A 57671-nucleotide genomic window follows, 5' to 3' on the forward strand; every position below is an offset into this window, starting at 1 on the left:
GTTGATTTGTATCTGACCTGGGGCGAGCCGCCGGAACAGGTGAAAGAGAAAATTGCCCAGGTTCGCGAGAAGGCCGCCAAATACGGACGCAAGGTGCGGTTCGGTATTCGCCTACACGTGATTGTTCGGGAAACCACGGCGGAAGCATGGGAGGCTGCCAACCGGCTGATATCCCGTCTGGATGACGACACCATCGCCAAAGCCCAGGCGGCCTTTACCCGAACGGATTCGGTCGGACAGCAGCGAATGGCGGCCCTGCACGGCGGTCAGCGCGACAAACTGGAGGTAAGCCCAAACCTGTGGGCGGGTGTCGGTCTGGTACGCGGGGGGGCCGGAACCGCACTCGTCGGCGACGGGCCTACCGTCGCGGCACGTATTAATGAATATGCGGCTCTGGGTATCGACAGCTTTGTGCTGTCCGGTTATCCGCACCTCGAAGAAGCTTACAGAGTCGGTGAGCTGCTGTTCCCGCACTTAGATGTCGCCATCCCGGAAATCCCGCAGCCGCAGTCTTTACCGGTGCAGGGCGAAGCGGTAGCAAACGAATTCCTGCCGCGTAAAGTCGCACAAAGTTAAGGAGCGTTTTATGCCCACGCCTGCAAAAAGATGGCTGCTCCGCGTTGCCCCCTGGCTGTTGCCGATCGGCATCGTGATTGTCTGGCAAATCGCCTCCGTCACCGGCTGGCTCTCAAGTCGCATTCTGCCCTCGCCGGAAGGCGTGATTGAAGCGTTCTGGTCGCTGTCGGCCAGCGGCGAACTGTGGCAACACCTGGCCATCAGCTCATGGCGCGCGCTGGTCGGTTTCTCCATCGGCGGCTCGATTGGCCTGGTGTTAGGTCTGATTAGCGGGTTATCACGCTGGGGCGAACGCCTACTGGATACCTCGATTCAGATGCTGCGTAACGTGCCGCATCTGGCGCTGATCCCGTTGGTGATTCTGTGGTTCGGCATTGATGAGAGCGCCAAAATTTTTCTGGTCGCGCTCGGCACCCTGTTCCCGATTTACATCAATACCTGGCATGGGATACGCAACATTGATCAGGGTCTGGTGGAGATGGCCCGCAGCTATGGACTCTCCGGCTTTGCATTGTTCTGGCATGTGATCCTGCCCGGTGCCTTGCCCTCGATTATGGTTGGCGTGCGCTTTGCGCTGGGTCTGATGTGGCTGACACTGATTGTCGCGGAAACCATCTCTGCTAATTCCGGGATTGGTTATCTGGCGATGAACGCCCGTGAGTTCCTGCAAACCGATGTGGTAGTGGTCGCCATCATTCTCTACGCACTGCTGGGCAAACTGGCCGACGTCAGCGCCCAGTTCCTGGAACGCGTCTGGCTGCGCTGGAACCCAGCTTATTATGTGAAGGAGGCAAGCGTATGAATACGGCACGTCTGAACCCGGGTATTCCGCTGCTGCTGAACGGTATCGGCAAGCGTTACGGGAATAATACGGTACTCAACGCACTGGATTTGCATATACCGGCCGGGCAGTTTGTGGCAGTAGTGGGCCGGAGCGGCGGCGGGAAAAGTACGCTGTTACGTCTGCTGGCCGGGCTGGAAAAACCCAATGCCGGTGAACTACTGGCCGGAAACGGCCCGCTCGCGGCCAGTCAGCAGGAAACGCGGATGATGTTTCAGGATGCACGCCTTCTGCCGTGGAAAAGCGTGATTGATAATGTTGGCCTTGGGCTGAAAGGTAACTGGCGAGAGGCGGCGCAGGAAGCGCTGGCGGCGGTAGGGCTTGAAAGTCGTGCGCAAGAGTGGCCAGCGGCGTTATCCGGCGGGCAGAAACAGCGTGTGGCACTGGCCCGGGCGCTGATACATCGCCCCGGTTTATTGTTGCTGGATGAACCTCTTGGCGCGCTGGACGCCCTTACCCGCCTTGAAATGCAGGACTTGATCGAGTCCTTGTGGCAAACCCAGGGGTTTACGGTGCTGCTGGTTACGCACGATGTGAGTGAAGCGGTGGCCATGGCTGACCGGGTGTTGCTGATCGAAGAAGGCAAAATCGGTCTGGATTTAACCGTAGATATCCCGCGCCCACGGCGAAAAGGATCCTTGCGCCTGGCGGAACTGGAAGCAGAGGTGTTGAATCGGGTGATGAAACGCGGCGTATCGGAAACGCTGACGGAACCCCGCGTGCGACATGGCTAAAATAACGCCCGGGGATCCGGGCGTTATTATTTAGGCTAACGCTTTGGTGATTTTCTCGAACAGATCGCCGGACAGATTTTCCAGCCCTTTCAACTGTTCCAGCGCCGCACGCATTTTTTCCTGACGCGCCGCATCGTAACGTTTCAGGCGAATCAGCGGCTCAATCAGACGCGAAGCCACCTGCGGGTTACGGCTGTTCAGCTCGGTCAACATCTCGGCGAGGAACTGATAGCCGCTGCCGTCTTCCGCATGGAACGCCGCCGGGTTACTCATTGCAAAGGCCCCAATCAGCGAGCGGATACGGTTCGGATTGCTCAAGGTGAACGAACGGTGTTTCAGCAGACCGCGTACCGTTTCCAGTACGTTTTCCGCTGGGCTGGTGGACTGCAAAATAAACCACTTGTCCATCACCAGGCCGTCGTGATGCCATTTGTCGTCATACTCCTGCATCAGCGCGTCACGGCACGGTAGCTGCGCCGCCACCGCGGCGGCCAGCGCGGCCAGCACATCGGTCATGTTGTCGGCGTGGTGATACTGATGGCTCACCAGTTTATCGGCCAGCTCAGCGTCACCGTAAGCCAGATAGCGCAGGCAGGTATTTCGCAGCGTACGCTTGCCGATGTCGGCGTGCTCCACGCGATAGGCATCCAGTTGGTTGGCGTTGTAAATCGCGAGGAATTCGTCCGCGAGTTCTTTCGCCAGGGTGCGGGTCAGCGCTTCGCGTACCGTCGCAATCGCCACCGGATCGATAATCTCAAACAGCTCAGCGATTTCGTTCACTGAAGGCAGGGTCAGAATTTCTGCCGCCAGCGCCGGGTCAATGTTCTCATCCAGCAGAATGGCCCGGAACGCATCGGCCACATGCAGCGGCAGCGACAGCGGTTGCTGCTGCTGATGGCGGGCTACGTTCAGCTTGATGTAGGTCGCCAGCAGACTCTGGGCGGCATCCCAACGGGAGAAATCATTGCGGGCATGGCGCATCAGGAAGGTCAGTTGCTGATCGCTCCATTTGTATTCCAGTTTCACCGGAGCGGAGAATTCACGCAGCAGCGACGGCACCGGCTGGAAGTAGACGTTATCAAAGATGAATGTCTGCTCGGCCTGGGTCACGTTCAGGACGTTATGCACCGGATGACCGCCCTTCTGTAGCGGGATAACGTTACCTTCGTTGTCATACAGCTCGATGTCGAACGGAATGTGCAGCGGCTGTTTATCCTGCTGCTCAGCCGTCGGGGGCGTGTGCTGTTTGATGGTCAGCGTGTATTGCTCGGTTTCCGGGTTGTAATCGTCATGCACGGTCACAACCGGCGTCCCCGACTGGCTATACCAGCGGCGGAAGTGCGAGAGGTCAACGTTGGACGCATCTTCCATCGCCTGCACGAAGTCGTCACAGGTCGCGGCGCTACCGTCATGACGCTCAAAGTACAGCTGCATCCCTTTCTGGAAATTGGCTTCGCCCAGCAGCGTGTGCAGCATGCGAATCACTTCTGAACCCTTCTCGTACACCGTCAGGGTGTAGAAGTTGTTCATTTCGATAACCATGTCCGGGCGAATCGGGTGCGCCATCGGGCTGGCATCTTCGGCAAATTGCATCCCGCGCATGGTACGCACGTTGCTGATGCGGTTGACCGCACGCGAACCGAGGTCGGAACTGAACTCCTGATCGCGGAAAACGGTTAAGCCCTCTTTCAGGCTCAGCTGGAACCAGTCGCGGCAGGTGACGCGGTTCCCGGTCCAGTTGTGGAAATACTCGTGACCGATAACGCGCTCAATATCGAGATAATCTTTGTCGGTCGCAGTATCGGTACGGGCCAGCACGTATTTGGAGTTAAAGACGTTCAGGCCTTTGTTTTCCATCGCACCCATGTTGAAGAAATCAACGGCGACGATCATATAGATGTCGAGATCGTATTCGAGGCCGAAACGATCTTCGTCCCATTTCATTGAGTTCTTCAGCGAGGTCATCGCCCATGGCGCGCGGTCAAGGTTGCCGCGATCGACAAACAGTTCCAGTGCCACTTCACGGCCAGAACGGGTGATGTATTTGTCGCTCAGGACGTCGAAGTCCCCGGCCACCAGCGCGAACAGGTAGCACGGTTTCGGGAACGGATCCTGCCACTGGACCCAGTGACGGCCATTTTCCAGCTCGCCCTGCGCCACGCGGTTTCCGTTGGAGAGCAGGTAGGGATATTTGCTTTTATCGGCGATGATTTTGGTGGTAAACCGCGCCAACACATCCGGACGGTCCAGATACCAGGTGATGTGGCGGAAGCCTTCCGCTTCGCACTGGGTGCAAAGAGCTTCACCAGACTGATACAACCCTTCCAGCGCAGTATTCGCCGCCGGGCTGATTTCGTTTACGATGCGCAGCGTAAAACGCTCCGGCAGGCCGTTAATCACCAGCTGATTGTTTTCTTCTTTATAGTCACTCCACGGCTGGTCGTTGACGTGAATCGACACCAGCGTTAAATCTTCGCCATTGAGGCGCAGCGGTGTGGCAGACGCAGCGTGACGCGTAATCTGGCTTTCGGCGGTCACGACGGTTTTTGCGGCGTCCAGGTCAAAGGTCAGGTCGATATCGCTGATCAGGTATTCCGGCGCACGGTAGTCGTGGCGGTATTTGGCTTGGGGCTGTTGTGTCATAAAAAACCTTTAGCATCTTTTGTAAAGTATCGGGTTCAGTCTATTCCTGTTGTTACTTTCACGCTATGCAGAATGTTCATCTTTTCAGGGGCAAACACGCAAATTGCTACATATTGATAACACGCGGCACGTTTTGCCCTCGACCCGTCTGACGGCTTGTGTTGTGATCGGGGTTCAATAAATCAATAAACAAGGTATACTCCTGCGGTTTCAGGCGTTGTTTATTGTACTAAACGCTCCTTTATGAGGACGCTATTGCGCACCATGACACGATTCGCTTCCCCTGTTCTGCAGACGCTGCTTGATACAGATGCTTATAAGCTGCACATGCAGCAGGCCGTTTTCCATCATTATTATGATGTGCAAGTGGCTGCAGAATTCCGCTGCCGCGGTGATGATCTGCTTGGGATTTATGCAGATGCTATTCGCGAACAAGTCGAAGCGATGCAGTCGCTCCGGCTGCAGGACGACGAGTTTAAGTGGCTGTCAGGCCTGCCGTTCTTTAAGCAGGATTACCTCGACTGGCTGCGCGATTTCCGCTACAACCCGCAGCAGGTCACGGTTCATAACGACAACGGCAAATTAAACATTCGCCTTGAAGGCCCGTGGCGTGAAGTCATTATGTGGGAAGTTCCGCTGCTGGCAGTCATCAGCGAGCTGGTGCATCGTTACCGCTCGCCCGACGCCGACGTCGCACAAGCACTCGGCACCCTGGAACGCAAACTCACCGATTTCAATCAGTTGACTCAGGATATCGACATGTCTGGCTTCCGCCTGATGGACTTCGGTACCCGCCGCCGTTTCTCGCGCGAAGTGCAGCAAGCCATTGTTGAACGTCTGAAGCAGGAGCCGTGGTTTGTTGGCACCAGCAATTATGATTTGGCGCGTCGACTGTCGCTGACCCCAATGGGCACGCAGGCCCATGAATGGTTCCAGGCCCATCAGCAAATCAGCCCCGATCTGGCCACCAGCCAACGTGTGGCGCTTGCGGCCTGGCTGGAAGAATATCCGGATCAATTGGGTATCGCCCTCACCGACTGCATCACCATGGACGCCTTCCTGCGCGATTTTGGGCCGGAGTTCGCCGAGCGCTATCAGGGCTTACGTCATGACTCCGGGGATCCGGTGGAATGGGGTGAAAAGGCTATTGCCCACTATCAAAAGCTCGGTATCGATCCGATGAGCAAAGTGCTGGTGTTCTCCGATAACCTTGACCTCACGAAGGCCATTGACCTCTATCGTCACTTCTCTTCACGGGTGAATTTGAGCTTTGGTATCGGCACGCGTTTGACTTGCGATATCCCCCAGGTGAAACCGCTGAATATCGTGATTAAACTGGTGGAATGTAACGGCAAGCCGGTCGCCAAGCTGTCGGACAGCCCGGGTAAAACCATCTGTCACGATAAGGCTTTCGTGCGTGCCCTGCGTAAAGCCTTTGACCTGCCCCAGGTCAAAAAGGCCAGTTAATCAACAAAAGGGAGCCTCCGGGCTCCCTTCTTCTTGTTATTTTCTCAATTCCCCCCGTCTCGTAGCGATTTTTTCTTGTCTGAAGAAAGATGACAGGTAACATAGGGATCCCCCTTAATCAGGGCGGAAATTGATACCTTTATTCCGGACTACTAACAGAGAGATTACTATGAGCGTTGTGCCTGTAGCCGACGTACTCCAGGGCCGCGTAGCCGTTGACAGCGAAGTCACCGTGCGCGGATGGGTGCGTACCCGTCGAGATTCAAAAGCTGGTTTTTCCTTCCTCGCCGTCTATGACGGTTCCTGCTTTGATCCAGTACAGGCCGTCATCAATAATTCTCTGCCCAATTACAATCAGGAAGTGCTGCGTTTAACCACCGGCTGTTCAGTGATTGTCACCGGCAAAGTGGTGGCGTCTCAGGGCCAGGGCCAGAGCTTCGAAATCCAGGCTTCTCACGTTGAAGTGACGGGTTGGGTTGAAGATCCTGATACCTATCCAATGGCAGCAAAACGCCACAGCATCGAATATCTGCGTGAAGTGGCGCATCTGCGTCCGCGTACCAACCTGATTGGTGCGGTCGCACGCGTGCGTCATACTCTGGCGCAGGCGCTGCACCGTTTCTTCCACGAGCAAGGCTATTTCTGGGTATCTACGCCGCTTATCACCGCGTCTGATACCGAAGGCGCGGGTGAGATGTTCCGCGTATCCACGCTGGATATGGAAAACCTGCCGCGTAACGATCAGGGCAAAGTGGATTACGACAAAGACTTCTTTGGCCGTGAAGCCTTCCTGACCGTATCAGGCCAGTTGAACGGTGAAACCTATGCCTGCGCGCTGTCTAAGGTTTATACCTTCGGCCCGACGTTCCGCGCAGAAAACTCCAATACCAGCCGCCATCTGGCTGAATTCTGGATGCTGGAGCCGGAAGTTGCCTTCGCCGATCTGGAAGATAACGCCGCACTGGCAGAAGCGATGCTGAAGTATGTCTTCAAAGCGGTACTCGAAGAGCGTGCCGATGACATGAAATTCTTCGCCGAGCGTGTCGATAAAGATGCCATCAGCCGTCTGGAACGTTTTGTCGAAGCCGATTTCGCGCAGGTTGATTACACCGATGCGATTACGATTCTGGAAAACTGCGGTCAGACCTTTGAGAACCCAGTATTCTGGGGCGTGGACCTTTCTTCCGAGCACGAACGTTACCTGGCTGAGAAACACTTCCAGGCACCGGTCGTTGTTAAAAACTACCCGAAAGACATCAAAGCGTTCTATATGCGCCTTAACGACGACGGTAAAACCGTTGCCGCAATGGATGTTCTGGCTCCGGGTATCGGCGAAATCATCGGTGGCTCCCAGCGTGAAGAACGTCTGGATGTTCTCGATGCACGTCTGGCGGAGATGGGCCTCAATAAAGAAGATTACAGCTGGTATCGTGATCTGCGTCGCTATGGCACCGTGCCTCACTCAGGCTTCGGTCTTGGTTTCGAACGTCTGATTGCTTATGTCACCGGTGTTCAGAACGTGCGTGACGTGATCCCGTTCCCTCGTACGCCGCGTAACGCCAGCTTCTAAGCACCCAACCATGATGAAAGCCAGCTATCGAGCTGGCTTTTTTTTGGCTTTGTCAGGATTTGTGTACAAATTTCTACAAACATAAAGGTCAACCCCTCGCTTTAACCCAAATGTTACACCTCATTTCACGCAATACTTCTGCACATATTTCCTACAACACTTCTCTGGCGCTTAAGTAAAGCCCTGGTGCTTAGCACACAAAACAAACAGCCTCAACGCGCACGAATAGCTAAATTTGGGCCATAAGAAAAATAGTGATGAGAATCATTCTTAGATAAGAAAAGCCGTTATTAAAATTAAAGATAAGCTTTTCATATAGATAGATATAGAGGTGGCGTTTAATTCAGCAATACGGCAGGAAATTTGAGGTGGTTCACAAAGTTCCCTAATTTACACAAATTATTACACATTATTTCTTCTTGTTACCTATTTACGATATTTGTAGCACTTTCAGGCTAGCGAAACGTTGTCATGAATGGAAATATGCCTGTCAGACACAGAAAGACACCAAACTCTCATCAATAGTTCCGTAAATATTTATTGACGAAAACTATTGGCGGCAGTGGCAAGTGTCCATAAAAAAACCAATGAGGGTAATAAATAATGATGAAGCGCAATATCCTGGCAGTGGTTATCCCTGCCCTGTTGGCAGCTGGTGCGGCAAACGCAGCAGAAATCTATAACAAAAATGCCAACAAACTGGACTTCTACGGTAAAGCAGTCGGGGAACACATCTGGACCACCAACGGCGACACTGGCAACGAAGACACCACCTATGCTCGTATCGGTTTCAAAGGCGAAACTAAGATCAACGATCAGATCACCGGTTACGGCCAGTGGGAATACAACCTGGATGCGTCAAACGTTGAAGGTTCTCAGGGGACTAAAACCCGTCTGGCGTTTGCAGGTCTGAAATTTGGTGACGCTGGTTCTATCGACTACGGTCGTAACTACGGTGCCATCTACGACGTAGCGGCATACACCGATATGCTGGTTGAGTGGGGCGGCGACTCTTGGGCGGCGACCGACAACTTCATGAACGGTCGTTCTACTGGCCTGCTGACCTACCGTAACAACAACTTCTTCGGTCTGGTTGATGGCCTGAGCTTCGCCCTGCAGTATCAGGGTAAAAACGACCGTAACAGCCCAGTTACCGTTAACTACGATGACAACAACGGCACTGCACAGAATATCTCTCTGGGCGGTAACGGCGCGAAAGCGAACGGCGACGGCGTGAGCACCTCCGTTCAGTACGAATTCCTCGAAGGCTTCAGCGTTGCTGCGGGTTATGAAACTGCTGATCGTACCAACGACCAGGTTAACCCAGAAGTTCGCACCATCAACGGTGTGACTTACGGTAACGCAAGCGCCGGTGGTGACCGCGCTGAAGCATGGTCTACTGCATTCAAATACGACGCGAACAATGTCTACGCTGCTGTGATGTATGCTGAAACCACCAACATGACTCGCGAGCCAGACAACAACTTCGCGAACAAAACGCAGAACATCGAAGCTGTGGTTCAGTACCAGTTCGACTTCGGTCTGCGTCCGTCCATCGGTTACGTGCAGTCTAAAGGTAAAGACCTGCTGGCTCGTTCCAACAGCAACGGCTCCTTCGCGGGCGGCGATGCTGACCTGGTTAAATACGTAGAAGTGGGTACCTGGTACTACTTCAACAAAAACATGAACGTCTACGCAGCATACAAATTCAACCTGCTGGACGACAACGCCTACGCAAAAGCATCGGGTCAGGCTGTTGACGACCAGGCTGCTGTAGGTATCGTTTACCAGTTCTAATCAGTACGCCACTTTGTTATATGCTTGAAAAACAGGGCTTCGGCCCTGTTTTTTTTATCTCCGGCAGTGATTAATAATGACTTTTGAAAAGCGCCGCGCTTTTTCTCGCAAACGGTTGGCTTTTCGTCAATCTCCCGTTAACCTGATAGCGGATTTCCCTTCAGTCACCACAATGGAACCTCGTCATGTTTGAGAACATTACCGCTGCCCCTGCCGACCCCATTTTGGGTCTGGCCGATTTGTTTCGTGCCGATGACCGCCCCGGAAAAATCAACCTCGGGATTGGTGTTTACAAAGATGAAACCGGAAAAACTCCGGTACTGACCAGCGTTAAAAAAGCAGAGCTGTATCTGCTGGAAAACGAAACCACCAAAAACTATCTCGGCATTGATGGGATTGCGGAATTCGGCCGCTGCACTCAGGAGCTGCTGTTCGGTAAAGGCAGCACGATTGTATCTGACAAACGTGCGCGTACGGCACAGACCCCGGGCGGGACCGGCGCATTGCGCGTGGCAGCAGATTTTCTCGCTAAAAACACTGATGTGAAACGCGTGTGGGTCAGCAACCCAAGCTGGCCGAACCATAAAGGCGTGTTCAACTCTGCGGGTCTGGAAGTCTGTGAGTACACCTATTATGACGCAGAACAACACACTCTCGATTTTGACGGCCTGCTGGCGAGCCTGAATCAGGCCCAGGCTGGCGATGTGGTACTGTTCCACGGTTGCTGCCATAACCCAACCGGGATCGACCCGACGCTGGAACAATGGGAACAGCTGGCAAAACTGTCCGTTGATAAAGGCTGGCTCCCGCTGTTTGACTTCGCCTACCAGGGCTTTGCCCGTGGCCTGGAAGAAGATGCTGAAGGTCTGCGCGCGTTTGCTGCGGTTCATACAGAGCTGCTGGTGGCGAGTTCCTTCTCGAAAAACTTCGGTCTGTACAACGAGCGCGTTGGGGCTTGTACACTGGTCTGTGCCGATAGCGAAACGGCAGACCGTGCTTTCAGCCAGATGAAAGCCGTTATTCGTGCTAACTACTCTAACCCACCGGCTCACGGTGCCGCCGTGGTGGCGACTATCCTGAGCAATGACGCTTTACGCGCCATCTGGGAGCAAGAGCTGACCGATATGCGCCAGCGCATTCAGCGTATGCGTCTGTTGTTCGTGAATACTCTGGCCGAGAAAGGTGCAGATCGCGATTTCAGCTTTATCGTGAAGCAGAACGGCATGTTCTCCTTCAGCGGCCTGACCAAAGATCAGGTGCTGCGTCTGCGTGAAGAGTTTGGTGTTTACGCCGTGGCGTCGGGCCGTATCAACGTTGCGGGTATGACCCCCGACAATATGGCTCCGCTGTGTGAAGCCATCGTCGCCGTGCTGTAATTCAGCCAAAATGAAAAAGGCCGCTAAGCGGCCTTTTTTGTTGATTCATTCCGATATGCCTACCAGACGGGCATTTCATCCTGCAGGAAAGGATTATGTACGCGCTCATGACCGAGCGTCGACATTGGGCCGTGGCCCGGAATAAAGCTAACCGCATCACCCAGTGGCAATAATTTGCGCTTAATCGAATCGATAAGCTGCGCATGATCGCCGCGCGGGAAATCACTACGCCCTACTCCACCTTTAAAGATAACATCGCCCGAAATCAGCAGCTGTGAAGCGGCGTCAAAGAAGACGATGTGCCCCGGCGTATGGCCCGGACAATGCAGAACCTGCAAGCTGACGTTACCGACAGTGACGGTATCACCTTCGTTAAGCCAGCGGTCTGGGGTTAATGGCAGACAATCTTCGAGACCGAACATCCGGCTCTGCGCCGGCAGTCCCTGGAGCCAGAACTCATCTTCTTTTTCCGGTCCGATAACCGGCACACCGTAATGCTGTGCCAGTTCCGCAGCGGCACCCACGTGATCGAGATGACCGTGGGTCAGCAGGATCTGCATCAGCGTCACGCCTGCGGCGGCCACTTCCTGTTTGATACGCTCAGCATCGCCACCCGGGTCCACCAGTGCAGCAAGTTTCGTTTGCTCACACCAGATGAGCGAACAGTTCTGAGCGAAAGCCGTAACCGGAATAATACGATAGTTCATGATGCTCCTGTTTCGTTACCAGGTCCGGACCGGCCCGGTATCAATATGCACAAAGTTACTACGTGGGTAATATCCTACACCACCTGCGCGCATAGATAACGCAGCTTTGCGAATATTGCTTAACGAAACGCCTTCAATATGAAAATCCATCGCCTGGCCTTTGGTGTGATAGCTGTGTTTCGCTACCCCGCGGCTGTGAGCGCGCAGTTCATCGTTGGTATCTAATGAACGATAGCCGGAAATAAGCTGCACGGGCTTGTTGGTCCCCAACAGTCCCTGGAGGCGGTACAGATGGTCGAAGAGCTTTGGATCGATGGATTTCATTTTATTCGCGCGATAGTCACGGAAAAAATGATTGAGTCTTGCTAATTCATCCTGAATATAGCCTCTGCCATCGAAAAACTCCGCTTTGAGCGTCTCACCGGTGTGCAGGTTATTGAGCGTCAAAACTCGCGGACGAGGTGTCGAGAGGGTGGCAAATGCTGGCGTTGGCAGGATGGCCGCTGCGCCAAGCGCAACACCACCTAACGCCAGCAATTTGCGGCGATTAGCGTCAAATTTGTCCATGATAATCAGGTCTTCAAGTAAGTGATCGTTATTTATGCACTTCTGGCGCACGAAGGGCACCTTAACCGCCGTTTGAAGCGACGTCAAGGCTCCCTAACCCCAGTCAATTCAGGCCCTGTAGCCATTCGGGCCTGAATTGGCTAATTTATACGACACCTGAATTATCTGAACTTCTTCATTTACCTGATTAATTGTTCCGCTTTTGGCAGGATTTGTGCGCCAGATCGCGCGGTGAGATCATAATTGTAAATATCTGTACGATATTGTGCCCGGCCATCTGCGCCGACGAAGGCCGTCAGATAATAGAGGTTAACCGGGATATTCTGGCGGATATTCACGTACCGCGTGTTCCCCTCTTTAAGAGCATCAGAGATCCGCGTGTCATTCCAGCCCGCATCCTGTAACAGCATATTTGCAAGTTCAGACGCTTTATTGACGCGTACACAGCCCGAACTCAGCGCACGTGAGTCTTTCTGGAACAGGGTGTGGTTCGGCGTATCGTGCAGATAGATAGCATCCGAACTCGGCATATTGAATTTGTAACGTCCCAACGAGTTATGGGCCCCCGGTGCCTGCTGGAAACGGAACGGCAAATTCGAAGGGGTGATCGTCGACCAGTCTACGTGATAAGGGTTAATAGCCTCGTTGCTGTTCCAGCCGCGCAACACGGTATAACCGTGTCTGTCCAGATAGCCTGGATCGTTCCACACTTTCGGCAGAATATCTTTGCGGGCCAGGGTCGAGGGAACGTTCCACGGTGGATTGACCACCACGTTATTCAGGGCGCTGCTCATCATTGGCGTCTTCCGATCCGGTCGACCAACGATGACACGGGAAGCCAGTACCTGATTACCATCAAGGTAATACACCAGCGAATAGGCCGGAATATTGACCATAATCCCGGTAGACAGTTTGCCCGGCAGGAGTCGCAGACGCTGAATATTGAGCGCCAGTACCCCTGCCCGCTGTGCCGGGCTGACATTCAGCCAGTCACGCGTGGATTGCCCAATCACACCATCCGCCCCCAGCCCTTGCCAGGTCTGGAAACGCTTCACCGCCTCGACCAGCTGACGATCATATACCGCAGGCGCGTTACTGCTCGCTTTGGTTTTCTTCGCAGGCAATGCAGACGGACTGACCACTGGGTTATCACCCGGCAGCGCGATATTTGGCGCAGGATCCATCATCCCGGTGCGCTGAAGAATTTCGCGCAGGGCCGGAACGTCTTTACTCCACTGCCCCGGAGAAAGTTTGGTGGTACTGGTAAGCTGCGGCCACGGGCGGGAATCGGTCAGTTGGGCCAGCAACGCCTGATGCATCGCCGCATACTGAGGATGCTGCGGGGCCAGACTGGCCACAAACTGCGGCAGGGAGCCGTTATCCAGCGCCAGTTGCCATTGGCTAATAACCGACAGTGGCGGCGTGGAGAGCGTATAAGGCTTGTCGCTGTACAGCCAGCGATTGCCCTGCATCGGAATACTGCTGATGAACTGGAGATAGCCCATCATCGCATCGGAAAGCACTACATCACGCGCCATGCCGGTAACGGCCGGATCGGTCAATAACTCGACCCACTGCGTGAACTGCGGCTGGAAACCGGCAATGGCGACTTCGGCCAGCTGTTGCTGGAACGCCTGCACGGCCTCCCGATTTTCCCACATCGGCTTCATGGTTCTGGCGGCATACATCGCCGCCAGCTGATTCATATACACCGGCGTGTATTGGGCTGGCAGGAGTGACTGAATCTCGGCCCGGCTTTTGGCGGCCGCACCGTCAGGCAGCGGTTGGATCCCGGCCATCATCGCCACGGCAGGGGCTTGCCCATCCGCCTGGGCCAATGCCTGGGAAGAATCGCCAGGTGTGGCTGAACTGTCTGTTGGCACCAGTTCAGGCTCGTCGGCCTGCGCGTTGAACAGTGGAGCAAAAGCCAGCGTCAGACATAAACTTAGCGCTGACAGCCGACGACCATATGATTTATTCAGCGACATCCCTTGCCCCCTGTTGTTCATTGCTGCCCGTACTAACCGGGGCTTACTCTCAGTATATAAAGACAAAAATACTTTTGCCTGACCAAATGTAAAGAAGATTAAAGATAATACCCTCTTCCCGGCGGAAACAGGAAACAAAAAGGGCGACATCGCTGTCGCCCTTGTTTAAAAAAAGACTTACACCTACGAAGCGTCTGCTGTGCCCGGTAAGGTTTCCGGGAGCTGTGCCGCAAAGCCGCGCAGCCCAACCACGTGAACGTGTTCCGTATTCTGGAAGACTTTACGCACCAGTTTATACGTGGTGCCTTTTTCCGGGCTGATGTTTTCCGGGGCCGCGATGATGAGCTGCATTTCCAGACGGTCGCATAGCTCAAACAGCGTGGCGATGGAACGGGCATCCAGACGGGCCGCTTCATCGAGGAACAGCAGACGGCATGGTGAGATATCTTTCCCGCGCAGACGACGGGCTTCATCTTCCCAACTCTGTACCACCATTACCAGGATGGACATCCCGGTACCGATAGCTTCCCCGGTAGACAGTGCACCCGATTCCGCACGCAGCCAGCCGTCAGATCCACGGTTAACTTCCACTTCCATTTCGAGGTAGTTACGGTAGTCCAGCAGCTCCTCACCGATGGTCTGCGGCGTACGCTGACCCATATCGATTTGCGGATTCAGTCGCTGATACAGCTTCGCCAGCGCTTCAGAGAAGGTCAGACGGTTGCTGTTGAACAGGTCCTGATGCTGTTCGTGCTGTTCAGATAGCACCTCCAGCAGCGTGGAGTGAGTTTCACGCACGTTCACATTCAGACGCACGCTGTTCACCTGACCGAAGGACACGCTCTGTAGGCCCTGGTTGAGCATACGAATACGATTCTGTTCGCGCTGAATGGTCTTGCGAATAATGTTCGCCACGCTGCGCGAGCTGATTGCCAGCTTTTGTTCACGTGCGGTCAGCTCTTCCGTCAGACGACCCAGTTCGATTTCCATCTGCTCGATGGCTTCTACCGGATCGTCGGTGCGGATAATATCCTGACGAATACGCTCACGCAGATGCTGGTACACCGCCACGAAGAACTGAATTTTACGCTCAGGTCGCTTCGGATCTTCCGACATACGCAGCACATCACGCAGGTGTTCGTTATCCGCCACGGCCAGACGCAGCGCACCCAGCGCCTTATCCGACATCGAACGCAGATCGTCTGCGGACAGGTAAGCTAGCTCGCGGCGATGCAGGCGGCGTTCGACGTTGTTGTCTTTCACCAGACGCATGACCGCACACCAGCCCGCCTTGGCGCTAACCACTTGCTCGCGCATTTCGAGATAGTTGCGCTCGAGGCTACGCAGTTTACGGGTCAGGTTGTCCATTTCCGCTTCGCAGAAGGTCAGCGCTTTTTCGAGCTGGTTGCGGCGGTTACGGTTGTTGGAGAGCTGCGTATGCAACTCGTCACGGCGTGAACGGGCACGCTCTTCCGCCCCGCTGTCAGCCCGGACGCCGATGTCCTGTAGCTCGCGATGTAAATCGGTCAGCAGCTCTTTCTTGGTGTCGAAGGAGCTTTTCAACGACGCCATAACCTGGCTGTATTGGCTGAGCTGGGCGGCGTGATGACGCAGCGCTTCACGTGCGCGGGCACGCTCCGCTTCCGCCTGCTCCAGACGCTGGCGCAGCTTTTCGTTCAGGTCGCTATTACCGTTGAGCATTTCCGCCGAATCGGTATAGCCAAAGTGCGCGCGGCGCTGAACCACTTCGGTCAGGGCAAACGCCTGCTGACGCGCATCACGCTGCATCTGCTGAGAATACGCGTAGTCTTCTTTTAGCTGTTCATACTGTTCCGGGTCGCTTTGCAGAACCGAAACCATTGGCTCCAGTTTTGCCAGCTGGTTGCCATGCTGCTGAATAAAGCGCGCGGCTTCCTGGGCTTCATCCAGACGCTCCTGGATTTCATCCACCCGATCGGCCAGCGTTTCGTCAGCCAGCAGATTGAGACGCGGCAACAGGCGGTTCAGCTGGGCAACGCCCTCTTTAGCCTGCTCAAACTGTGCCCGGCTCTGCTGGTTGTCATTTTCGTGGTTGCTGAGCGCACGCTCCAGCTCGCCACGACGGGTATTCAGTTTGCGAATTTCCGCTTCCGGATCCGCTTCAAACGCGACGGCTAAATGGCTGCCGATGAAACGGCTGAACGCCTGATGCAGACGCTGGGTTTTCTGGACGTCAAACGACAGAGTCGCGAAACGTTCAGACAGGATTTCACGTTCCGCGTGCAGCGCTTCGATGCGGTTTTCACGCGCCGCGCGGCCAAATAACGGCAGCGTCGGGAAGCGCGAGTAACGCCACTGACGATCGGCGACTTTCACCACTACCGCTTTTTCCAGCTCGTCTACGGTGAAGACGCTGTCATCAAAGGAGGAAGGATCCCCTTCGATGAGATAGAGATCTTCCGGGCAATCTTCCAGACCTTCGAGCTGCTCGGCAATCTGTGACAAATCCGGCACCACGATCGCATGACGCGACGGACCGTACAGCGCGGAGAAGTACGGGGCATCGTCGAGGCTTACGTCATCATAGATTTCTGACAGCAGCACACCGCCAAACCGTTCCGCCAGCGCGTTCAGACGCTGATCTTCGGAGCCGCCAGGCTGGCTTAAACGTTCGATTTCATCATCAACCGCACGCTTACGCGCCCCGACTTCATCACGTTCAACAATCGCTTCGCGCTCGCGCTCCAGCAACTGCTGCATGTATTCGGTCACGTCCTGACTCGACTCGAACGCTTCGCCGCTCTGCTCACACAGTTGAGTCAGGCTGCTTTGCGCCGCCAGCCAGATAGGTGCCCGTTGCAGCAGAGTTTGCGTGCGGCCCTGCAATTGTTCCAGTTCCTGACGCAGCGTCATACGCTGTTCGCTGGCGGAAGAGACACTGTCCGACAGCGCAGAGATGCGTTCTTCCAACTCCTGATGCAGCCCTTCCAGTTCGTCAATTTCAATATGACGGCCCTGACGCTTGCAGAATTCTGCCAGCAGACGCTCGGCATCCTGCTGCTCACGCAGTCGCTGTTCAAGCTCGTTCAGACGACCGCGCAGGGCGGTTGACTGTTCGGCCAGGTGACGCTGGTTAACCCCTTCCCGCAGCAGGTCGCGGGCAACATCCCACGCCTCATCACGGCCCAGCGGACCATTAATGGCGACCACCAGCTGATAAGCCTGCTCGAACTGGCTGTGCGCGGTTTGCGCCACGCTCATTTTCTGTTCCAGCGACAGCAGTTTTTCCGTGGCTTCCTGCTCTTTCGCTTTGAAGGTATCGAGCCAGTCGTCAGCGCTTTCCGGGGTTAAGTCCGGCAGATGGCAGAGGTCTTTCGCACGCTGTAGCGCCTGTAATGCCTGGCTGTATTGGATCGCGCGAGTCTGCTGCACATCGAGCGCCTGCTGGTAATCGGCGAGCTGGTTTTTCAGCTCATCCACTTCCAGCTCAGCGGCTTCGGCGCGGGCTTCGTTCTCTTCTTGCTGTTCGGCGGCTTCGGCCACCACTTCGTTTTGTTCTTCGAGACGGATTTGCAGTTCGTCGAGATCCGCTTCGTAGCGCTCGATTTTTTCCTGCTGACGCAACGCCGTCTGCACCAGGTTAAGGTGATCGCTCGCCGCCTGGTAATCGGCTTCCAAATCGCCTTCCGCACCGTTGTGCTCCTGCAACTCACGCGCCATTTCGACGTGTTTGTACTGCTCGGCAGCCAGCTGTTGACGCGAGGTCAGCAGTTCACGGCGGAAATCCAGCGCTTTGTCGAGATGCACCCGACGTTCGTTGGAGTGACGCATGTAGTCCGCCGCCACGTAATCGGTCGCTTCGGAGATCAGGTGCTTGAACAGGTCGCGGTCAGACTGGGTGACGCGAATCGCTTCCAGCGTCATGCGGTTTTCACGCAGCGCGGCTTCCATGTCCTGGAAGGCCTTACGCACCCCACCGTTTTCTGGCAACAGGTAGTCGCGCAATGAACGGGTAATGGCACTCGAAATCCCGCCATAAAGCGAGGCTTCGATCAGGCGGTAGTATTTACTCCGGTCAGACGCCGAGCGCAGACGACGGGCGACCACGCCCAAATCGAACATCAGCGAGTGGTAATCGGTAATCGAGTTGAACTGTTTGAACTGAACGCCTTCCATCCCTTCGAGCTTATCTTTCAGCTCCTGGAGGGTGAGGACGCGAGCCTGGCGCTCGTTCAGCGTTTCGGTCACCAGCTCGGTCGGCTGGAAGGACATCGGCAGACCCTGGATAGCAAACGGTTTGATATCCACTTTGCGGTCACGGCCAGCAACTTGCTGCAGGCGGACGCCCACCAGCACGCGCTGATGACGAGAGTTCATTACGTCCAGCATGGAGTAACAGACACCGGCTTTCAGCTTACCGTGCAGACCTTTATCGCGGGAACCGCTGGTCGCACCGGCTTCGGTGGTGTTACGGAAGTGCAGTAACGTCAAATCAGGGATCAGCGCCGTCACAAACGCCGCCATGGTGGTGGACTTACCGGCCCCGTTACCGCCCGAAAGCGTAGTAACCAGTTCGTCGAGATCAAAGGTTCGGGCGAAAAAGCCGTTCCAGTTAATCAGGGTTAATGAACGAAATTTACCGCGTTCAATCATTATTCTTCCTCCCCGCTATCCGTATCCGGCTGAGCATCGTCATTCTCGTCATTGAGCAGCAGATGGTTTTCAATCGCTATCGCTTCGCCATCGCGGATCATGCGCAGCTGCGCTTCGCGGGCATCATCCCCGGAACGAACGTCCGCCCCGAAGCGGAACACCGATTCGGTGATACGGAACTTGCTGCTGTCATGCCCCATGAACCACACCATGCCCAAACGGCGCAGGCGGTTCAGGGAAGAACGCACTTTTTCCTGCAGCTTTTGTCTGTCGAGATCTGAACCGGTGGAGCGGTTATTCACCAGCTTCAGCAGCTTGGCCTCATCTGCCAGGCTCATCAGTTCGTCATAAAGCTCCTGCTGGGTGAAAATTCCCTCGTTCGCCAGACGTTCCGGACTGAGGTAGAGATAACAGAGGATTTTACCGACCATCATATCCACTTCGGACAGCACCGAACGCGGGATAAGCGTGGTGGAACGTGGGCGCAAATAGAAGAAACCTTCCGGCGCACGAATCAGTTCCACGTTATAGCGGGTGTAAAACTCTTCCAGATACTCCTGGAAATCCATCAAAAAGGCGTGGTTGTCCAGTTCATCCAGACCGACATGACGGCCTGAACGCAGGGCGCTATCCAGCGCCGGGAATAACGGATTGGCCAGGGCCTGTGCCAGCTTAACTGGCATCACGTGTTCAATATTTGTCGATGACATGTGCCTGTACCTTGGCTCCGTAATCATTAATCGGCTGCCACTTCGGCGGCAGTCCGGTGAAATCTGCTTGTGCTACGCCCAGACGGACGGCCTGATCGACCACGATACGTGCCATGTCGAAATGACGCGCGCGTGGATACTGGGTGAGGTATTCGCGCACCACCAGTCCCAAATCCAACGGCAGCCCTTTTTCTTTATAGATGGCCAGTTGCTGTTCGATGAGCGCCGCCAGCTGCTCGCGGATTTCGTTGAATTCTTCGTATTCGAGATCCGGCGGCAGTTCCCCGGTGACCTCTTCATCACGCAACATCATCTCTTCATCGCGCATGTCGTACAGACGGTCAGCGTTGGCGTAGGTTAAGGCCCACGGGGCATCGAAGTAATTCTGCACCGATACGCGCAGACGCTGGGCGAAGACGCGGTTCTTATCCATATCGATAGCGGTACGGATGAATTTATGCACGTGTCTGTCGTAGCCGATCCACAGGTCGATAGCCTGCTGGCCCCAGCTCACGATGCGATCGAGCTTGCTCTGCAGGTCGAACACCAGACGATCGACAAAATGCAGATCGTCATGCACCAGGGTTGAGTCCTGAATGCGCAGCAGGTTGGCCTGCAGCTTGTCGCCCGCGGCTTCCAGGGTATCCTGAAGCTCACGCAGGGTGCCGGAGGTTTCTGACAGCAGCATTTCACAGCTGGAAATCGCCGCTCGCCAGTCTTTGTTGAGCAACTGCGCGATGTCTTCTTTTACCGTCTGTTGTTGTTCATCCATCAGACGCTGCGTGAGGTCAATGCTGTCAAAGATTTCCGCGACGGAATATTTCAGCGGCGCATACACGTTGCGATGCCAGTGAAACTCATCCCCGCCCTCTTCTGCCGCATCCGCAGCACGTTTGAGCTCGCCGCCGACGATAGACAGCTGCATTGACAGGCGCAGCGTGGAAAACTCACGCTGGCGAATATAGTAATCGGTTATTCCGATGCCAAGCGGCGTCAGGCGGTAGATAGCGTTGCCTTCCGTGATTTCGCTGGTAAAGCGGTTCAGCAGACGTTGACGCACCATATCGTTGATCGCGTTGTTCGCGCGCACACTGATGGTTTCGCTGGTTTGCTCAAACGCATCACTGACGTGGCGGAAAGCGTCAATCAGCTCACCTTCGGTAAGCTCGCCTTCAAGCCGTTCGCCGTTCAGCGTTGCCACGGCCATCAGGAATGACAGCCTGTCGACCGGCAACGAGATCGAAAAATCATTTTTTCTGGCCCAGGCAACCAGTTCGGGGACTGTCTGGGAAAAATCACTCATCGTTAGTCCTTGTATCTACCTGCGGTTTTAGCGCGGTGACGTGAATATAGCGGCCCAGGCTTATCCAGGGCTCTTCGCGACAATAGCGTGTTTCCAGTGCCAGCAACTGCTCGTACCGCTCATGCTGCTTTGATTTTTCACGCAGATAATCATGAAACACGCGTACTCCGGTTTTCCCGGTTATTTGCCAGCCTGTTTCCAGCAGCCAGTCGTATACCTCTTGCGGTTTACGCGGATGGTTCGGCGAAAGCTTGCGTTTTCGGGTCTTCGGCATCCCCGCGTCGACGTAGTCAAAGTTCGTCACCACCATGTTGTGCATCAACAGGCCGTTAGCATTGTAGAACATTAACGACAATGCGCCGCCCGGTCGCAGCACCGACCACAGCGCGTGCAAAACCGCCTGCGGATTAACCACCCACTCAAGTACTGCATGGCACAATATCAGATCAACCGGCCTTTCCAAATGCTCCGCAATATCCTGCACCGGGCATTGTACAAAATGCATGTTGTGGCTCACACCTTTCTCAACGGCTGCCTGTTTTGCGAGGGCAATCATCTCAGCTGACAGGTCACATAGGGTAACATGATGCCCCCGCTCTGCCATCCGAATTGCGGTTTGTCCGGCACCGCCGCCGCTATCAAGAATGCGCAATGGCCCTTCACCGAATGAGGCCAACAAAACGTCTAAATCCTGCCACAGGATCGCCTGGCGCAGCTGTCCTTTTGTCGTGCCATAGATATTGCGCGAAAAACGTTCCGCGATACCATCAAAATTGCGATCCTGCACGCTGGACTCCACTTGCTCGCCACAAAGACGCTATTTTGTCATACCCACAGCGAGAGGGAAGCTATCTGGTGTAATATCCCTGCATATCCCCTGTCAGATGGTTAAAAAAGGAACCAACAAGGATGCTTTTTACGCTAAAGAAGGTTGTTGGCGGCATGATTTTACCGTTACCTCTCTTGTTGCTGCTCATGGCGCTGGGTCTGGTGCTGCTGTGGTTCAGCCGCTTCCAGCGCAGTGGTAAGATTTGTCTTAGCGTCGGCTGGTTGGCGCTACTGTTGTTAAGCCTACAGCCGGTGGCCGACAGTCTGCTCAAGCCGATTGAAAATACTTATCCAACCTGGCACGGCACTGAGCGGGTGGAATATGTTGTGGTGCTGGGCGGGGGATACACCTGGAACCCAGAGTGGGCTCCGAGTTCGAATCTGATTAACAATAGCCTGCCACGGCTGGCGGAAGGGATCCGCCTGTGGCAGGCCAATCCGGGTGCCAGGATGATTTTCACTGGTGCCGCTGCGGTCACCAATCCGGTGAGTACCGGCGAAGCTGGTGCCCGCGTGGCAGAAAGCCTCGGCGTGCCGCGCAGCGAAATTATAGTGCTCGATAAACCTAAAGATACGGAAGAAGAAGCCGCAGCGGTAAAAGACGCGATTGGCGATGCGCCTTTCCTGTTGGTCACCTCGGCGTCGCACTTGCCTCGCGCGATGATTTTCTTCCGACATGCAGGTCTGCATCCGCTACCCGCGCCAGCGAATCAGCTGGCCATTAGCTCGCCGCTAAATCCGTGGGAGCGCATGATCCCGTCTCCGGTGTGGCTGATGCACAGCGACCGCGTGGGTTACGAAACCCTGGGTCGCATTTGGCAATGGCTGAAGGGCAGCTCAGACCAGCCAGGGCAGCAGTGATTTTGCAGCCAGATCAAAGTTAGCCCGGTTGAAACGCCCGGTATTCACTAACTGGGCGACTTCATCCCACAGCAAATACAACCAGCGCCGCCAGAGAAACGCTTCGGCAACCGGCGCGCGCTGGAGATAGTGCCATAACAACCCTTCTGCCAACCCGCTATCGGTCAGGCGAAACAGTTCATATTCACGCGGGGCCCATAGCATGACACCCGGTCCAACCATCGCCAGCAGCTGATCGCTACGGGAATCTTTCAGCATACTGCGCAGCGTAAAGTTGCCGTGAACCAGCACGCAGTTATCGTTGAAACCGTCAAACAAGGTGGGCAGGCATTCGCGGGTACGAAACAGTATGCGTTTATCCTGCATCGTCAGCCCGGTATTGTTGTAGAGATTGAGCGTGCCCCACAGCACCTCAACCCGCTGGCGATACCACAGCGGCCAGAGATTTTCCTGAGTGCTGTCGACCGTACCGACGCATCCTCCGCTGTCCTGACGATGCCAGGCCAGCAGTCCCTCGACGATTTGATCTTTAAGCTGTTCCCAGCGGTCGGGCGTTCTGGCAGGCGCTTCAACCGGCACCCCGCGCAGACGTTCCAGTAACAGGATATCCGGACCCGGATGTTCTTCATGGGTCATCACGCCGTAAACCACCGGCATCCGTACCGTACCGCTGCGGGCCAGAGTCGAGATTTTCCACGCCAGTTGCCGCGCGAGCCCCGGTGTCGAAAAACTTCGGGCCAACAGCGGCATCGGGTGACCCTGAGCATCGTACAGCGACCACAGTGATGAATCCGTTTTCTCACTCACGCACTCCACCCGACTTAGCTTTTCGCCGAGCAGGTGGCTCAGTTCGGCTCGCAGTTGTTCCATATCTGGTTACCCCTGTGAAGACTACTGTTTTTATAATGAGCGCCGATGCCGGAGATGTCACCGGGTAAGATCAAAAACGAGGTAAAAATTAGGGATAAAACGAGACGGGAAGTTCTCCCCTCCGGGCAGAGGGGAGCGGGCGTTAGCGCAATTCTGCGCGCACGCGGGCGAGGTCTTCAGGGGTATCGACCCCGGTGCCTGGCACTTCTTTAGCAACAGCAACGTGAATTTTTTCGCCGTACCACAGGACACGGAGCTGTTCGAGCATTTCGATTTGCTCCAGCGGGCTCGGCGTCCAGTTCACATAGCGACGGATGAATCCGGCGCGATAGCCATAAATGCCAATGTGGCGCAGCAGCGTGTCGCCGATGGTTTCGCGGCTTTGGGCAAAGCTGTCTCTGTCCCAGGGAATGGTCGCCCGAGAGAAATAGAGCGCATAGCCTTCGGCGTCCATCACCACTTTTACCGCATTCGGGTTAAACGCTTCTTCCGCATCGTGGATGGGTACCGCGAGTGTGGCCATTCCAGACTGGCTGGCGGCCAGATTTTCGGCCACCTGGCGAATGATCACCGGTGGGATCATCGGCTCGTCACCCTGAACGTTGACGATCAGCGTGTCATCTCTGAAACCGCATTTCTCAACGACTTCGGCCAGACGCTCAGTTCCGGACTGATGATCAACCCGGGTCATGCACACCTCGCCCCCGGCGGCTTCAACCGCCCGCGCCACGTCTTCATGATCGGTCGCGACGATAATGCGGTCCGCACCGGATTCCCGGGCTCTGTCGAGCACATGAAGGATCATCGGCTTGCCGTTGATATCCTGCAAAGGTTTGCCCGGCAGGCGGGTGGATGCATAGCGCGCGGGGATAATGACAACAAAACTCATGGATGGCTCTCTTCTGCGCTCAATGGGCGGGCTTCGTTTTCCAGCAGCACGGGAATACCGTCACGCAGCGGAAAAGCCAGGCTGTCGAGTTTGCAGATAAGCTCTTGCTTATCCTGACTGTAATAGAGCTTCCCGTTACAGACCGGGCAAGCGATGATTTCAAGTAAGCGGTGATCCATAGTTCCTCCAGATGGACCGAAAAAGTATCTGCCGCAGCATAGCACAGAGCCTGTTTATGCGGCGTCAATTTCCCATCCCGTCGCCTGAGCGCTGAAAAGTTGCTCAGGACGGTGTTTGAGTTCAATACGCCCGGCACCCTGCCAGCGCGCAAAATCATTGATGGCCTGCATCAGGCCCTTTTCCAGCGACTGACTCACCCGCACGCCTTGTTGTAGATAAAGGGCAAAGATTTCCAGCACGCCGGTTTTGCGGTGCATTTTGCTGTCCATTCGGCCAACCAGTTTGCCCTGATGCAGCAAAGGCAGAACAAAGTAACCAAACTGGCGTTTCGGTGCCGGGGTGTAACATTCCAGGCGATAGCTAAAATCGAATAACTGCTCGGCGCGTTTGCGATCCCAAACTACCGGATCAAACGGCGACAGCACCGCGCTATGGGTGGCGGTCAGTTTTCCCGCCTGAGCCTGTTCCAGCAGCGGTGCTAAATCCGCATCCAGCCACATCGGCCCCAGTGCTTCTACCTCGACGGGAATAACGCGTCCTTCTTCCTGCCAGCGTGAGAGCAGTGCGGGTAGCGCAGGCTGACGCAGACGATAGTAATCGGCGAGCCATTGCCCGCGAAAAATACCCAGGCTGCGGGCGCTATTTTGTAGCATCACCGCTTCGGCTTGTTCCTGATCAATAAGATCGCACTCATCGTTCCAGTGCGGCATGGCGCGCGTGGTCAGGTCATAGATGCGCTGAAAATTATGCCGCCCGATGACCATCACTTTACCGGCGGTAAACAGCCCTTCGAGGTGCCGCTTATGCGGTTTCCATTCCCACCATCCGCTGGTCCCTTTACGCGGATGCTCAAAATCTGTCGAACGCACCGGGCCATTTTGCAGGATGTGGTCCATTAACGCTTCAATCTCTGCAGCGTGTTCCTCCATCCACTCTTTGCGGTATTTCCAACCCATTTTGTCCGGGGATAACATTCGGTGACGCACCAGCGAAAAGTCGGTTCTGGGTAAGAAACAAGCCTCGTGCGCCCAGTATTCCATCAGATCGCCCCGGCTCAATGCTTCGTCTAGCCACTGCGGTGGATAGGCTCCAAGCCGACTGAATAGCACCAGATAGGGGCTACGCGCCACCACGTTGATGGTGTCGATTTGCAGTAATGACATACGCTGGATTGTTGACAGAATGTCGGCAGGCTGGGGGCGACAACGGGGCTTTTTCAGCAGTCCCTGCGCAGCAAGGTGCAGATGGCGTGCGGCGGTAAGTGAAAGCGTTACTTCTGACATGTAAAGTCCTCGTCAGCGTTGCCTGCACCGCACGCGATAAACTAGCGCTGCGCCAGGCGGACCAGTTGCTGAATCAACTGTGGGGCACGCTCGTCATCAAAGACGGCATCCACAGGTAAATACCACCAGTTGTCTCGGGCAAAAGCGCGGCATTTTACAGCGTCTTTTTCCGTCATCACTAGCGTTTGCTGGTCATTTGCCAGCGCCTGCACATCGTTGGCATTCAATGCCTGATGATCGGAGAGTGCGACCGTTTTAACCGGCTGGACGCCGCAGCTTTCCAGGGTGGCAAAAAATCGTGGCGGATGTCCAATCCCGGCCATCGCCACCACCTCGGTTAAGGTGGCAACGCTGCGCTTTTCGCCCGTTTTAAGATTCACTGCCAGGCCTGGATTAAGCCGCATCGCAATTTCGTCCGCACGCGGTACGCCGCCGTTGACGATAATCGCGTCCACGCTTTTCAGGCGGGAGGCTCTCTCGCGCATCGGCCCGGCAGGCAGCCACCATCCGTTGCCAAAGCGGCGAACCCCGTCAATCACCACGATTTCAATATCGCGGGCAAGACGGTAATGCTGCAGGCCGTCATCCGTAATGATGATTTGCAGGTCGTGTGCAGCCAGCAGCGCCTGAACAGCATCGCTCCGGCTGGGAGAGACGGCGACGGGTACGCCGGTGCGCTGATAGATCAACACTGGCTCGTCGCCCGCTTCAACAGGGGTTGTTTGTGCCGACAGGAGCAACGGATAATGCGCCGCTTTGCCGCCGTATCCGCGTGAAACCACGCCCGCTTTGATACCCTGCAGTTGAAGTTGTTCTACCAGCCAGATAGCCACCGGAGTTTTACCGTTCCCGCCTGCGGTGAGGTTCCCCACTACCACTACCGGGACCGGCGCACGCCAGGCTTTTTTGATCCCAAGACGATAGCTGAGACGAATAAGACCGCTCACCAAGCCGTAAAGCCAGGCAAGCGGCAACAGCAGCAGCCAGAGCGGGGATTCACCGGACCAGATGCGGGCGATCATTGTCCAAATTGCATTTTATGCAGCTGAGCGTACACGCCGCGGTGTTCCAGCAGATCCTGATGACTACCGCGCTCAACGATGCGTCCATCTTCCACAACGACGATTTCGTCGGCTTTTTCGATAGTCGACAAACGGTGAGCAATCACCAGCGATGTTCGGTTTTTCTGCAGTTCATCCAGAGCCGCCTGAATTGCACGCTCGGATTCGGTATCAAGGGCCGAGGTGGCTTCATCCAGAATCAGGATTGGGCTGTCACGCAGCAGCGCACGGGCAATGGCAATACGCTGACGCTGGCCGCCGGAAAGCAGAACCCCGTTTTCGCCGATGATGGTATCCAGACCGTTGTCCATCTTGTTGATGAAGTCCATGGCGTAGGCCATTTTCGCGGCCTTTTCAATATCTTCACGGCTGTACTCTTCGTTGCGAGCGTAAGCGATGTTATTTGCCACGGTATCGTTGAAAAGATGTACATTCTGGGAAACCAGCGCCACCTGATCGCGCAGGGATGCGAGGGTGTATTCGCGGATATCGTGACCGTCAAGCTGGATACTGCCGTTATCAACATCATAGAAACGGGTCATCAGGCTTGCGATAGTTGATTTACCCGAACCGGAGCGTCCTACTAATGCGACGGTCTTGCCTTCAGGAATATGCAGGTTGATATCACGCAGGGCGGGGACTTCACGCCCCGGATAGGTGAAGGTGACGTCGTTAAAGATCACTTCGCCCTTTGCACGTTCGATAACGCGAGTGCCTTCGTCTTTTTCCTGCTCGCTGTCGAGAATAGCGAACAGAGTCTGACATGCTGCCATCCCGCGCTGGAACTGTGCGTTGACGTTAGTCAGCGATTTCAGTGGACGCATCAGGGCAATCATTGAAGAGAAGACGACGGTAATCGTACCGGCGGTCAGCGTTTCCATCACGCTCGGGAAGCTTGCCGCGTACAGCACGAAAGCAAGGGCCAGAGAGGCAATCAGCTGAATGATAGGATCGGAGATTGAAGAGGCAGAAACCATCTTCATACCCTGCAAGCGCATTTTATTGCTGACTTTATCGAAGCGTTTGGTTTCAACTTCCTGACCGCCAAACATCAGCACTTCTTTATGCCCTTTAAGCATTTGCTCTGCACTGGTGGTCACCTGCCCCATCGTGTTTTGCATGTTTTTACTGATGCTACGGAAACGCTTGGAGACCAGACGAATCGCGAAGGAAACAATAGGGGCCAGCACGATAAGGATTATCGACAGCTGCCAGCTGTACCAGAACATCATGATGAAGAGGCCGATGATCGACGCACCTTCGCGCACCACGGTGATTAGCGCACTGGAAGAGGATGAGGCCACCTGTTCTGAGTCATAAGTAATACGTGACAGCAGCGTGCCCGTGGACTGTTTGTCAAAGAATGACACCGGCATGCCCATCATATGACTGAAAAGACGTCGACGCATGGTCATGACGACTTTCCCGGAGACCCAGGAAATACAGTAGCTAGAGATATAGCTGGTGATCCCGCGCATGATCATCAATCCGATCACGACCAGCGGCATCCACAGCAGCACTGAGCGATCCGTTTTCCCAAAACCATCATCCAGTAACGGTTTAAGAAGCGACAGCATGAAGGTATCGCTGGCAGCGTTAAGAACCAATGCGACCGCAGCTACGATAAGGCCCGCCTTAAAAGGCGCAATGGTTGGCCAAAGTCGGCGGAAAGTCTGCCACGTGGAGAGATCTTTGTCGTTCTGCATTCAAAAAACCAGCTTATGTTGAGATAGCCGAACATTCTACCCGTTATCACGGGCATCGCCAAACCACTGATGATACCAACGGCGGTATATTTGATCGCGTAAGCTATGGATTTGCCAGCCATCAGGCGAAAAATTGACCGTAACCTGCCCCTGATGCGGCGTATCGAACCATTGATAGTGCCGTTGTAAATAGCGTGCTTTTACCTTTGCGGATGGAAAATGCCAGGCGTTGTATCTCGCAGCGGAGGCCAGCGCTGCCCCGCCCTCAACCGCTTGCAATAATGCTAACGACGAGGAGGTTGAACTGCCATGATGCGGCACCTGAACAAGTGTAGACGCAAGATAGCGCCAATAATGGCTGAGCATTGACATTTCAGCCGGAATTTCAATATCTCCCGTCAACAGGACGCTATGTATTCCGTCATCGACCCGGACCACACAGGATCGATTGTTGCCCGTTTCTGTCGACCCTGGCAACGGCCACACTGCGCGGAACGTCAGCCCCTGCCATTGCCAGCTTTCGCCCCGATAGCACGGCTGATGCCCTTTCCATCGCAGCGGACTTCTGACCCATAATCCGGGCCAGGTCTTGACCAGGGTATTCATTCCTCCCCGGTGATCAAGATGCTCATGGCTGAGAATAATGCCTTCTGGCCGAAGATGGTGCCAACGTAGCCATGGCACTATTATCTGCTGGGCACTGTCGCCGCCTGGCCACGCCAGGCCGGTATCGTACAACACCGCTTTCCCGTTGCGGGCAATGACCATGGCAAGGCCCTGCCCCACGTCCAGCATCGTCAGCGACCAGTCTTGCGTTGGCGGCTGCCGCCATAGCGGAAAGGCCAGCGCCGTGCTACACGCCAGGGCCGACGCAGACCATTTTCGCCAGCCGTTTAATCGCCAGAAGATAATTCCCAACCACGGCAACATCACAATCCCCTGCCAGCGGGAGTCAATGTCCTGCCAGCCCTGAGGCAGACTTCGCAAAAACCAGAACAGTCCGGCCAACATGCTGTCGGCCAGCCACCATAGGTTATTCTCAAGCCATACAGGCCCACTAAAATGCACGGCCATTCCAGCCAGCAACAGCGGTACCTCACCCAGCGTAACCAAAGGAACCGCCACAATATTCGCCAGCAATGAAGTCCAGGATGCCCCATGAAAGACGATTACCTGCAGCGGAAGCAGGAGCAGCATCAGCCCTGCCTGCAAATGGACAAATGCCCAGAGGGAATTCAACACTGCGTTGGATTTCACCCGCAAACGGGGTGCCCATTGATACCAAAATATTAGCGTCGCTACGGCAAAGGCTGAAAGCCACAGGCTTTGCGCCAAAATGGCCAGGGGATCCAGAATCAGGATCGGCGCGATACAGCACAGCCATACCTCCCACGGAGTCCATCTCCGGCCATTTAACCGTAGCCATACCCAAACGCCCGTCGCAATAATGGTTCTCAGTGCAGGCGGTTGTAAGCCACTGAGCCAGGCATAAGCCACCGCCACTGTAAAGCTGGCGCAAAGGGGCACTCGCCAGTCTATCCACCGACACGGCAACAGGAACTGCATTCCCCGCATGATAAGCCAGCCAATCATGGCGACCAGGGAGATATGCAGCCCGGAAATCGCCATCAGATGGGAGGTTCCAGTTTGCTGTAGCAGTAATTTAATCTCTGCTGGCACATCAGCCCGTTCGCCGACAGCCAGCGCCAGCATCACCTGTTGCCAGGGATAGGGTTCGAGACCTTCTCGCAGCGAAGAAACAAATCGGGCCCGCAGGTTGCAGCTTTGCTTTTCTACACGAGCCTGAGTGAAACGCCCCGTTAACGGACGGTGTAATGACAGCGCATGGCGCTGACTGTCAAATATCCCTTCATTGAGCTGCCCGTGTACTGCCCTGGCATGAATGGTCATGTGCCAGACCTGCCCCGGACAGGCGTTATCTGGCAGCGCCTGGCCATACAGTACAATCTCGGGGGCCGGAAACTGGCGTTGCCCGTTAATTTGCAGCAGCTTCCCGTAATAAGTTGTTTCCCCGTCCGTGGCGGTGATCGCTACCTCGGCCTGCACTGGCTTCCCGGTGAGGGAATTGGCAGGCAAAACCATCTTTTGGGCGGCAAGAATTCCCCAGCAGAAAAAGAGCATAATCAGCCCAATTATTCTGAATCGGCCCGCTTTCACGCAGAGAGCGATTGCCAGGACAGTCATCGCCCCTGTCTCTGCGAGCGTCGGCAACGCCGGCAGCCAAAGCAAGGGGCAAATACCGAGGATGGCGCAGAATGCTAATGTCGGTAATCGCATGACACCTCCATGTCGTTGGCCGCAGTGTCGCGATTTCAGACCATGAAGTCGTCAGGAAAAAAGAAAGTCTACGAGGAGGATTCCAGGGAAAATACATGATTGCTGCACATGGAGAATATACTGCGAGCACGGTTCAGGAATGGCGTAGTTGAGTGCAAGAATGCTGTTCAGGAAACAAAAACGAAAAAAGCACCTGACAGGTGCTTTTTTCACGTTCAAGTTCACGGGAAACCCGCAGTAACTCAACCGCCGTAAATGTTGGCGCGATCGCGCAATTCTTTACCCGGCTTAAAGTGGGGAACGTATTTACCTTCCAGCTCGACTTTATCGCCTGTTTTCGGGTTACGCCCGACGCGTGGGGCGCGGTAATGCAAAGAGAAACTGCCGAAACCGCGGATTTCGATGCGCTCGCCTTGGGCCAGCGTAGAGGCCATATGTTCCAGCATCTCCTTCACAGCATCTTCAACCGCTTTCGCAGGGACGTGAGATTGCTGGCTTGCAAGTCTTTCGATGAGCTCTGACTTGGTCATGATTCCTCCGGTTTCCTTTCAGGAAAGTATAAGCTAACAGCTTGAACAAGGGCGGCCGTAGCCGCCCTTTGTTGTTGATTACAGGACGAATCCTGCAATCTGTCAAGTTACTCGTAAAGAGTGACCTGATTACTCGCCTTTAGCTGCTTTAAATGCTTCAGCCATAGCGTTGGAGAAGTTGCTTTCTTCCTGTTTGTTGTTAACAGTCGCGATTGCATCTTTCTCGTCAGCTTCGTCTTTAGCACGTACAGACAGGCTGATTGCACGGTTCTTACGGTCAACACCGGTGAATTTAGCTTCAACGTCGTCGCCTACGCTCAGAACCAGAGTTGCATCTTCAACACGGTCACGGGATGCTTCAGAAGCACGCAGGTAACCTTCAACGCCGTCAGCCAGTTCTACGGTTGCGCCTTTAGCGTCAACTGCAGTCACTTTACCGTTAACGATAGCGCCTTTCTTGTTCAGAGCAACCCAGTTGTTGAACGGATCTTCAGCCAGCTGTTTCACGCCCAGGGAGATGCGCTCACGCTCTGCGTCAACCTGCAGAACAACGGCAGCGATTTCGTCGCCTTTCTTGTATTCACGAACGGCTTCTTCGCCTGCAACGTTCCAGGAGATGTCAGACAGGTGAACCAGACCGTCGATGCCGCCGTCCAGGCCGATGAAGATACCGAAGTCAGTGATAGACTTGATTTTACCTTCAACACGGTCACCCTTGTTGTGGGTTTCCGCGAACTGCTGCCATGGGTTGTTTTTGCACTGCTTCAGACCCAGGGAGATACGACGACGTTCTTCGTCGATGTCCAGAACCATAACTTCCACTACGTCACCAACGTTAACAACTTTGGATGGGTGGATGTTTTTGTTGGTCCAGTCCATTTCGGAAACGTGTACCAGGCCTTCAACGCCTTCTTCGATTTCAACGAAGCAGCCGTAGTCGGTCAGGTTGGTCACGCGACCAGTCAGTTTGGTACCTTCTGGGTAACGCTTAGCGATAGCTACCCATGGATCTTCGCCCAGCTGCTTCAGACCCAGAGAAACACGGGTACGCTCGCGGTCGAACTTCAGCACTTTAACAGTGATTTCGTCGCCAACGTTCACGATTTCGCTTGGGTGTTTAACGCGTTTCCACGCCATGTCAGTGATGTGCAGCAGGCCGTCTACGCCGCCCAGATCAACGAATGCACCGTAGTCAGTGAGGTTCTTAACGATACCTTTAACTTCCATGCCTTCCTGCAGGTTTTCCAGCAGCTGATCGCGTTCTGCGCTGTTTTCAGATTCGATAACAGCACGACGGGAAACAACAACGTTGTTACGCTTCTGGTCCAGCTTGATAACTTTGAACTCAAGCTCTTTGCCTTCCAGGTGCAGCGTATCGCGAACCGGACGAACGTCTACCAGTGAACCTGGCAGGAACGCACGAATACCGTTCAGCTCAACAGTGAAGCCACCTTTAACTTTGCCGTTGATAACACCAACAACAGTTTCAGCGTCTTCGTATGCTTTTTCCAGCGTGATCCAAGCTTCGTGACGCTTAGCTTTCTCACGGGAGAGCAGGGTTTCGCCGAAGCCGTCTTCTACTGCGTCCAGCGCAACGTCAACTTCGTCACCGACCTGGATTTCCAGCTCGCCCTGGGCGTTCTTGAACTGCTCTGCCGGGATGGCGGATTCAGATTTCAGACCGGCGTCAACCAGTACGATATCTTTATCGATAGCAACAACAACACCACGAACGATGGAACCCGGACGGGTTTCGATTGTTTTTAAGGATTCTTCAAATAGTTGAGCAAAAGATTCAGTCATGTTTAATCTTCGAAGTTAGATTTAACGTCCACCTGACACCTTGTCGGATGGGGTTGTTTCACATACCCGCTCACAATCCTTTGCAGCGGGGGTACTACTAATTCGGAGGCTCGCCTGTCTTTTAATCAGACAGCAGCCAGTTTTTGACGCGCATATTGTAGCGCTTTTTCAATCACTTGCTCAATGCTTAATCGTGTTGAATCCAACACTAAAGCATCTGCTGCGGGAACTAACGGTGCCACCGCACGGTTGCGGTCACGGTCATCGCGTTCCTTTATCTCGAGCAAAAGGCGTTCAAAGTTAACACTAAAGCCCTTCTCCTGCAACTGCAGCATCCGGCGTTGAGCACGTTCTTCCGGTGAAGCATCGAGGAAAATTTTTACCGGCGCGTCGGTGAAAACAACGGTTCCCATGTCGCGACCATCAGCAATCAGGCCTGGCGCTTCGCGGAATGCACGCTGACGACGCAAGAGTGCTTCGCGTACGCGCGGGAAGGCCGCCACTTTGGAAGCAGCATTCGCCACGTCCTGAGTACGGATTTCGCCGCTGACATCTTCACCTTCCAGAATCACTTCGAGGTTGCCGTTGGTCGACACGAAACGCACATCAAGGTGCGCAGCCAACGGAACCAGAGCCTCTTCAGAGGTGACATCCACGTGATGATGCAATGCAGCCAGGGCCAGCACGCGATAGATCGCACCTGAATCCAACAGATGCCACTGCAATGCTTCCGCCATTGCTTTGCACAAGGTGCCTTTACCTGCACCACTTGGCCCATCAATGGTGATTACCGGGGCAATTGCCGTCATCGTTTTCTCCTTCATTCAAGGCGTCAGTGATATAAACGCCGCGCATTATACTCGCCAACGCTTGTAACCGTTAATATTGCTTTCAAATAGCAGAATGTTTGAAGGTGAGTGTAGAAGAAATGCGCAGAGGTAACGTCAGGAAGTGTCATTCTGCGCTACGCCAGAAGACGTAGCGCGAAAGGCATCAGGCAGGCGTACTGATACGTGCCAGTTGTTCGAAATAGTCCGGGAAGGTTTTCGCCGTACATTTCGGATCAAGAATGGTCACTGGCGTATCCGACAGCGCCACCAGCGAGAAGCACATCGCCATACGGTGATCGTTGTAGGTGCCGATCTCTGCAAAGGTCAGCTGTGCTGGGGGCGTAACACGAATGTAGTCTTCGCCCTCTTCCACTTCCGCACCCACTTTGCGTAATTCAGTCGCCATCGCAAACAGGCGGTCGGTTTCTTTTACCCGCCAGTTGTAGATGTTACGCAGCGTCGTCGTGCCTTTGGCAAACAGTGCCGCCGTGGCGATTGTCATCGCTGCATCAGGTATGTGGTTCATGTCCATATCGATGGCGTTCAACTCGCCGTGCGTACAAGCGATAAAATCGTCGCCCCAGGTAACGGTTGCGCCCATTTTTTCCAGCACGTCAGCAAAGCGGATATCGCCCTGCACGCTGTTACGCCCGATACCGGTCACTTTAACCGTACCGCCTTTAATCGCTCCCGCCGCCAGGAAGTAAGACGCGGAAGACGCATCGCCTTCCACCAGATATGCGCCCGGAGACTGGTAATGCTGGCCACCTTTCACCACAAAACGCTGATAGTTCTGGTTATCAACCTTCACGCCGAAGGTGTTCATCAGATGCAGTGTGATATCGATGTACGGTTTTGACACCAGATCGCCTTTAATGGTGATGAGGGTGTCCTGCGGTGCCAGCGGAGCGGTCATCAGCAACGCCGTCAGAAACTGGCTGGATACGCTGCCGTCAACGGCCACTTCGCCGCCTGTAAAACCACCTTTCAGGCGCACCGGCGGATAGTTTTCCTGCTCCAGATAATCAATCTGCGCGCCACCCTGGCGCAGGGCGTCAACCAGATGGCCAATCGGACGCTCTTTCATGCGTGGCTCGCCGGTCAGCACGATATCATTGCTGCCCAGACACAACGCCGCTGCCAGCGGACGCATCGCCGTCCCGGCGTTCCCGAGGAACAACTCCAACGCAGCAGCGGATTTCAGCGGGCCGCCGTTACCGGTGACTTCACAGCGGGTACGGCAGGCTGAAAGCGTGTATTGAACGCCCAACGCGGTCAGGGCATTGAGCATATGGCGCACGTCGTCACTGTCCAACAGATTGGTCAGTACGGTGGTACCCCGCGCCAATGCCGCCAACAGCAATGCGCGGTTAGAAACACTTTTTGAACCGGGTAAATTGATGGTGCCGTCTACGCGCGCGATGGGTTGTAACGTCAGGGATTCCATGAAACTCAACTCTCAAAAGCAGAAAATAAAAAACCCCGCAGACAAGCTACGGGGATGAAAACGTAAAAGATTAACCGTGGCGGCGTTCGAACTCTTTCATAAAATCGGTTAACGCCTGCACACCTGCCAGAGGCATGGCGTTATAGATGGACGCCCGCATACCACCCACTACTCGGTGGCCTTTCAGCGCATGCAGCCCTGCGGCAAAGGATTCTTCAAGGAACAGTTTATCCAGCGCACTGTCCGCCAACTGGAAAGGTACATTCATGCGTGAACGGTTGGCCGTCGCCACGTCATTACGATAAAAGTCACTGTTGTCGATGGTGCCATACAGCAGTTCGGCTTTCTGCTGGTTAATGCGGTCCATTGCCGCCACGCCGCCCTGCTCTTTCAGCCATTTGAACACCAGTCCAGACAAATACCAGGCAAAGGTCGGCGGGGTGTTGAACATCGAATCGTTATCGTTCAGGACGGTGTAATCCAGAATCGATGGGCACATTTTATGCGCTTTACCCAGCAGATCTTCACGGACGATAACCAGCGTCAGGCCAGCGGGACCGATGTTCTTCTGCGCCCCGGCGTAAATCACGCCAAAGCGGCTGATATCAATCGGGCTGGACAGAATCGAAGATGAGAAATCCGCCGCAACGACAACGTCTTTGCCAAAGTTTGGCATTTCATTGATAGCGATGCCGTCGATGGTTTCATTCGGGCAGTAATGCAGATACGCCGCATTGTCAGAGAGCTGCCAGTCGCGCATCGGTTTTACCGCGCGCTTGCCATCAACGATAGTTTTGGCGTCGATAACATTCGGAGAGCAGTATTTCACCGCTTCTTTTACGGCGCTTTCCGCCCAGTAGCCCGCATCGACGTAGTCAGCGGTGGTTTTATCACCGAGCAGATTGAGGGGAACACCGGCAAACTGACCGCGCCCGCCGCCGTGGCAGAACAGCACTTTGTAGTTGGAAGGGATATTCAGCAAATCACGGAAATCTTTTTCTGCTGTTTCAGCGACCTGGATGAACTCTTTTCCACGATGGCTGATTTCCATCACCGAGGTACCCAACCCCTGCCAGTCACACAGTTCCTGTTGAGCCAGTTGAAGAACATCTGCCGGAAGCATTGCCGGACCTGAACTAAAATTAAAGACCTGAGCCATTTCCCCTCACCACGCTGTGCACGTTATCTACCCGAAGGCATAAGTTATTCCTGTGGCTATCGGTTTTACCATTCAGTGACACACGCCGCAATGGCTAATACTCGCTGGCAGAAAAATGTGGCGAAGCTCACACAACACAATCTGCCAGCTTGACGATACAATGCCGACATTTTTGCTGTCAGGTGATCCGTTTCGCCCGACTGGCCTTTGCCCACTCCGGATTTGCACAACGCGGACAGTTTCGACGGTCGCCCGCATGCAGATGAAAAATCGCGCTGCATCGGGTACAGGAATAATCGTTTTCTTCCGGCACGGTGGTGAAACGCTCGACGCATTTACCGGGCAAAATCGGCAGCCCGGCTTTCACCTCATCGTCACCGAAAAAGTAGACGCTGATTTGGCCGTTGGTTTCGAGGATGGCGCGTTTAATCTGTCCGAGGTGTTCGATGCCATTCAGGCGAAGTTCCATAAAGAATTCAAACTCGGTCATGTTCTCGGCTTGCAGCTTCTCCCAGGCGAGCTCTCCGTCGGTCACAATAATGACTGGCTTACCCTCCAGCAGATCCTCTAGCTTTTCGCTGTGCGCCATCAGCCACATCACGAGGCGGTAAAGCCCCGCCAGCGAGATAAAGACCACCAGCACCGGCAGCATAGGCACATCATCATAGAACGCCACATCTCCGGCGGCGGAACCCAATGTCAGAATAATGAGCACTTCAAAGAGCGACATCTGCCGCACGCCGCGACGTCCGGTAATTTTTAAGAACAGAAACACCAGAATGAAGGTGTAAAGGCTACGCAGCGCCACTTCCCCGAGAAACTCAACGGGGACCTTGTCAAACGCCATGCGGTGCAAATCAAATGCTTTCATTTTTATATGCCTTAACAGAGAGTTATTGGTTCTAAGCGTAGCCGAGGCTTTTATTTTCGCCGCCTGGGCCGGGACGATAGCGCCTGACACACAAAACCCGTATCATTGCGCGCTTTCCGTACGACAAAAGTGACCGCCATGACCCAAACATTTATTCCCGGCAAAGACGCCGCTCTGGAAGATTCCATCGCCCGCTTCCAGCAAAAATTAACCGACCTCGGTTTCAACATTGAAGAAGCGTCCTGGCTGAACCCGGTGCCTAACGTCTGGTCCGTGCATATTCGCGACAAAGAGTGCGCGCTGTGCTTCACCAACGGTAAAGGCGCGACTAAGAAAGCGGCCCTGGCGTCTGCGCTCGGCGAATACTTTGAGCGTCTGTCCACCAACTATTTCTTTGCTGACTTCTGGCTAGGCGAAACCATCGCCAACGGCCCGTTTGTTCATTACCCGAATGAAAAATGGTTCCCGCTGACCGAAGATGACGACGTGCCGGAAGGCATTCTTGATGAACGTCTGCGCGCGTTTTACGATCCGGACGATCAGTTGACCGCCAGCCTGCTGGTCGATCTGCAGTCAGGCAATGATGATCGCGGCGTGTGCGGTTTACCGTTTACCCGTCAATCCGATGGCGAGACCGTTTATATCCCGATGAACATCGTCGGCAACCTGTATGTCTCCAACGGTATGTCCGCCGGTAACACGCGTAATGAAGCGCGTGTTCAGGCGCTGTCCGAAGTGTTCGAACGTCACATCAAAAACCGCATTATCGCCGAAAGCATCAGCCTGCCGGAGATCCCGGCCGAGGTAATGGCGCGTTATCCGAGCGTGGTGGAATCTATCGCGAAGCTGGAAGCCGAAGGATTCCCAATCTTTGCCTATGACGGCTCATTGGGCGGCAAATATCCGGTTATCTGCGTAGTGCTGTTTAACCCGGCCAACGGGACCTGCTTCGCGTCCTTCGGCGCTCACCCTGACTTCGGCGTGGCACTGGAGCGTACCGTGACCGAACTGCTGCAGGGTCGTGGTCTGAAAGATCTCGATGTGTTCACCCCTCCGACCTTCGATGACGAAGAAGTCGGCGAGCACGCCAACCTCGAAACCCACTTCATCGACTCCAGCGGTTTGATCTCCTGGGATATGTTCAAACAGGATGCAGACTATCCGTTTGCCGACTGGAACTTCTCCGGCACCACCGACGAAGAATTTGCCACATTGATGGCGATTTTCCAGGCGGAAGATAAAGAAGTCTATATTGCCGACTACGAGCATCTGAGCGTATATGCTTGCCGTATTATCGTCCCGGGGATGTCTGATATTTATCCAGCAGAAGATCTGTGGCTGGCGAATAACAATATGGGCAGCCATCTACGCGAAACGATTCTTTCTCTGCCGAACAGCGAGTGGGAAAAAGAAGATTATCTGGCGTTGATCGAACAGATGGATGATGAAGGTCTGGACGACTTCACCCGTGTCCGTGAACTGCTCGGGATGGCGACCGGGAAAGACAACGGCTGGTACACTCTGCGCATTGGCGAACTGAAAGCGATGCTGGCACTGGCCGGTGGCGATCTCGAGCAGGCGCTGATCTGGACCGAGTGGACGATGGAGTTCAACGCCTCCATCTTTAGCCCGGAGCGCGCAAACTACTACCGTTGCCTGCAAACGCTGCTGTTGCTTTCTCAGGAAGAAGAACGCCAGCCGCTGCAGTACCTGAACGCATTCGTACGCATGTATGGCGCTGATGCAGTGGAAGCCGCCAGCGCGGCGCTGAGCGGCGAAGAGGCCTTCTACGGCCTGCAGCCGGTAGACAGCGACCTTGAGGCCTTCCCTGCCCATCAATCGCTGTTAAAAGCGTATGAGAAACTGCAGCGCGCAAAAGCGAGCTTCTGGTCTAAACAGCAGTAAAACCACAAATAATCTATGGCGAAATTATTCGCCTGCGTTATATTACGGGGCCTCTTAAAGGGCCCCGTTTTTATTTTTTCTGCCCTTTCGTTAATTTGTAATATTTAAGTTAACCATGAGTAAATACTATTATTAGTAGCTTACTATTTATGTTAATTTTAATGCATATTACTCCATTTTAATTAACCGTTAAAAAGGGGGTTACAGAAAAAATTCAACTGTAGTTTTAAATTTTAAAATTTATTTTTATTTTGATAATCAAAAAGTTACGCCGTGAATGCTGAAAAACCATGCGTTTTGCGGGCCTATAAGCCAGGCGAGATATGATCTATATCAATTTCTCTTCTATAATGCTTTGTTAGTATCTCGTCGCCGACTTAATAAAGAGAGAGTTAGTGTGAAAGCTGACAACCCTTTTGATCTTTTACTCCCAGCTGAGATGGCCAAAGTGGCCGAAGAAGCGGGTGTCTATAAAGCAACGAAACAACCGCTCAAAACCTTTTTCTTGGCGATTACTGCGGGTGTCTTCATCTCCATTGCCTTCGTCTTTTACATCACGTCCACGACAGGCACTGCGGGAATGCCGTTTGGTATTGCCAAGCTGATTGGCGGTATCTGCTTCTCACTGGGACTTATCCTGTGTGTCATTTGCGGCGCAGACCTTTTCACCTCTACGGTGCTTATCGTGGTCGCGAAAGCAAGTGGTAAAATCACGTGGGGACAGCTGGCTAAGAATTGGTTAAACGTCTATGTTGGTAACCTGATTGGTGCCTTGCTGTTTGTTCTGCTGATGTGGTTATCTGGCGAATATATGGCTGCCAATGGGGGATGGGGACTCAACGTCCTACAAACCGCTGACCACAAAATGCATCATACTTTTATCGAGGCTGTATGCCTTGGTATCCTGGCAAACCTGATGGTCTGTCTGGCGGTGTGGATGAGCTACTCCGGCCGCAGCCTGATGGATAAAGCGATGATTATGGTTCTGCCCGTGGCGATGTTTGTTGCCAGCGGCTTCGAACACAGCATTGCGAACATGTTTATGATCCCGATGGGTATCGTCATTCGCCACTTTGCCAGCCCGGAATTCTGGACCGCAATCGGTTCAACACCGGATAGTTTCTCTCACTTGACTGTCATGAACTTCATCACTGATAACCTGATTCCGGTGACAATCGGTAACATTATTGGTGGTGGTCTGTTAGTCGGGTTGACGTACTGGGTCATTTACCTGCGTGGCAACGACCAGCATTAAGGGTTGTTTCAGGCAGTAAATAAAAAATCCACATAAGAAGGTAGGTGTTACATGTCCGAACTTAACGAAAAGTTAGCTACAGCCTGGGAAGGTTTTGCCAAAGGTGATTGGCAGAAAGAAGTCAACGTCCGTGACTTCATCCAGAAGAACTACACCCCTTATGAAGGCGACGAGTCCTTCCTGGCCGGCGCGACTGATGCGACCACCGCCCTGTGGGACAACGTAATGGAAGGCGTTAAACTGGAAAACCGCACTCACGCGCCAGTTGATTTTGACACCTCCGTTGCGTCAACCATCACTTCTCACGACGCTGGCTACATCAACAAAGCCCTTGAGAAAATCGTTGGCCTGCAGACTGAAGCTCCGCTGAAACGTGCGATTATCCCGTTCGGCGGCATCAAAATGGTTGAAGGTTCCTGTAAAGCGTACAATCGCGAACTGGACCCGATGCTGAAAAAAATCTTCACCGAATACCGCAAAACCCATAACCAGGGTGTATTCGATGTGTACACCAAAGACATTCTGAACTGCCGTAAATCTGGCGTTCTGACTGGTCTGCCTGATGCATATGGCCGTGGTCGTATCATCGGTGACTACCGTCGCGTTGCGCTGTACGGTATCGACTTCCTGATGAAAGACAAATACGCTCAGTTCGTTTCCCTGCAGTCCGATCTGGAAAACGGCGTAAATCTGGAAGCCACTATCCGTCTGCGTGAAGAAATCTCTGAACAGTACCGTGCTCTGGGTCAGATCAAAGAAATGGCAGCAAAATACGGCTGCGATATCTCTGGTCCTGCAACCAACGCGCAGGAAGCTATTCAGTGGACCTACTTCGGCTACCTGGCTGCTGTTAAGTCTCAGAACGGTGCAGCAATGTCCTTCGGCCGTGTATCCACCTTCCTGGATGCCTTCATCGAACGTGACCTGAAAGCGGGCAAAATCACTGAGAAAGATGCTCAGGAAATGATTGACCACCTGGTCATGAAACTGCGTATGGTTCGCTTCCTGCGTACCCCAGAATATGATGAGCTGTTCTCCGGTGACCCAATTTGGGCAACTGAATCTATCGGTGGTATGGGCGTTGATGGCCGTACTCTGGTCACCAAATCCAGCTTCCGCTTCCTGAACACCCTGTACACCATGGGTCCTTCTCCGGAGCCGAACATCACCGTTCTGTGGTCTGAAAAACTGCCACTGAACTTCAAGAAGTTCGCGGCTAAAGTCTCCATCGATACCTCTTCTCTGCAGTACGAGAATGACGATCTGATGCGTCCTGACTTCAACAACGATGACTACGCTATCGCTTGCTGCGTAAGCCCAATGGTTGTTGGTAAGCAAATGCAGTTCTTCGGTGCGCGTGCTAACCTCGCGAAAACCATGCTTTACGCTATCAACGGCGGCGTGGACGAAAAACTGAAAATCCAGGTTGGTCCAAAATCTGCACCAATCAAAGGCGATCTGCTGAACTATGACGAAGTCATGGAACGTATGGATCACTTCATGGACTGGCTGGCTAAGCAGTATGTCACCGCCCTGAACGTTATCCACTACATGCACGATAAGTACAGCTACGAAGCGTCGCTGATGGCTCTGCACGACCGTGACGTGGTTCGCACCATGGCATGTGGTATCGCAGGTCTGTCCGTTGCCGCTGATTCCCTGTCTGCAATCAAATATGCGAAAGTTAAACCTATTCGTGACGAAGACGGTCTGGCTGTCGACTTCGAAATCGAAGGCGAATACCCGCAGTTTGGTAACAACGATTCTCGCGTTGATGACATGGCGGTTGACCTGGTAGAACGTTTCATGAAGAAAATTCAGAAACTGACTACTTATCGTGATGCAATCCCGACTCAGTCTGTTCTGACCATCACCTCTAACGTGGTTTATGGTAAGAAAACCGGTAACACCCCAGACGGTCGTCGCGCTGGCGCACCATTCGGTCCAGGTGCTAACCCTATGCACGGTCGTGATCAGAAAGGTGCTGTTGCCTCTCTGACTTCCGTCGCTAAACTGCCGTTTGCTTACGCTAAAGATGGTATCTCTTACACCTTCTCTATCGTGCCAAACGCGCTGGGTAAAGACGACGAAGTGCGTAAAACCAACCTGGCGGGTCTGATGGACGGTTACTTCCATCACGAAGCGTCCATCGAAGGTGGTCAACACCTGAACGTGAACGTTATGAACCGTGAAATGCTGCTCGATGCGATGGAACATCCGGAAAAATATCCGCAGCTGACCATCCGCGTTTCGGGTTACGCAGTACGTTTTAACTCCCTGACTAAAGAACAGCAGCAGGACGTTATCACGCGTACCTTCACTCAGACCATGTAATGGGTTTTTGACTGAAAACGTGATGTAAAAAGCGTACAATAAAGGCTCCACGCAAGTGGGGCCTTTTTAATAACATCTCTCCTGCCCCAGCCTGCTTTGCCAGCCATCTATACTATGGGTATCTGTCAAAACAGACTTAACACAGCCGGTTTTGAGCTGTGCATACACTGGCCCCGGATGGGCCGTATCTGGAGAAAACACCGCAATGTCAGTAATTGGTAACTTGTTTTTCTAGATAACAAAATGAAATAAAAGGATTTATTTCAGGTCACGTCCACATATTGACCATCATCTCCCAAGCCCTGCCCTGTGCGGGGCTTTTGTTGTTCAGCGTTGGCAGATCTGCGCCCTAAGAAAACCTAATACATACCATCGGATCAAAGAGGCCTCGCATTTGCGAGGCCTCGTTTTTACATCCAGGCGATTTGTTGCTGTCCTGTCGACGTGGGGTGAGGTAGGGCCGGTGTCACTTCACCCGGCTTTACGATGTAGCGCTCGACCGTTTCCGTCGTGACGAACGTGCAGCTGCAATTGATATTTGTGCACTGGTGATAGCGCTCTTTTGTCGTGTCAGTAAAGTAACGGCTGGTGCGGGCATGGGCGGCTGTATGGCATAACGGACAATGGAACATTTTTATCACCTCACCTTAATGATTTAATGTCGCCATTTTATCCATTAAAACCATACAAAACAAATAGATAAATGAAATCATTCACTCATCAGCCACTGCTTCGCACTCCACATCAGAAAGCCTTACCTCAAGCTCTACGCCCGTCGTGAAGCCGTTATTGTTGAGGTTATGGGTCACCTTACTGATTAACCATGCCTGCTCGTCTATAACGCGCTTAAAGCCTGATACCCTAACCGGCATTTCCGGGTAAATATCTGCTCGACCGGTCGCGAGGGTGATTGAAAATTCCGCCACACCGCGCTGCAATTTATCCCACTTCGCCTGAGCCGCCCGCATGGCCTGCGCCTTTGATGCGTAAATCGTGGTCATGGCGAAAACATTATCCGACTCACCGGCCATATACTCGCCCTCGCGGGCTTCCTGCTCTTTCTGTTTTTTGGCCTTTGCGGTGCTGCTGACCGGTTTCGCTTTTGGATGCTGGAGCGCCCGCAGGTGCTGCTCTTTCGGCTTACGCTTCAGCTTTACCTGTTGCGCCTGCTTCTGAGGCTTCGGGTCTTTGGTATGCAGCCATTTAGCTGTCACGCCGGTATACGCGCCCCGGTCAGCAATCGCGAACTGATGCCGGTCACCATCACTGCGCTGAATAGTGATTTGTGGGATGGCCTTACCGCTGGCCGTCACGCCGCTCCCGGCTTTGAGCATCAGCAATTTGCCCGCCTTGACCGACACCGCCCCGCCGTTCCGCTCGGCGAGGCGGGTCAGGAATACCGCGTCGGATTCCTGCGACTGGTCAATATGCGCGATGTGGATGTTCGCGAGCGATTCCGCCACGCTGGCCGTTAATTTATTGCGGGATGCAATCGCCCCCACCACCGCGCCGAGCGTGGTGTCATGCCAGGACTCTTCCCGGCGTGAATTGAGCGTTCCGCGAAAATCTGCACTCCGCGCCCGTAACGTGACCATGTCCGGTGCGCCGTGGTGCTCCACCTCATCGACAGTAAAATCACCTTTCCCCACCAGGGCAAAACCTTTCCACCCGAGATACAGCGACAGCACCGCCCCGCGCACCGGCAGCTCGACCAGCCCGTCACTGTCGTCGAGCTCAATGTCGAGCTGGTCAGCCTCAAACCCGCGATTGTCGGTCATGGTCAGGTTAATCAGCCTGTCACTGATGTTGCCGGTGATGTCCTTGCTGTTGAGCGTCAGCATAAACTGAGGCGTCAGGGTTGCGCCTGAGCCGGTGACGATATCCGGCATGACTAACCTCCCACCAGTGAAAGCACATTACCCGCCTTACCGACAAGAGATTCGGCCTGCTTACCAATATCGCCATAGAGCGCCGCAAGGGAATCATCGACACGCGTCAGTGACAGCGTGAAGCTGATTTTTCGCGGTGAGCCATCAGCGAAAAAGACGGTTCCGGTTTCGCTCACGTTGGTAATGACAAACATCCCGTAAATGGTGCCGGTGCCGGAAATCAGGGGCCACGCCCGGCCCTCATCCGCCATCGTATAGAGCTCCAGCATCGAGAGCCGCCCGCCGGTCATTTCAGGGTACAAATCGCCAGTGAGGGTGATTTTGTCGTCACCGGGGCCGAGGAACTGAAACACATCACGCTTCCCGACCCGGCTGTTTGACGGCCACTGGTAATCCGCGCTGCGCTGCAAACTCTGATAAGGCAGCGACTGGCGCATAAACACAAACATTCCAAGAGTGAGCATCATCATCAGACTCCTTAATCATGCATCATGCTGGCGCGGGCTTTGGCTCGCTTGTTGCGCTCGTATTTTTCAAGCGCATCCTGCAACTGGTTACCGAGCTGGCCGCCCGGCGCACCGCCGCCCTGTAACTGGATTTGATAGGTTGGGCTGCTCTGGTCGATGTACGTGCGACCGGCGGGCGCGGTGACCGGCTGATATGCCTGATAGCCCCCGTATGAGCTGGTCGCCGGAATGTATCCACCACCCTGCCCGACCGGCTGCGCCTTTGCCGTCGCGGCATCGATGGTGTCCGATTCCTTTTTAACGATGCCGAGCTTTTCGAGGATCACATCAAGGCCGCCGCGCAGCTTGTTGAAGATATTCAGCGGCAGCATCAGCGCATCCCCCAGCGCCCGGCCAAACGCCACCCCGGCATTTTTGCAGCCGTCTAAGGTTTCCTGCGTGGCTTTTACCGGCGCGATAAGGTCTTTAAACCATTTCCAGACTGCGCCGAGTTTCTGGCCGAGCCCGTCAAAAACGGGAGCCAGCGGGGCGAACATCTCTCCCACCGGCGAAAATGCGGCAATAAGCCCCTGCACCACACCCGAGAAAACGGCGCTAATGGGCTCCCAGTATTTACGGATGAGCAGCGCCCCGCCGACGACGGTCGCCACAACCGCAGTGACCACGGCGACAACCGCCCAAAGGGGCCACGAGATAGCCCCTATTACAGCAGCCGCGGCCGTGCCGATTGTCGAAAGGGCAAGGCTTAACATGCCCGCCGCCGCAACGATGGCATTGATACCTGCGATAACCGGCCACGCAACCAGACCAATTACACCCAGCACCGCAACCAGCCCCAGCCCCGCCGCCGTGATGAGTCCGAGCGTGGTCGCCAGTGATTTATTTTTCTGGATCCAGCCATCGAGCTTCAGCACATAGCCGGTCGCCGTCTGCACCAGTTTGCGCAGCGATGACTCCTGCTGGTCGAAAAGGTCGGTCCCGACGGCCTCATAGGCTGACTGAAACTCTTTAAAATCGCCGCCGAGGTTGTCCTGCATGACTTTAACCAGCGCGGCCGTTTTCCCGTCTGAGGTTTTCAGCGTGGCGGTTAGCTGGTCGAGCTTGCCGGTCGACGCGGCTGACATCAGCACCGCCGCCGCAGAGCTGGCCTCTTCGCCGAAAATGGTTTTCATGTACTCGGCACGCTGGCCCGAGCCAAGGTTATTTTTCTCGAAGCTGGCCTGCATTTCTTTCAGGATGCTGAAAATCGGCCGGGTGTTCCCCTTACTGTCAGCCGTTTTGACGCCGAGCTCTTTGATAGCGTCAAAGGCTTTGCCGGTTGGAGCCTGTAAACGACTGAGCACCGCCCGGCTTCCAGTCCCGGCCATCGAGCCGGTGATTTTGGCATCGTGCAGCGCCCCCACCATCGCGGCAGCTTCTTCGATACTTACCCCGGCATTTTTCGCCACCGGTGCGGCATAGGTCAGCGCATCACTCAGCCCGTCAAAATCAGCGGCGGTTTTGTTCATCACCGTCGACAGCACGTCGCCAATGTGCGCCACTTTGTCGTTTGAAAGCTGGAAGGCCGAGCGCATCCCCATCAACAGCGCGGCGTTCTCTTCCATTGTGCGACGGTTGGCGAGCGCCATATCCAGCGTGACCGGTGTCACCGCCTGAATGGCCGCAGCATCACCGCCGCCCTTCGCAATGATAATCTGCGCCCCGGCAGCATCATCCGCAGACGCGGCCGTATTATCCCCGAGCTGTCGGGCCTGCTGACGTAACGCCTGCATTTCAGGGGATTGTTTGTCTACCCCAAGCACCGCCTGAAGCTCAGAGTTTTTCTGTGCGAAGTCATAACCCGGACGCAAAAGAGTCACCCCGGCCAGCGTGCCCGCCGTTGCCACACCAACCCCGGCCATACCTGCATTTCGCGCCCCGGCAGCGAGCGCCTGCCCGGACTCATAGCGGGCTTTCACAGCGGATAATTTCGCCTGCTGCGCACTGACCCGCGCCAGTGCTTCACGCTGGCGGTTTAACTGCGCCGTCGTTTGGCTGATGGAATTTTTCAGACGCAGCTCATCGCTCGCCAGTGTCCGGGTATTAATCCCCGCCTGCCCGAGCGCCTGCCGCTGACGCTGCACGGACAGACGCAGCCCGTTATATTTGAGCTGTAAGTCAGCCGCATTCTTTTGGGCAAGCTCCATTGCACGAGCCTGCGCTTTCGTCGGATTTTCGGTGTTTCTAAAGGCCACCGACAACGCGGTCGCTTCCTGCTTCGCTTTGGCAAGTGACTGCCCGGTGACGGCCAGTTGGGCGCTGCTCTTACGAAAACCGTCGATTTTCGATGCCTGACTGTTCAGGTCGCGTAACGACTGCTGCGTCGAGCGAATATCACCCGACAGCGATTTGCTCGCTGTCTGGATGGATTTAAAAGGTCGGGATGCCTGGTCGACAGCTTTCAGCAGCACTTCGAGTTTGAGGTTATTACTCATTCGTGTTTCCGCTTCGCTGTAGCGCCTTGTCGCGCCATGTGATGAGCTCGGGAATACTCAGGGGATACAGCTCTGATGGCCCCCAGTGAAAAATCACTGCGACGTCGGCCATCAGGTCATCAACCGAGAAATTTTTCGGGAAAGTTACGCCGCCGAATTCGGTGACAAAAAACCGACCACCTCACCGGCGAAACTCAGCAGGTCCGGCAGCTCCAGCGCGGCAACCTCCTGCTCGGTCAGCGACGGCAGGGTCATGCGTGGCAGCACCTTAATCAGCGCATCGACGTCCGAGTTCGCCACCGCCGCCAGCCCGACACCGCGCAGGGTTCCGGCGGTCGGTTTCAGGAGGGTCACCTCTTTAATTTCGGTCTCGCCGCGTTTGATGGTTTTTACCAGGGTGACGACGTGTTGGTTTTCAGCTTTTTTCATGATGTCTCTGTCTCATTCAGTATTCAGGGAAGCCCGGCCAGCGGCGCTGACCGGGTGAACATTACATGCCGATGTTTCGGCGATGCTCTTCGAGCTTGTCGACGCCGTTGACCTTCTCAATCAGGTTCAGGGTGTCGATTTCGACCAGTTCCTTTCCGTTGAGGGTGAGCCTGTAATAGGTGCAGTCCATCGAGATTTTCGACTCGGTGTCCTCGCCCTGTTTGGCGTCGCCGGTGTCGATTTCTTTCTGACGTCCACGCAGCACCACTTCGACCGGTACCGTCTCGCCAGTGTCGTCGCGCTGGTAGGAGCCAGCAAAACGCAGCGGCACCGCCGAGGCTGTCGCCGCAGCGTAGAGCGACCAGATAACGTCATCCGGAAATCCGCCGAGGGAAAACTCCGCCGCCAGCGCATCATCATCGAGACCGAGGTCGACCGGGGCCGCACCGTTCATCCCGCCGCCGCGATATTTCTCGAGTTTGCGGGTCAGCTTTGGCAGCGTCACCGACTGGACGACACCGAGAAAGTTCGTGCCATCAACAAACAGATTCATGAGCTTTAACTTGCGGGGTAATGCCATGTCTCAGGCTCCTTATTTGCTGTTCACTGACGAGATGAGATTCGCCAGATATTTATCGGTAATGCGCTGGCGCAGGGTCAGGTTTTCGAGCGGCGGTACCGGCGTATAGTCGTAATCCAGATACAGCTTCCCGGCCTTGAGCGACTCCTTATCGTTGGCGCTGTCGTCAAACCAGCAGGTGGCATCGACGATATAGCCCCCGGTTTTCAGCTCGCGGAATTTGGCATTGATGCCGTCAACGATGTCGCGAATGAGTGTGGCGGTCACCGGTTTATCGACCGCCCACATATGCGCCTCAGCCATCGTGTCGGCGATAACCTGCGCGGTGCGGGTGTAGTTTTCAAACAGGAAAAGCGGGTCATCTGAGCAGGTGCGGTTCCCCCAGAAGCGGAAACCGTCTTTGCGGATCAGCGTGGTGACCCCGGCTTCGTTCAGCAGATCGGCATCGGTGCCGGGTTCCTGCAAATCCCAGAACACAGACGCACTGATACCGGTAACGCCATTCACGCCGACGTTTGACAGGGTTTTGTGCCAGCCAGTGTCGTTGTCGATTTTGGCACGCAGGCCGAGCGCTCGCGCGGTGGCATATGCCGTTTCCGTTGCGTTAGCCGTGGTATCCCACGACAGAAAATCCGGCCAGATGACCATCAGCTCGCGGGCGCTGAAGTTGTCGCGATATTTGATGGCATCAGAAATGGTTTTACAGCCCCAGGCGCTGACATAGCCGAAAGCCCGCAATTTTTGCGCCACCGGCACAAGTGCGGTCGCTACCTCCAGTGAATCGAGACCCGGCACGCCGAGAATACGCGGCTTGACGCCAGTCACCGCCTGCGCGGTCAACAGCGCTTTCAGTCCGGTGTATTTCCCATTCTCGTCGGTGGTGCCGATGATGTTAGAAATGGTCTGCGCCTGCGCCGCGTCCTCATCGTCGCCGGAGCCCTCTTCCACACGCACGACAATGGTCACCGGCTTTGACTGGTCAGCGATGGCCTGTAGTGAACTTGCGAGTGTGCCTTTGGTACCGGCTTTCCCGATGACGCTTTGCGGGTTGGTAATTAACACCGGCTCATTGAGCGGGAAGGTCTCGACATCAGCATCGCTGGCCGTGCAGACCATGCCGACAATGGCGGTGGAAACAGTGGAAATGATGCGCGTGCCGTCGTTGACTTCGACGACCTGCACACCGTGATGAAAATCACTCATCCGTTTAACTCCGTTGGGTTGGGGTGAGTGCTATTTTCGGATGTGCGGTATCGGTGGGCTATTGATGCAGGTTGGTCAGGAGTTGGTACAACTGGGAGCAAAGAAAAAGCGGGCATGAGCCCGCCAGCCTTATTCCGGTACGACCGGCCACGCGATATTCGGGGCATCGTTGACATTGATGCGGTTAAGCAGAACGCGGTATTTTTTCCATTCAAGCAATGATGCGTTTTCATCGTCGGTCGCCATTTCGAGCTCAACCGCATCCTGCAACGCATTTATGGCGAGTGTGGCAACGCCTGTTAACCGGCTCTTTTCGTCTTCGGCATTTTTTACCGCCGCGCTGTATTCGGCTTCCTCATCTTTTACCCACGCCTTGCCGCTCCAGCGCATGAACTCGCCTTCAGGCGCAATGACCGTTGTGTCAGGAGGTAAATCTCCGAGGGAGGTGATAAAGACTGCCTGACCGTTGTCAGTCCGGTACACGGTCTCACCGCGATAATCCCGGACCAGAGACCATTTATTCTGACTGAATACCGCCGCTCTCCCTTCGGAAATATCTGGAGGTGCAATGTGTGTACAGTTCGCGGGTAACCCGGTATGCGCCGGTAACCAGGCATCCCCGGTGCCGATAAATTCGCAGGTGTCCGCGCTTAAATTGAAAACTCTGATGGTGCGATCCACATCGCTCATTTTGAACGTCATTATGCAAGCCTCACGATATAGTTGAATGCGATGTTTTTAACGGTGTTTTCGGCGTTACCCGCCGCAGCCACGGAAACCGCATGCGTATGCGACCCCATGACAATGGTGTGCGCATGCGCCCCGACCGGCACGGTGTGAGTGTGTCCGCCCATGACGACAGAATGGGTATGCGCCCCAATGGCGACAGTATGCGCATGCGCGCCTGCACTGCTGGTCGTCTGCGTGGAATCCTGTTTTTTAGGGTCACCGCCGTCAGCCATACCCGTACCACTCGAGCTGGCCGAGTTCGCGAAGGTATGGGTATGAGCGCCGGTGTTATTGGTGGTCTTTGTGCCGTAATCAAACGAGGACGTCGTTTTGGTACCTAGGTCAGTCGACGCCGCCGTTTTATTGCCATAGTCGAATGAGGAACTTGTCTTCGTACCTAAATCCGTCGCTGACGCACTGGCACTATGGGTGTGTGATTTAATCCCGTCCTGCTCCTGCGACAGCACCGCGCGACCGCTGGCGGGTTTCCCCTTAATCGTCCAGTTACGCATGTCAGGAATGACGCCTGACGGGTAAGCAATCGCCAGCAGCGGGTAAACCGCCTTATCAAACTTTTGCCCCTGCATGAAGGCATACCCGGTCTGAATGCTGTCAGACGGCCACGCAATAGGCGCCCCGACCGGGAACGTGTCGGCAGGTGTCCACGGCGTCCAGCCGCCGGTGGAATACTGGCTACGGGAATAACTGCGCGATGAGTTGTAGACGCAATAAATCTGCGTGACTCCGGCATTTTTATAAATAATCAGCGTCCCGGCGCTGTTCTCCGGGTATTTCAGGGCGGCCGTGGCGTTGGCATTCGCGGGCTGGTGATACAGGCCCGGTGTTTTATAAGTGTCGAGGTTCTGATTTGCACCGATTTCCGTGCTCTGGCCGTTGAAAATATCCTGCGAAGTGACACTGATGTCGCCATTCAGCGCTTTGCCGTTCACCTTGCGGGTGGCAGGCACGCGACCATTAGCATTGTCATTCGCCGCTTTTACCGCCTTTGGCGTCGCGGCCAGTGCTTCAGACGTGCTGTCGGTTGCGCTACTGAGCTGCACGATACCTTTTTGCGCCGTGGTCGCGTCCTGAGCCGTGTATTTGCCTTTGGCGAGGTCATATGCCGCCTTCACCGCTTTCGGTGTCGCAGCGAGCGCCTCAGACGCGCTGTCGGTGGCGCTGCTGAGCTGGGTAAACCCTTTCTCTTTCAGCGTGGCGTCAGGATGGCGGCGCGATTGTTCGTGCTCCGCAATTTTGTCGTCAACATAGTCCTGCGTTGCCATCACCATTGATGAGTCGATAGCAAGCTCGACAGACTCGAGGTCAGACAGGATAATCACCATGCGCAGGGTCTGCGCCCTGCCGGAACCTTCTTCCAGTTTTGGCTTGTAGCTCTCGGCCATATTGCCGACGGCGACCAGCGTGCCGGTGTCATCGTACAACCCCATTTCACGCAACCAGAAACCACCCGTTTCCGGCGGGATCACCAGCTCGGCCACCACGTAGTTTTTCTTCTTGTTGTCCTGGCTGATTTTGTTCAGCGCATGACGCCAGACCTCATTGATGAGTTTTGTCTGGCCGGTGTTCGGCTCGGGCAGCGTGCCACCCCCATCACCGACAGCCATCGCCACGATGTTGACCTTTTTGCCACCCGGCGTCAGTGCAGCCGCAAATTTTGCCGCCCCGGCCGTGGTGACCACTGTTTTATATTTTACTGTCATTCTGCTCTCACTTAGCCCGGATACACGGTAATGATGTCGCCGTCATAACTGACGCCCCCGGCGAAGAGATAACCGGCCACGTCCTGAATAATGTTGAGCCCGAGAAGGTGACGACTGGCTGGTTTGGCATCGGCGATGAGGCGCTCCATCTCGAGATACATTTCCTCGGTGATGCCAGTTTCCAGCACACCAATGTCGAGTCGAAAGGTACCGGGCGGGTCACTGGTTTCCCACCACTCCGTCACGTTAATCACATACCCCAGCGGCTCGACCACGCGCCGCACTGCGCCAATGGTGCCTTTACGCCGGTGAATGAAAAAAGCTGCCCGAATCACGTCGCGTTTGGTCTCTTCCGGCCAGTCACTGTCCCAGCGGTCAACGGAATACGCCCAGGCGAGCCACGGCAGCAGATTCACCGGGCAGGTGTCAGGGTTCCATAAGCGGCGTAACGGGATCGGGGTGTTTTCGATTTCCGCACAGGCACGGGCGGCGGCCACCTCCAGCGGTGATGACCCGACCGGCAGGAGACGTGCCTCACTCATCCGAGCCCCCGAGCCTGATGTGATAATCCGAGCAGAAAGACGCCTGCGTTTTATCGAGCACGATGTCTGCGGCCGGGGCCACCAGCTCGACCCGCTGCACCCCTTCAACATGCAGGGCGGCGTAAATGGCAGACTGACGAATGTCACGCCCGAGCCGGTGCTGAGCGCTGATGTAGGCTTTCAGTTTTGCTTCTGCTGCGGCGCGGATGGGTTCGCTTTCCGGGCCAGGAAAAATGAAGAGCGTCGCGTCTATGGTGTAGTGAATAATCTCCGCCGACTGGACAGTCACCCGGTCGGCAACCGGTCTGACGTCTTCGTCGTTAAGTGCGTTACGCACCACGGTCAGCAGCGCATCCGATGCAGCTCCGTTATCCTCTCGGGAAAGCACGGAAATGGTCACGCACGCAGGCTCAGGACTGATGACGGAAATGTCAGCGACCCGACCGTCAGCACTGCGGCCGTGAAACTCATACGCCCCCACCGGCCCCGCGACGCTTAAGCCCTCAAAAGCCTGTTGCGCCCGCAGACGAAAATCCGTGTCGGACTCCATGACCGCCGGTGTCGGCGGGATGGTGCTGTCGTCGGCCGGGGTGATAATCAGGCGGGCGGTATTGGTGTTCGCGGCCATCACATCGAGGTCGTTGTTTTCGGCGTACGCCAGCGTGACAGCCAGCGCGGCCTCGTTCACTCGCTGACGCCATAACACTTCGCGGTATGAATTTTCTTCCAGATATTTCACCAGCGGATCGGACTCAAGTGCGAGTGTACGGGCGATAGCCTCCTGCTGCTCTTCCGGGTAGAGCGAAATCAGGGTCGCCTTACGTTCGGCGAGGATGGATTCATAATCCAGCGTTTCCACCACGTCGGGCGCGGGGAGCTGGCTCAGGTCGATAATGGCCATAGGTTCAACTCACTGGAATGATCAGGGATAAAGGGGCGGCTGAGTCTTTGATTTCACCGGTCAGGTCAACAATCATCTGCCCGTTAAACTGGCGCTCAATCGTCAGTGACGTGATGGTGACGCGAGGCTCCCACTTCAGCAGCGCCATATAACAGGCACACATCATCTGAAGGTTCAGGGCATCGTTTTGCGGCATATCAATCAGGGAGGACAGCAGCGAGCCGTAATCACGACGCATCACCCGCGATCCGACAGGCGTGCGCAGGATATCGCTCACGCTCTGGCGGATATGGTCAGCGTCGGTTATGGCCCGGCCTGTCTCCCGGTTCATGCCGAGGTAGCGGGTCGTCATTTCGTACCCTCCGTCCGGCTGTTCCCACGTTCGACACCGCCGTGGTCATGGTCATCCACCTGCACGCCGTTGGAGGTAAATTTCCCGCCTGCGTGCTCGATGTCACCGCTCATCTTCCCGCCTTTACGCACTTCAAGCGTGCCGGTGATGAGCTTGTTGGTACATACCACCTCGGGCGTATCGAGCGTGACGCGAGTCGACGCCTTAATCATGACGACCGGTACCGTGGCGGTAATGGATTTCGAGGCAGTAACCTCGGCGGTTGTGATGCCCGTCGCCGACAGCGCCCCGGTCTCAGGTTCGTACTCGATAACTGCGCCATCAGGAAAGGCAATGTGAAATGCATCCGCAGAGGCCGAGGGCGCGGGATGGTCATCAGAGAAAATGGCGGGCAGGACAAACGCCGTATCGAGCTCACCGCCCACGGCCAGAATGAGCACCTGCTCACCTACTGAGGGAGCCCACCATGTACGCGACCGTCCGGCGCGATGCGTCAGCCACTGAAGCCAGTCGGTAATGATGCCGCCGGTCTGCACGCGGCAGCGGCCCGCATCGAGGTCAGTCTCGATGATGACGCCGGTGCGAATGAGATTGCGCAGCAGGCGCAAAACATCCTGAAGAGTGGATTGAGTTTTCATGCGGGAAAGGATGCCGCCGGAGAGTTGAGGCGGCAATCGAACGGAGTCTTGTGGAGAATGGCACAACAATCGGAATATAAGATGTTTAAGATTACACTTTAATATCGCTTTGTCTTAGATGCATAACCCGCAAGGAAAAGGCCCATAAGCACCAAGCCTGAAAGCGATTCAAATGCTGAAAATAAACGCAGAAAACTACTTTTTTGCGTAATATCACCAAATCCTAAAGTGGTGAATGAAACGACACTGAAGTATAAAGATTCAACTATGGTATCTGTGGTTGTGTTTTCATTAAAATAATACATCCCCGTAGATAGTAAAATTACTGCTAAAGATATCACCAACGTTCTTGATGGCTTTTCGCCAAACCCCCAGCAAAGATAATTAAACACATCTGAAAAACCACTAAAAAACTTTTTCAATCTAAATAATTTTCTTTCCTTTTTACTCATTCTGAAAGTAGCATTCCTAAATCCCTTCCAAGGTTGCAAAGACTCAAGCATCATTGCTTTTCGTTTTTTATAATAATATTCTCCAGCCAGAGAGTAGTCATTGGATTCACTAAACAGATTTATAACCTCTGTATAAAACTCACTCTCTGATTGATATGAGTACTTATCAACTCGATCATAAACAAAGTGGCATTGGCTATCGAATCGAGCGAAATCGCATATAACTTTAAGATTACAATTGTTAACGGTCATATGCATCATATTCGCTGATACCAACTTCAAATCAACCTGACACCTTGTGAATGACAGTTCCTGGAAACTTCCACTTTCTAAAGTAATTCCATTGTGATTAGGTTGTATTTCTGAAAGCTTGCACTCTCTAAATTTAAGGAAGGCTACGCCACCAATAATTTTAAAATTAATAGCCGATGAACAGTAAATGTAAAGATGTTTATTGTTAAAAGGTTGCACAAGAACAAGAGAATCAAGAGAAACAAAATCAAGTAACTTTCCAGATAAATAGGCTTTTTGAACACGTTGACCTCCAACGTTTCTTAATGGCACCTCATCCATAAAATAATGGTGGCCATTCTTGAATGAATTAATACAAAACGTATTTTTTATAGTTCTATATTCACTATCACACACATGTTTTTGCAGCCAGATGAAGTATGGGGTGAAAGCAGTGTATTCTTTTATCCAACCAGATTTTTTTCTTTCTCTGAAATCCATTGCTCCATCATCCCATAGGAGATAATCATTCTGTTGATGACAGCAATAGAGCATCACATCTGAAATTATGAATCTAGCCAATCCGTGTTGAAACATCATCTCTTTAGTGATTTTTTGATCTGTCATCCAATCTTCAAATTGAGGGAGTTTTCTTATAAATAAATCATAAAGGAGTGGGTAATCTTCATTTCTTCTTATGTCATTAAAATGCTTTTCCGCCATGCCAAAATAATCCACAACTAAACTCCATATAGTAATTTAAAATGACGGCATATCATTATTTGTCCAAAATGGATATGCACTCCCAACAACATATTAGACAGATCTATATGGAAACAAAGATGTTTTACTTAAAAAACAATGCTCGAGTTAATTGTTCCAACCTCAAGATCATGATCCAATGTTAGTATGAGTAGTATCTTAAAACCCTTGTGGTCATGTCAATCCAACTTCACCCGAGATTTTTAATTATCAAATGTTTAATAAGTGATTCATCGCTCTGATTGAATCCAAGTAAGTCACGTTCCGAATATTGCACGCCCGGACTATGCGGGTTTGGTCGGTCTTTCAACCCGTAATGATGCACCTTCGCTATACGCTGCACCTTGCCAGTAAACTCCACCACGGCCGCATCATATCTCCCGGTTGCTTTCATAAAACGGTTAGTGCGCAGCTTCGCGAACATCTCCCGCTTTACCCGACCCTTTTTGGCCCTGACCGGCTGGCGTTTTCTGGCGGCATATGGGGTGCCATCCGGGGCTTTTTGCGTTTTGATACGGCGCTGCTGTCGGGTGCGCAGCGTCTTCGCGATATCAGTGGCCATCCGTCGACGACTCGCCGGTGACAGCGCCGCAATCAGCCCGGCCAGCCGGTCATCAAAGGGCTTAAATTCATTCATCCCATTCGCTCACAAGCTCGCCGTGAACATACAGCTTCATCGGGCGGGTTACCGGCTCTGGCGGTTGCGGTTCGGCCGCGTGCTCGATGTGCAGCTCGGCCCCGACTTCTTTGACGATGGTGCGCTCGGTCAGTAACAGGCTGATGCTGAGGTCGATGCTGTCATCGTTGTTGATGTCAGCCTCGTAGATGAAGCCCCGTTTGCGGCCCTCGTCCGTGGTCATGATGTCGGCCTGCTGGACCCGCAGCCATGCCTGAATCGGCACGAGGATCAAATCAATATCGCCCGGAAAATCGGTAACCACTACGTTGAGCGTGTACTGATTTTCAAACGACAGCGATGTCGCAAGCGTGGAGGCCAGTTTCCCGTTATCGATAAAAATGCGCATCATGTCGGGGTTCGCTTTCAGCACCGGCACGGCATCAGTTAAGGCGTTGCGCAGACTCTTCGGTTTGAACATCAGTTTTATCCTGACAGGCTTTAATCGTTTCGACCTGAAGCGCACAGCTTTCGAGCGCGGTCTCGAGCTGGCGAATGTCGGCGCTCAGGTCGCCATTGGTTAACGGGTCACTGCCCGGCATCGGACACAGGCTGACTCTCGGGCAGGCGTTCAGCACAACGACCTGCTGCGATGCAGGGGGCG

Annotated in this window: 51 protein-coding genes (3 of these 51 cut by a window edge); 11 read left to right on the forward strand and 40 right to left on the reverse strand. The window is 54.4% G+C overall.

All coding sequences use genetic code 11. The annotated features are described in order from the left end of the window. The 3 genes in view from ssuD to ssuB are tightly spaced (at most 10 nt apart) and all read left to right on the forward strand, a layout consistent with a single transcriptional unit that may run on beyond the window. Nucleotides 1-576, forward strand: the 3' portion of a protein-coding gene (gene ssuD, locus SIK69_RS21880) for an FMNH2-dependent alkanesulfonate monooxygenase (RefSeq protein WP_319629854.1). The gene continues 570 nt to the left of window position 1, outside the view; only the last 576 of its 1146 coding nucleotides appear in the window; its start codon lies beyond the left edge, outside the window; its stop codon occupies nt 574-576. A 10-nt stretch (nt 577-586) separates the two neighbouring features. Further along, nucleotides 587-1378, forward strand: coding sequence for an aliphatic sulfonate ABC transporter permease SsuC (gene ssuC / locus SIK69_RS21885; RefSeq protein WP_319787106.1), 792 nt, complete (start codon nt 587-589; stop codon nt 1376-1378). After that, a complete protein-coding gene (gene ssuB / locus SIK69_RS21890) occupies nt 1375-2151 on the forward strand; it encodes an aliphatic sulfonates ABC transporter ATP-binding protein (RefSeq protein WP_319787107.1) in 777 nt (258 codons plus the stop codon). Before ssuC ends, ssuB begins: the two co-directional genes overlap by 4 nt. Before the next feature lie 30 nt (nt 2152-2181). On the opposite strand, the gene pepN is transcribed toward ssuB, so the two are convergent. Continuing rightward, nucleotides 2182-4794 carry an aminopeptidase N gene (gene pepN, locus SIK69_RS21895; RefSeq protein ID WP_319629851.1) on the reverse strand — a complete coding sequence of 871 codons (2613 nt, stop codon included), beginning with the start codon at nt 4792-4794 and terminating at the stop codon, nt 2182-2184. A gap of 264 nt (nt 4795-5058) precedes the next feature. On the opposite strand from pepN, the gene pncB reads away from it, so the two are divergent. The 4 genes from pncB (at nt 5059) to SIK69_RS21915 (ending at nt 11004) form a co-directional block, all read left to right on the forward strand. Then, nucleotides 5059-6261: a nicotinate phosphoribosyltransferase gene (gene pncB / locus SIK69_RS21900; RefSeq protein WP_319629850.1), complete on the forward strand. Its 1203-nt coding sequence runs from the start codon at nt 5059-5061 to the stop codon at nt 6259-6261. Nucleotides 6262-6430: 169 nt separating this feature from the next. Further along, a complete protein-coding gene (gene asnS, locus SIK69_RS21905; protein WP_319629849.1) occupies nt 6431-7831 on the forward strand; it encodes an asparagine--tRNA ligase in 1401 nt (466 codons plus the stop codon). A 603-nt stretch (nt 7832-8434) separates the two neighbouring features. Then, entirely contained in the window at nt 8435-9628 is a 1194-nt protein-coding gene (locus SIK69_RS21910; RefSeq protein WP_319629848.1) for a porin, read from the forward strand. 185 nt (nt 9629-9813) lie between these two features. After that, nucleotides 9814-11004, forward strand: a complete 1191-nt coding sequence (locus tag SIK69_RS21915; RefSeq protein ID WP_319629847.1) for an amino acid aminotransferase — start codon at nt 9814-9816, stop codon at nt 11002-11004. A 59-nt stretch (nt 11005-11063) separates the two neighbouring features. On the opposite strand, the gene SIK69_RS21920 is transcribed toward SIK69_RS21915, so the two are convergent. The 7 genes from SIK69_RS21920 to cmoM form a co-directional block, all read right to left on the reverse strand. Then, the gene (locus SIK69_RS21920; protein ID WP_319629846.1) at nt 11064-11711 is read right to left on the reverse strand and encodes an MBL fold metallo-hydrolase; all 648 of its coding nucleotides are present in this window, start codon (nt 11709-11711) and stop codon (nt 11064-11066) included. Between the two features lie 15 nt (nt 11712-11726). Further along, nucleotides 11727-12278 carry a peptidoglycan L,D-endopeptidase MepK gene (gene mepK / locus SIK69_RS21925; protein WP_319630565.1) on the reverse strand — a complete coding sequence of 184 codons (552 nt, stop codon included), beginning with the start codon at nt 12276-12278 and terminating at the stop codon, nt 11727-11729. A 179-nt stretch (nt 12279-12457) separates the two neighbouring features. Continuing rightward, the gene (gene ldtD, locus SIK69_RS21930) at nt 12458-14266 is read right to left on the reverse strand and encodes a L,D-transpeptidase LdtD (protein ID WP_319787108.1); all 1809 of its coding nucleotides are present in this window, start codon (nt 14264-14266) and stop codon (nt 12458-12460) included. Nucleotides 14267-14449: 183 nt separating this feature from the next. Continuing rightward, on the reverse strand, nt 14450-18898 hold the full coding sequence (gene mukB / locus SIK69_RS21935) for a chromosome partition protein MukB (RefSeq protein WP_319629844.1): 4449 nt from the start codon (nt 18896-18898) through the stop codon (nt 14450-14452). After that, entirely contained in the window at nt 18898-19608 is a 711-nt protein-coding gene (gene mukE, locus SIK69_RS21940) for a chromosome partition protein MukE (RefSeq protein ID WP_319787109.1), read from the reverse strand. Before mukE ends, mukB begins: the two co-directional genes overlap by 1 nt. Next, entirely contained in the window at nt 19589-20911 is a 1323-nt protein-coding gene (gene mukF / locus SIK69_RS21945) for a chromosome partition protein MukF (protein ID WP_319629842.1), read from the reverse strand. Before mukF ends, mukE begins: the two co-directional genes overlap by 20 nt. Beyond that, nucleotides 20904-21698, reverse strand: coding sequence for a tRNA uridine 5-oxyacetic acid(34) methyltransferase CmoM (gene cmoM, locus SIK69_RS21950; protein WP_319787110.1), 795 nt, complete (start codon nt 21696-21698; stop codon nt 20904-20906). The genes mukF and cmoM overlap by 8 nt, the downstream gene beginning before the upstream one ends. A 122-nt stretch (nt 21699-21820) precedes the next feature. Between cmoM and elyC the strand changes: the two genes are divergently transcribed. Beyond that, entirely contained in the window at nt 21821-22600 is a 780-nt protein-coding gene (gene elyC / locus SIK69_RS21955) for an envelope biogenesis factor ElyC (RefSeq protein WP_319629840.1), read from the forward strand. Here elyC and SIK69_RS21960 read toward each other — a convergent pair. The 13 genes from SIK69_RS21960 to SIK69_RS22020 all read right to left on the reverse strand — a co-directional run bounded on the left by SIK69_RS21960 (nt 22577) and on the right by SIK69_RS22020 (nt 37527). Further along, entirely contained in the window at nt 22577-23470 is an 894-nt protein-coding gene (locus SIK69_RS21960) for a YcbJ family phosphotransferase (RefSeq protein ID WP_319787111.1), read from the reverse strand. The genes elyC and SIK69_RS21960 overlap by 24 nt on opposite strands. Nucleotides 23471-23612: 142 nt before the next feature. Continuing rightward, complete coding sequence (gene kdsB, locus SIK69_RS21965) at nt 23613-24359, reverse strand: 3-deoxy-manno-octulosonate cytidylyltransferase (RefSeq protein WP_319787112.1); 747 nt, start codon at nt 24357-24359, stop codon at nt 23613-23615. Continuing rightward, nucleotides 24356-24538, reverse strand: a complete 183-nt coding sequence (ycaR, locus tag SIK69_RS21970; protein WP_097163568.1) for a protein YcaR — start codon at nt 24536-24538, stop codon at nt 24356-24358. The genes kdsB and ycaR overlap by 4 nt, the downstream gene beginning before the upstream one ends. A 54-nt stretch (nt 24539-24592) precedes the next feature. Further along, nucleotides 24593-25822 carry a winged helix-turn-helix domain-containing protein gene (locus SIK69_RS21975; protein ID WP_319787113.1) on the reverse strand — a complete coding sequence of 410 codons (1230 nt, stop codon included), beginning with the start codon at nt 25820-25822 and terminating at the stop codon, nt 24593-24595. 41 nt (nt 25823-25863) lie between these two features. After that, nucleotides 25864-26844: a tetraacyldisaccharide 4'-kinase gene (gene lpxK, locus SIK69_RS21980; protein ID WP_319787114.1), complete on the reverse strand. Its 981-nt coding sequence runs from the start codon at nt 26842-26844 to the stop codon at nt 25864-25866. Further along, complete coding sequence (msbA, locus tag SIK69_RS21985; RefSeq protein ID WP_319629835.1) at nt 26841-28589, reverse strand: lipid A ABC transporter ATP-binding protein/permease MsbA; 1749 nt, start codon at nt 28587-28589, stop codon at nt 26841-26843. Before msbA ends, lpxK begins: the two co-directional genes overlap by 4 nt. A gap of 36 nt (nt 28590-28625) precedes the next feature. Further along, a complete protein-coding gene (locus tag SIK69_RS21990) occupies nt 28626-30887 on the reverse strand; it encodes a ComEC family protein (protein ID WP_319787116.1) in 2262 nt (753 codons plus the stop codon). Between the two features lie 242 nt (nt 30888-31129). After that, nucleotides 31130-31417, reverse strand: a complete 288-nt coding sequence (ihfB, locus tag SIK69_RS21995; RefSeq protein ID WP_319629833.1) for an integration host factor subunit beta — start codon at nt 31415-31417, stop codon at nt 31130-31132. A gap of 129 nt (nt 31418-31546) precedes the next feature. After that, nucleotides 31547-33220 (reverse strand): 30S ribosomal protein S1, encoded by a 1674-nt coding sequence (gene rpsA, locus SIK69_RS22000; protein WP_319629832.1) that lies wholly within the window; start codon nt 33218-33220, stop codon nt 31547-31549. A gap of 125 nt (nt 33221-33345) precedes the next feature. Beyond that, nucleotides 33346-34029 (reverse strand): (d)CMP kinase, encoded by a 684-nt coding sequence (gene cmk, locus SIK69_RS22005; RefSeq protein ID WP_319629831.1) that lies wholly within the window; start codon nt 34027-34029, stop codon nt 33346-33348. A 184-nt stretch (nt 34030-34213) separates the two neighbouring features. Then, nucleotides 34214-35497, reverse strand: coding sequence for a 3-phosphoshikimate 1-carboxyvinyltransferase (gene aroA, locus SIK69_RS22010; protein WP_319629830.1), 1284 nt, complete (start codon nt 35495-35497; stop codon nt 34214-34216). A 70-nt stretch (nt 35498-35567) separates the two neighbouring features. Then, the gene (gene serC / locus SIK69_RS22015) at nt 35568-36656 is read right to left on the reverse strand and encodes a 3-phosphoserine/phosphohydroxythreonine transaminase (RefSeq protein WP_319629829.1); all 1089 of its coding nucleotides are present in this window, start codon (nt 36654-36656) and stop codon (nt 35568-35570) included. 178 nt (nt 36657-36834) lie between these two features. Further along, nucleotides 36835-37527 (reverse strand): DUF421 domain-containing protein, encoded by a 693-nt coding sequence (locus tag SIK69_RS22020; protein ID WP_319629828.1) that lies wholly within the window; start codon nt 37525-37527, stop codon nt 36835-36837. A gap of 138 nt (nt 37528-37665) precedes the next feature. Between SIK69_RS22020 and ycaO the strand changes: the two genes are divergently transcribed. The 3 genes from ycaO (at nt 37666) to pflB (ending at nt 43021) form a co-directional block, all read left to right on the forward strand. Further along, a complete protein-coding gene (gene ycaO / locus SIK69_RS22025) occupies nt 37666-39432 on the forward strand; it encodes a 30S ribosomal protein S12 methylthiotransferase accessory factor YcaO (RefSeq protein ID WP_319787118.1) in 1767 nt (588 codons plus the stop codon). Nucleotides 39433-39829: 397 nt separating this feature from the next. After that, nucleotides 39830-40687: a formate transporter FocA gene (gene focA, locus SIK69_RS22030; protein ID WP_319629826.1), complete on the forward strand. Its 858-nt coding sequence runs from the start codon at nt 39830-39832 to the stop codon at nt 40685-40687. Between the two features lie 51 nt (nt 40688-40738). Beyond that, entirely contained in the window at nt 40739-43021 is a 2283-nt protein-coding gene (pflB, locus tag SIK69_RS22035; protein WP_319629825.1) for a formate C-acetyltransferase, read from the forward strand. Nucleotides 43022-43431: 410 nt separating this feature from the next. Here pflB and SIK69_RS22040 read toward each other — a convergent pair whose 3' ends face one another. Beyond that, on the reverse strand, nt 43432-43653 hold the full coding sequence (locus SIK69_RS22040; protein ID WP_258964628.1) for a DNA-binding transcriptional regulator: 222 nt from the start codon (nt 43651-43653) through the stop codon (nt 43432-43434). A gap of 81 nt (nt 43654-43734) precedes the next feature. Continuing rightward, nucleotides 43735-44910: a phage late control D family tail protein gene (locus SIK69_RS22045; RefSeq protein WP_319787119.1), complete on the reverse strand. Its 1176-nt coding sequence runs from the start codon at nt 44908-44910 to the stop codon at nt 43735-43737. Nucleotides 44911-44912: 2 nt separating this feature from the next. Next, the gene (locus tag SIK69_RS22050) at nt 44913-45377 is read right to left on the reverse strand and encodes a phage tail protein (protein WP_319787235.1); all 465 of its coding nucleotides are present in this window, start codon (nt 45375-45377) and stop codon (nt 44913-44915) included. A gap of 11 nt (nt 45378-45388) precedes the next feature. Next, nucleotides 45389-47851, reverse strand: coding sequence for a phage tail tape measure protein (locus SIK69_RS22055; RefSeq protein WP_319787120.1), 2463 nt, complete (start codon nt 47849-47851; stop codon nt 45389-45391). Further along, entirely contained in the window at nt 47844-47963 is a 120-nt protein-coding gene (locus SIK69_RS22060; protein ID WP_258964625.1) for a GpE family phage tail protein, read from the reverse strand. Before SIK69_RS22060 ends, SIK69_RS22055 begins: the two co-directional genes overlap by 8 nt. A gap of 32 nt (nt 47964-47995) precedes the next feature. Continuing rightward, nucleotides 47996-48280 carry a phage tail assembly protein gene (locus SIK69_RS22065; protein ID WP_319787121.1) on the reverse strand — a complete coding sequence of 95 codons (285 nt, stop codon included), beginning with the start codon at nt 48278-48280 and terminating at the stop codon, nt 47996-47998. Between the two features lie 61 nt (nt 48281-48341). Next, complete coding sequence (locus SIK69_RS22070; protein WP_258989777.1) at nt 48342-48860, reverse strand: phage major tail tube protein; 519 nt, start codon at nt 48858-48860, stop codon at nt 48342-48344. Between the two features lie 12 nt (nt 48861-48872). Beyond that, on the reverse strand, nt 48873-50063 hold the full coding sequence (locus SIK69_RS22075; protein ID WP_319787122.1) for a phage tail sheath protein: 1191 nt from the start codon (nt 50061-50063) through the stop codon (nt 48873-48875). Nucleotides 50064-50192: 129 nt separating this feature from the next. Further along, on the reverse strand, nt 50193-50765 hold the full coding sequence (locus SIK69_RS22080; RefSeq protein WP_319787123.1) for a tail fiber assembly protein: 573 nt from the start codon (nt 50763-50765) through the stop codon (nt 50193-50195). Continuing rightward, entirely contained in the window at nt 50765-52513 is a 1749-nt protein-coding gene (locus SIK69_RS22085) for a phage tail-collar fiber domain-containing protein (RefSeq protein ID WP_319787124.1), read from the reverse strand. The genes SIK69_RS22080 and SIK69_RS22085 overlap by 1 nt, the downstream gene beginning before the upstream one ends. Nucleotides 52514-52524: 11 nt before the next feature. Continuing rightward, nucleotides 52525-53055 carry a phage tail protein I gene (locus tag SIK69_RS22090; RefSeq protein WP_319787125.1) on the reverse strand — a complete coding sequence of 177 codons (531 nt, stop codon included), beginning with the start codon at nt 53053-53055 and terminating at the stop codon, nt 52525-52527. After that, nucleotides 53048-53956 carry a baseplate assembly protein gene (locus tag SIK69_RS22095; RefSeq protein WP_319787126.1) on the reverse strand — a complete coding sequence of 303 codons (909 nt, stop codon included), beginning with the start codon at nt 53954-53956 and terminating at the stop codon, nt 53048-53050. Before SIK69_RS22095 ends, SIK69_RS22090 begins: the two co-directional genes overlap by 8 nt. A gap of 4 nt (nt 53957-53960) precedes the next feature. Beyond that, entirely contained in the window at nt 53961-54308 is a 348-nt protein-coding gene (locus SIK69_RS22100) for a GPW/gp25 family protein (RefSeq protein ID WP_319787127.1), read from the reverse strand. Continuing rightward, complete coding sequence (locus SIK69_RS22105) at nt 54305-54946, reverse strand: phage baseplate assembly protein V (RefSeq protein WP_319787128.1); 642 nt, start codon at nt 54944-54946, stop codon at nt 54305-54307. Before SIK69_RS22105 ends, SIK69_RS22100 begins: the two co-directional genes overlap by 4 nt. Nucleotides 54947-55044: 98 nt before the next feature. Then, complete coding sequence (locus tag SIK69_RS22110; RefSeq protein ID WP_319787129.1) at nt 55045-56367, reverse strand: potassium channel family protein; 1323 nt, start codon at nt 56365-56367, stop codon at nt 55045-55047. A gap of 214 nt (nt 56368-56581) precedes the next feature. Next, nucleotides 56582-57028 carry a phage virion morphogenesis protein gene (locus SIK69_RS22115; RefSeq protein WP_319787130.1) on the reverse strand — a complete coding sequence of 149 codons (447 nt, stop codon included), beginning with the start codon at nt 57026-57028 and terminating at the stop codon, nt 56582-56584. Then, nucleotides 57021-57488, reverse strand: coding sequence for a phage tail protein (locus tag SIK69_RS22120; RefSeq protein WP_159757880.1), 468 nt, complete (start codon nt 57486-57488; stop codon nt 57021-57023). Before SIK69_RS22120 ends, SIK69_RS22115 begins: the two co-directional genes overlap by 8 nt. Then, a protein-coding gene (lysC, locus tag SIK69_RS22125; protein ID WP_319787236.1) for an Rz1-like lysis system protein LysC crosses the window boundary here: on the reverse strand, nt 57451-57671 show its 3' portion. 37 nt of this gene lie beyond the right edge of the window; 221 of the gene's 258 nt are visible here — the last part of the coding sequence; its start codon lies off the right edge, out of view — the gene reads right to left on this strand; its stop codon occupies nt 57451-57453. Before lysC ends, SIK69_RS22120 begins: the two co-directional genes overlap by 38 nt. Next, nucleotides 57596-57671: the 3' end of an Rz-like lysis system protein LysB gene (gene lysB / locus SIK69_RS22130; protein ID WP_319787131.1), read on the reverse strand. The gene runs 338 nt beyond the window's last position; the window shows 76 of its 414 coding nt (coding positions 339-414); its start codon lies off the right edge, out of view; the stop codon is at nt 57596-57598. The genes lysC and lysB overlap by 113 nt, the downstream gene beginning before the upstream one ends.

The sequence above is a fragment of the Scandinavium lactucae genome (assembly GCF_033843265.1).
GTDB classification, from domain to species: domain Bacteria; phylum Pseudomonadota; class Gammaproteobacteria; order Enterobacterales; family Enterobacteriaceae; genus Scandinavium; species Scandinavium lactucae.

Excerpts from the sequence above, each read along its gene's own strand:
- lpxK (WP_319787114.1), bottom strand. The coding sequence starts at position 26,844 with ATGATCGCCCGCATCTGGTCCGGTGAATCCCCGCTCTGGCTGCTGCTG.
- cmk (WP_319629831.1), bottom strand. The coding sequence starts at position 34,029 with ATGACGGCAATTGCCCCGGTAATCACCATTGATGGGCCAAGTGGTGCA.
- rpsA (WP_319629832.1), bottom strand. The coding sequence starts at position 33,220 with ATGACTGAATCTTTTGCTCAACTATTTGAAGAATCCTTAAAAACAATC.
- pncB (WP_319629850.1), top strand. The coding sequence starts at position 5,059 with ATGACACGATTCGCTTCCCCTGTTCTGCAGACGCTGCTTGATACAGAT.
- SIK69_RS22115 (WP_319787130.1), bottom strand. The coding sequence starts at position 57,028 with ATGAATGAATTTAAGCCCTTTGATGACCGGCTGGCCGGGCTGATTGCG.
- SIK69_RS22070 (WP_258989777.1), bottom strand. The coding sequence starts at position 48,860 with ATGGCATTACCCCGCAAGTTAAAGCTCATGAATCTGTTTGTTGATGGC.
- serC (WP_319629829.1), bottom strand. The coding sequence starts at position 36,656 with ATGGCTCAGGTCTTTAATTTTAGTTCAGGTCCGGCAATGCTTCCGGCA.
- SIK69_RS21990 (WP_319787116.1), bottom strand. The coding sequence starts at position 30,887 with ATGCGATTACCGACATTAGCATTCTGCGCCATCCTCGGTATTTGCCCC.
- mepK (WP_319630565.1), bottom strand. The coding sequence starts at position 12,278 with ATGGACAAATTTGACGCTAATCGCCGCAAATTGCTGGCGTTAGGTGGT.
- SIK69_RS22080 (WP_319787123.1), bottom strand. The coding sequence starts at position 50,765 with ATGACGTTCAAAATGAGCGATGTGGATCGCACCATCAGAGTTTTCAAT.
- aroA (WP_319629830.1), bottom strand. The coding sequence starts at position 35,497 with ATGGAATCCCTGACGTTACAACCCATCGCGCGCGTAGACGGCACCATC.
- SIK69_RS22090 (WP_319787125.1), bottom strand. The coding sequence starts at position 53,055 with ATGAGTGAGGCACGTCTCCTGCCGGTCGGGTCATCACCGCTGGAGGTG.
- elyC (WP_319629840.1), top strand. The coding sequence starts at position 21,821 with ATGCTTTTTACGCTAAAGAAGGTTGTTGGCGGCATGATTTTACCGTTA.
- SIK69_RS22105 (WP_319787128.1), bottom strand. The coding sequence starts at position 54,946 with ATGAAAACTCAATCCACTCTTCAGGATGTTTTGCGCCTGCTGCGCAAT.
- SIK69_RS22050 (WP_319787235.1), bottom strand. The coding sequence starts at position 45,377 with ATGATGCTCACTCTTGGAATGTTTGTGTTTATGCGCCAGTCGCTGCCT.
- SIK69_RS21920 (WP_319629846.1), bottom strand. The coding sequence starts at position 11,711 with ATGAACTATCGTATTATTCCGGTTACGGCTTTCGCTCAGAACTGTTCG.
- SIK69_RS22100 (WP_319787127.1), bottom strand. The coding sequence starts at position 54,308 with ATGACGACCCGCTACCTCGGCATGAACCGGGAGACAGGCCGGGCCATA.
- SIK69_RS22075 (WP_319787122.1), bottom strand. The coding sequence starts at position 50,063 with ATGAGTGATTTTCATCACGGTGTGCAGGTCGTCGAAGTCAACGACGGC.
- asnS (WP_319629849.1), top strand. The coding sequence starts at position 6,431 with ATGAGCGTTGTGCCTGTAGCCGACGTACTCCAGGGCCGCGTAGCCGTT.
- SIK69_RS22040 (WP_258964628.1), bottom strand. The coding sequence starts at position 43,653 with ATGTTCCATTGTCCGTTATGCCATACAGCCGCCCATGCCCGCACCAGC.
- ycaR (WP_097163568.1), bottom strand. The coding sequence starts at position 24,538 with ATGGATCACCGCTTACTTGAAATCATCGCTTGCCCGGTCTGTAACGGG.
- pflB (WP_319629825.1), top strand. The coding sequence starts at position 40,739 with ATGTCCGAACTTAACGAAAAGTTAGCTACAGCCTGGGAAGGTTTTGCC.
- SIK69_RS22085 (WP_319787124.1), bottom strand. The coding sequence starts at position 52,513 with ATGACAGTAAAATATAAAACAGTGGTCACCACGGCCGGGGCGGCAAAA.
- SIK69_RS22020 (WP_319629828.1), bottom strand. The coding sequence starts at position 37,527 with ATGAAAGCATTTGATTTGCACCGCATGGCGTTTGACAAGGTCCCCGTT.
- SIK69_RS22060 (WP_258964625.1), bottom strand. The coding sequence starts at position 47,963 with ATGGCCGACGTCGCAGTGATTTTTCACTGGGGGCCATCAGAGCTGTAT.
- ldtD (WP_319787108.1), bottom strand. The coding sequence starts at position 14,266 with ATGTCGCTGAATAAATCATATGGTCGTCGGCTGTCAGCGCTAAGTTTA.
- SIK69_RS22045 (WP_319787119.1), bottom strand. The coding sequence starts at position 44,910 with ATGCCGGATATCGTCACCGGCTCAGGCGCAACCCTGACGCCTCAGTTT.
- mukF (WP_319629842.1), bottom strand. The coding sequence starts at position 20,911 with ATGAGTGATTTTTCCCAGACAGTCCCCGAACTGGTTGCCTGGGCCAGA.
- SIK69_RS21910 (WP_319629848.1), top strand. The coding sequence starts at position 8,435 with ATGATGAAGCGCAATATCCTGGCAGTGGTTATCCCTGCCCTGTTGGCA.
- SIK69_RS22095 (WP_319787126.1), bottom strand. The coding sequence starts at position 53,956 with ATGGCCATTATCGACCTGAGCCAGCTCCCCGCGCCCGACGTGGTGGAA.
- SIK69_RS21960 (WP_319787111.1), bottom strand. The coding sequence starts at position 23,470 with ATGGAACAACTGCGAGCCGAACTGAGCCACCTGCTCGGCGAAAAGCTA.
- ssuC (WP_319787106.1), top strand. The coding sequence starts at position 587 with ATGCCCACGCCTGCAAAAAGATGGCTGCTCCGCGTTGCCCCCTGGCTG.
- SIK69_RS22120 (WP_159757880.1), bottom strand. The coding sequence starts at position 57,488 with ATGTTCAAACCGAAGAGTCTGCGCAACGCCTTAACTGATGCCGTGCCG.
- SIK69_RS21975 (WP_319787113.1), bottom strand. The coding sequence starts at position 25,822 with ATGTCAGAAGTAACGCTTTCACTTACCGCCGCACGCCATCTGCACCTT.
- ssuB (WP_319787107.1), top strand. The coding sequence starts at position 1,375 with ATGAATACGGCACGTCTGAACCCGGGTATTCCGCTGCTGCTGAACGGT.
- msbA (WP_319629835.1), bottom strand. The coding sequence starts at position 28,589 with ATGCAGAACGACAAAGATCTCTCCACGTGGCAGACTTTCCGCCGACTT.
- ycaO (WP_319787118.1), top strand. The coding sequence starts at position 37,666 with ATGACCCAAACATTTATTCCCGGCAAAGACGCCGCTCTGGAAGATTCC.
- kdsB (WP_319787112.1), bottom strand. The coding sequence starts at position 24,359 with ATGAGTTTTGTTGTCATTATCCCCGCGCGCTATGCATCCACCCGCCTG.
- mukB (WP_319629844.1), bottom strand. The coding sequence starts at position 18,898 with ATGATTGAACGCGGTAAATTTCGTTCATTAACCCTGATTAACTGGAAC.
- SIK69_RS22055 (WP_319787120.1), bottom strand. The coding sequence starts at position 47,851 with ATGAGTAATAACCTCAAACTCGAAGTGCTGCTGAAAGCTGTCGACCAG.
- SIK69_RS21915 (WP_319629847.1), top strand. The coding sequence starts at position 9,814 with ATGTTTGAGAACATTACCGCTGCCCCTGCCGACCCCATTTTGGGTCTG.
- ihfB (WP_319629833.1), bottom strand. The coding sequence starts at position 31,417 with ATGACCAAGTCAGAGCTCATCGAAAGACTTGCAAGCCAGCAATCTCAC.
- SIK69_RS22065 (WP_319787121.1), bottom strand. The coding sequence starts at position 48,280 with ATGAAAAAAGCTGAAAACCAACACGTCGTCACCCTGGTAAAAACCATC.
- mukE (WP_319787109.1), bottom strand. The coding sequence starts at position 19,608 with ATGTCATCGACAAATATTGAACACGTGATGCCAGTTAAGCTGGCACAG.
- pepN (WP_319629851.1), bottom strand. The coding sequence starts at position 4,794 with ATGACACAACAGCCCCAAGCCAAATACCGCCACGACTACCGTGCGCCG.